The sequence below is a fragment of the Mycolicibacterium sediminis genome, from assembly GCF_010731735.1.
In the GTDB taxonomy this organism is placed as follows: Bacteria; Actinomycetota; Actinomycetes; order Mycobacteriales; family Mycobacteriaceae; genus Mycobacterium; species Mycobacterium sediminis.
This window is the reverse complement of record NZ_AP022588.1, coordinates 626,679-684,349: the sequence shown is the minus strand read 5'-3', so window position 1 is coordinate 684,349 and position 57,671 is coordinate 626,679. Positions and strand designations below refer to the sequence as shown.

Here is a 57,671-nt window from a genome sequence, read left to right as displayed (position 1 = left end):
TTCCGCTCGTCGAGCGCCTGTGCGTAGAAGTGCTTGGCGAGCTGCGGCAGATCGTCGCCGTCGAAGTAGACGGCGATGGCGGTGTATTGCTGCGACGCGGTGAACTCGTTGCGGATCTGGTCCTGCAGGAGATGGTGGAACTTGGTGTCGAGCGTCAGTGCGTCAGTCATGGTGGTCAAGATAGTGCAGGTCAGGGGGCATTGTCATCAAAGGTATGCCTAATCTAGGCGAGGTTTGCCTAAGTCCTGGCCGCAAGTCATATCGGCGCCGAGTGTTTGCTGACGGCGCTACTCGACGGCGTCGAGCACGTCGGGCGGGACGGCATCGTCGGAGGCGAGGGCCTGGAACAGCCTGCGCGCCGCGTCGTCGTTCCAGACCACCACCGATCCGCTGTCGCCGCTGGTGAAGTCGGCGATCGGCATGGTGGTGGTCGTGATGGTTCCGTGCAACGCCCAACCGAGCCGGACCAGGTCCCACACGTGCGCGCCCTCGTCGACGGTCACCACGCCCGACGCGGCTCGCGCCATCGGGTACCACCGCAGCGGATTGGCCAGGACGCTCGCGCTGGTCGCGCGCTGCATCAGCGTCGACATGAACAGTCGCTGGTTGACCATGCGGTCGAGATCGGCGCGCGGCGTGGCGCGGGTCCGGACGTAGCCGAGCGCCGTCCGACCGTCGAGTTCCTGGCAGCCGGCCGGGAGGTCGATGCCGGCGAGCGGGTCGCTGATGGGCTCGGGAGGGCACATCGTCACGCCGCCCACGGCGTCGACGAGTTCGGCGAAGCCGTCGAAGCCGATCTCCGCGTAGTGGTCCAGTCGGATGCCGGTCGCCTGCTCGACGGTCTGCGCCAGCAGCGCGGCGCCCCCGAGCGAGAAGGCCGCGTTGATCTTGTCCTCGCCGTACCCCGGGATCGAGACGTAGCTGTCCCGGGGGATGGACACCATCGTGGTCGGCGCACCGGACCCCAGGCCGGGGACGTGCACCACCAGGATCGTGTCGGTGCGGCCGTTGCCGACGTCACCGCCCGTGGCCAGGTCGGCCTGCTGCTCGACGGTGAGGCCCTGGCGGCTGTCCGAGCCGACGAGCAGCCAGGTGGTGCCCTTGCCGGCGGACGGCCGGTCCTGGTAGGCCGCGAGTGCCGGGATGCGTCGCAGGCTGGTGTCGACCCAGTAGCCCGTACCGGCGACCGCGGCGAGGAGCACGACGACGACCAGCAGCACCATCCGCCCCCACCGCCGTCGGCGCCTCGGTGGGCGGGCTGCCGGTGGTGGGGTCGGTGTCACGGGCCGGGCACGCGGCGCCGGTGGCTGGGGCCGTGACGTCACGGGAGGTGGTCGCCGCAACGGAGGTGGTGGTGGTGGCGGCGGTGGGTGCCGACGTACCGGGGGCGGCTGACGCGGCGGTCCCTGGCGAGGGGGCGGTGGCCGCCACGGGGGTGGCGGTGGCGGCCGGTAGGCGGGATCGCGGCGGATGACCTGCGGCTCCTCGCGCGGCGGCCGTGGCCGGCGCGGATCGGGAGGTCTGGTCACACGACGAATGTACGTGCGCGACGCCGTCGGTCAGCGCAGCCAGTCGAGGTGGCCCGCCGCCAGGGCGTAGCCCACGAACGCGACCGAGTCGATCAGCCCGTGGGCGATGACCAGTGGCCAGAGCCGCCCGGTGCGCTGCCAGACGTAGCCGAACACCAGGCCCATCACGATGTTGCCGAGGCCGGCGCCGAAGCCTTGATACAGGTGGTAGAGCCCGCGCAGCACGCTGGACGCGACGAGGACCACGACCGGGGAGTAGCTCAGCTGCCGGAGCCGCGTCATCAAGAAGCCGACGACGATGATCTCCTCGGCCCAGCCGTTCGCGAACGCCATGGCGAGCAGAACGGGGACTCGCCACCAGGTGTCGTTGAGTTCGGCCGGTTCGACCTCGACGCCGATGCCGATGGTGCGGCCGACGACGTAGAGGCCCAGGCCGGGGAGCCCGATCAGCGCCGCGAGGCCCAGTCCCCCGAGCAGATCCGGTCGCCACCGGAACCTGCCGAGGCCGACGTCGGCGGGGCCGATGCCGCTGCGCCACAGCAGGTACAGGCCGAGGGCTCCCCAGGCGACGAGTTGGAAGACCGAGGCGAGGTTGAGGCCGAGGTCGACCAGGTCGATCGGCGACCGTCGCGGGTTGAGGGCCACGGTCCGTCCCGAGAGGCCGAGGATGACGGCCTCGGTGAGCCGGAGCAGGGCGGTGTACGCGGACAGCCCGAAGGTCACGGCCAGCACGACGACGATCTCGATGCGGATCGTGCGCCGTGGCGGGGCGGTGAAGTCGTCGATGCGGTCCGTCACCGCAGTCACGCTAGTGCGACGCGGGGTTCAGATGCGGCGCGAGCGCAGCCCGTTGAGGAACGGGCAGCCCATCAGGACGCGGATCGCCTGGCTCAGTCCCGTGACGTCGTCGACCGGCTTGGCGAACGGCAGTCGCACGTCGTGGTCGCCGTCGGCGTCCTCGACCCGCAGCTGAACGCCGTACCGGTCGAGGCCCAGGGGGCGCACCCGTCCGCGTCGCAGCTGAGTCGGCAGCCGGTCGGCCAACCGGTCGACGACGTCGCGGTGGGCCGACTCGAGGTGCTGCAGCCAGGAGGACTCCAGGGCGTAGAACGGATCGGGTTCGGCCTCGAGCAGCGTGCCGAGGCCAACGGACTCCGCACCCGTCGAGTCGGCGACGACCACCGAGTCGACCTCCATGCGCACCAGGGCGTACGGGGTGTCGCCGGTCGCGGCGTCAGCGGCGCCCGTATTCACCTGCAGCAGAGCGGGATCGGGGTTCTCGGCGGCGATCAGGTCGAGCATCGCGGACACGTCCCGGGTGGGAACGTGCCGCAGTCGCCCGCTCATCCAGACGAGGGAACGGACCGGTTCGCGCAGCGGCAGAGGAGCGTAGTCGGTCATCTCCAGCACGGCCTGCATCCCGGCGGTGCCCGAGGCGACGACCATCCCGGCGAGCAGGCCGTTGGCCGGCACCGTGATCGCGAACGACCCGTCGGCAAGCAGGTGGTGGACGGGTGTCGAAGTGGGCTCGGTGCCTTCGACGGCCAGCATGGCTCCGCCGCCACGGGCGCAGGCGCTGCGAATGCGCTCGGCGGTCGTCGGAGCCGTCACGGTCGCGTTCGAAGTGGTCATCCACTACCTTCCGGTTAATGAGGTAAGCCTAACTTAGGCTAGCCTCACCGAATGGCGCAAGGGTTTCCGTTCGGCGCCGGGACGCTTTTCCGGGAAGGCCGTCGCGCGAGCCGATAGGGTTGCGACGTGTCTCGCGTCGCGTACCTGGGTCCGCGCGGCACCTTCTCCCAAGCCGCTCTCCTCGAGATGTCGCACCGCGGCCTCCTGCCCGCGGGGTGCGACGAGGTCGACACCGCCAGCACGCCGGCCGCGCTGAAGGCCGTCCGCGACGGCGCCGCCGACTACGCGTGCGTGCCGATCGAGAACTCGATCGAGGGCTCCGTGTCGCCAACGCTCGACAGCCTCGCCTTCGAGAACCCGCTGCAGATCTACGGCGAACTGGTCCTCGACGTGGCGTTCAGCATCGTCACCCGGCCCGGGACCGCGGCCGACGACGTCATCACCATCGCGGCGTTCCCCGTGGCCGCGGCGCAGGTGCAGCGCTGGGTGTCGGTTCACCTGCCTGCGGCCACCTTCGTCCCCGCCATCTCGAACGCCGCCGCCGCGGTCGACGTCCGCGACGGCCGGGCGGACGCCGGTGTAAGCACCGCCCTGGCCGCTGAGCTGTACGGCCTCGACACCCTCGCGGGCGGCGTCGTGGACGAGGCGAACGCCCGCACGCGATTCGTGCTCGCGGGCCCGCCCGGTCCGCCGCCGCCGCGCACCGGTGCGGACAGGACCTCGGTCGTGCTGCGCCTCGACAACGTGCCGGGTGCGTTGGTGTCGGCGATGACGGAGTTCTCGATCCGGCGCATCGACCTCACCCGCATCGAGTCCCGGCCCACCCGCACCGAGCTGGGCACCTACGTGTTCTTCCTCGACTGCGTCGGTCATCTCGAGGACGATTCGGTCGCCGAGGCACTCAAGGCGCTGCACGCGCGTTGTACCGACGTGCGATATCTGGGTTCGTGGCCTACCGAGACACCCGTGGGTGCGCTGCCGCCCGTCACCGAGGAGGCGACGCAGTGGTTGCAGAGGCTCCGCCGAGGTGACCGATGAGCGCCTGCGCGAAGAGGAGAAGGCACCGATGAGCGGCCGGCTGGTCCTCGTCCGGCACGGCCAGTCGCTGGCCAACGTGGATCGACGCCTGGACACGCTCCCGCCGGGGGCGGCGCTCACCGACCTGGGGCTGACGCAGGCCGAGACGTTCGCGCAGACGTGGGAGCACCCCGTCGGCATGGTCGCGCACTCGGTCGCGTTGCGCGCGGTGCAGACCGCCGGCCGGATCGGCGACCGGCTCGGACTGCCCACCGTCGAACTCGAGGGCATCCACGAGGTGCAGGCCGGTGACCTCGAGAACCGCAACGACGAACCGGCGATCGACCAGTTCCACGACGTCTACGCCCAGTGGCATCACGGCGATCTGGCTCAGCGCGTGCCCGGCGGCGAGTCGGGTCAGGACGTGCTCGACCGATACCTGCCCGTCGTCAAGCAGCTGCGCCTGCGGCACCTCGACGACGACCAGTGGCGCGGCGACGTGGTGGTGGTCAGTCACGGCGCGGCGATCAGGCTGGTGGGTGCGGTCCTCGCCGGTGTCGACGGCGGGTTCGCGATCGAACACCACCTCGCGAACACCGAGTGCGTGGTGCTCAGCCCGATCACCGACGGCCGCTGGAGCTGTGTGCAGTGGGGGACCCTGCTGCCGCCGTTCTACCCCGAGGTCGATCCGGAGCCGCCGGAGGACGCCGACCCGATGGGCTGACCGGTCAGATCGCGCGGCGCTCGACGGCGATGACGTCGCAGGCGCACCCGACGGCCGAGCAGTCGATGGTGAAGGCGTGGACGAATTCCGGTGTCTCGCAATCCGGTTCGGTGCACTCCGGCCGTGTCGTCACGTGCAGGATCACCGTACCGTGGCAATGCGCCACGTCGTGCTCACACAGTCGGCATTCCGGGGTCATCCCTCGATGATGGCACCAGGGTCCGACGATTAGTAGTCGGCGCGCACGGCGGACCTCGTATCGGGGTCGCTCAGCCCCAGCCGAGTTCGTGCAGGCGTTCGTCGTCGATGCCGAAGTGGTGGGCGATCTCGTGGATGACGGTAATCGCCACCTCGTCGACGACGTCCTGTTCTGTGTCGCAGACGTCGAGCAGCGCTCCGCGGTAGATGGTGATGGCGTCGGGTAGCGATCCGCCGTAGGACGAGTCGCGCTCGGTGAGCGCGACGCCCTCGTATATGCCCAGGACGTCGGGTTCGTCGGGATGCCATTCCTCGACCAGGACGACGACGTTGTCGAGCGCCGCCATCAGCTTCGGAGGTACGAGGTCGAGCGCGTCGGACACCAGCTCGTCGAACCGTTGCGGGCTCATCCGCACGGCCATCGCGGTCAGGCCGGCGGTACGGGACCGGGCGGCACGCCCGGTGGGATCGTCGGCGGTACCGCGGCGTCGGCCGGCGGCGGCGGTGGCGGCACGTCACCGGGCGCGACCGGCGGTGGGACGGCGTCCTGCGGCGGCGCGTCGCCCGGCGGCGGTCCGGGGGGCGGCGGCGGACCGTTGAGGAACGTGTTGCCCTGCTGCGGTGCCGGTGCGTTGGTGGTGCTGGGCGTCGACGTCTGTGACTGGCCCGGCAGGTGCTGGTTGGAGTCCTGCTGCGACTGGCTCGAACCCTGGCTCGACGAACCCTGGCTGGACGAACCCTGGCTCGACGAACTCTGACTCTGATCGCTCAGGTCGATCTCCGAGGTCATCTGACTGGAGGTGTCGGGCATCGGGATCGGCGGCAGGTTCAGGCGCTCCTCGGGGATGTCCGGCGGCGGCACTGGCGGCCTGCCGTTGATGACCAGAGGGCCCTTCGCGCTGTTGAGGAGAGTGGACCAGCCGCCGTTGCCCAGGGTGGCGCCGATGCTGCACGACACCTGGTGGCTGCCGGCCGACCAACTCGGCAGCGAGATGGTGCCGTAGATCAGGGTCAGGGTGGTGCTGCGCAGCTGCACGGGCGCCAGGTAGGCGTCGGTCATCCGCGTGCACGCCTCCTTGATGAAGGCGTCCTGGTCGGGGTCGGCGGGTAGCGGGCCCTGGAACTTCTCGGCCAGGTTCACCGAACCGGTGACCTCCATCGCATGCGGTGCCGCGCAGTCGACGGGGATGTCGGTGGGCTGATTCGTCGTGGGGTCGATGCCGAGGCAGGTTCCCGCCGACCACACCTGGGACTGGTCGAGGTTGGCGACCTTGCCCTTGAACGACAGCTGTTGATTGTTGGGTCCGGGGAGTTGCAGCCCGCAGAGCATCCGCCGCTCGCCGGCCTGTCGCCAGGCCCGGTCGCCCGACCACAGCAGGCTGACGGTGAACTTGCCGTTGGGATCGAACTTCGGTCCGAGGTACTGGCGGGCGGCCGCGCTGCACTGCTCCTGGCTGATCTGCTGGATGCGTGCCTGCGACGGCGGCGCCGCGTCGGGCCCGTACTCGGTGCCCGGGAAGGTGCTCATGTCGATCGCCTCGGCGACCTCGAAGCGGTGGTCGTCGGTGCAGTCGACGACCGTGGCGGCGTCGGGGGTGCGTTCGGGCCAGTTCAGGCAGTCGCCGGTCTTGGCGTTGTCGAACGTGTCGGCGGTCCGGGAGCCGAGCGTGGTGCCGGTGGTCAGGCCGATCGGTCCGTCGCCGTTGCCGAAGGGCAGCGCCGTGACGAGACCGGCGATCAACAGTCCGCCGAGCGCGGTGAGGAGCAGGCTGCGGCGGGTGGAGTCGGACTGCAGGCTGTGCCACCACGCGCGCTGACCCGACGGCTGCTCGCCGTCGCCGGTTGGGTAGTCCTCGATGGGTGGCGCTTCGTACATCGGGTCCATTGTGACAGGCGCGTCGAGCGGTGTGACAAGAGTGGCAGTTGTAAAGTTATGCGGTTGTGTCGTGCTGCTGGTCCAGCGCGTTCCCGGGTGCCGCGAGTGTGGCGTTGGCGACGCGAACCGGGCGTTCGGCGTCGCGAGGTTCACACTCGCGGACGCGGCGCCGACTCCCAGGTCCCCGGATGTCGTTCGCGCGCGCACGGCGCACGAAAGTAGGGTGACGCCCGTGATCGACCTCAAGGTGCTGCGCGACGATCCGGACCGGGTGCGGGCCTCACAGCGGGCACGCGGGGAGGACCCCGGCCTCGTCGACGCACTGCTCGACGTCGACGCCGCCCGCCGCGCCGCGATCTCGACGGCGGACACCCTGCGTGCCGAGCAGAAGGCCGCCAGCAAGAAGGTGGGCTCCGCGTCCCCCGAGGACCGGCCGGCCCTGTTGGCCGCTGCGAAGGACCTCGCCGACCGGGTGAAGGCCGCCGAGGCCGAGCAGGCCGCCGCCGAGCAGGCCTTCACCGCCGCGCACATGGGCATCGGCAACGTGATCCTGGACGGCGTGCCGGCCGGCGGCGAGGACGACTTCGTCGTGCTGGAGACGGTCGGCGATCCGCCGTCGATCGACGACCCCAAGGACCACCTCGAGCTGGGTGAGGCCCTCGGACTGATCGACATGGAGCGCGGCGCCAAGGTGTCGGGCTCCCGGTTCTACTTCCTCACCGGCGTCGGGGCGCTCCTGCAGCTGGGCATCATGCAGCTCGCCGTGCGCCTCGCGACCGAGAACGGCCATTCGCTGATGATCCCCCCGGTGCTGGTGCGGCCGGAGGTGATGGCGGGCACCGGCTTCCTCGGCGCGCATGCCGACGAGGTCTACCGGCTCGACGGTGAGGACATGTACCTCGTCGGAACATCGGAGGTCCCGCTGGCGGGCTATCACTCCCGCGAGATTCTGGACCTGTCGAATGGCCCGCTGCGCTACGCGGGATGGTCGTCGTGCTTCCGGCGCGAGGCGGGCAGCTACGGCAAGGACACCCGCGGCATCATCCGCGTGCACCAGTTCGACAAGGTCGAGGGCTTCGTCTACTGCCGGCCCGAGGACGCCGTGGCCGAACACCAGCGTCTGCTCGGCCTGGAGCGTCAGATGCTCGCCCAGATCGAGGTGCCGTACCGCGTGATCGACATCGCGGCTGGCGATCTCGGCTCGTCGGCGGCCCGCAAGTTCGACTGCGAGGCCTGGGTGCCGACGCAGGGCACCTATCGCGAACTCACGTCGACGTCGAACTGCACGACGTTCCAGGCGCGCCGCCTGTCGACGCGGTACCGCGACGAGAACGGCAAGCCGCAGATCGCGGCGACCCTGAACGGGACGCTCGCCACCACCCGGTGGCTGGTGGCGATCCTGGAGAATCACCAGCAGCCCGACGGCAGCGTGCGCGTGCCGGAGGCGTTGGTGCCCTACGTCGGAAGGTCGGTGCTGACGCCAGCATGACGGAACTCAACGTGATCGACCTGAACGACCACGACCTGCAAAGCTGGTTCGGCTTCGGGGTGGCGGGCAACTTCGCCGGCCACCTCGAGCAGGCCGGTGAGGCAGCGGACTTCGTCAACGTCTCGAGCGAGGGTGAAGCACCGAAGGGCATCTTCCCCTGGTACGCACCGGGTGCCGACGGGTTCCTCGGCGAGTTCCCGCTGTCGCACGATCGAATCCTGCTGCCGCAGAGCGACACGCCGCTCAACCTGCAGATCGAGCCGGAGGTCGGTCTGGCGTGCCGCGTGGTGTGGCACGGCGACACCGTCGCACGGCTGGAGCCGTTCGCGCTCGGCGCGTTCAACGACTGCTCGATTCGGCGGCCGAACGCCCTCAAGATCAGCCACAAGAAGAACTGGGGTCGGGCTTCGAAGGGCGTCGCCGCCCGCTTCTTCGAGGTCTCCGACCTCACCCCGGACGGCCCGACGTCGACCCTGCGATTGCTGGCCAACCTGCGCTCGTCCGACGGGCAGGAGCACGCGTACGGCGTCGACAGTCCGCTGCTGGGCTACTCCTACTACGGAGAGGTGCTGCTGGACTGGGTGGTCGAGCGGCTGGCCAACCAGAAGGGTTCTCCCGACACGCCTCTCGAGGACGTGGGAGCACTGATGGTGGCGAGCGGACACCCCGAGCACCTGCTGATCGGGATCGGCGCCACCCGGTACACCGAACTCGGCGAGACCACCTTCCTGCAGCCGGGTGACGAGGCGATCGTGCGGGTGTACGACACCGACGGCGAGGCGTACTCCGAACTGCGACAGACGGTGTCGGCGGAGTAGACGTCCGCGGGAACTGCCACGACGGCACCTGCCGACGCCGTAGCCTGCTGCCATGACCTCCGTCGTGCGCGCCGCCGCTACGCTGGCCGCTGTCCTGGTGCTGGCGGCGTGCGGGTCACCCGATGGCCCCGCGTCGGGTTCGGAGGCCGCGGCCGGTGGTGCCGACGCCTCGCAATGCGCCACGGTGGACGTCCCCATGCTCGACATCCCGACGAAGGCCGACGGCGACCCGGTGATGGCCATCCCCGCTCCCGCCGGCTGGGAGCGCAAGACGGAAATGGACAGCGAGATCATCCGCTTCGTGCTGGTGAACCCCTCGTTGGCCGCCGAGAACTTCGCGCCCAACGTGGTCGTTACACTCGAGTCGATCGCCGGCGACGCGTCCGCGGACGAGGTGTTCGAGCAGCAGCGCTCCACCCTCGTCAGCCAGGGCGGCGCCACCGACCTGAAGACGACCACCGGCACGCTCTGCGGTCAGCCCGCGGAGACCATCGACTACGTCGGGGCGCCGGTGGGTGCGACGCCGTCACGGCCGATCACGCTGCTGCTGTCGGCGCTGCAGGCCGGCGAGCGCACCTTCGCGGTGGCCGTGACGGTGCAGACCCTTCGGCCGGACGACCCGACGTACGTTCGCGACCGGGACACCATTCTCGAGGGCTTCCGGTTCCTGCCACCCGACTCCGCGTGAGCGACGTCCGATGCACCCGGGCACTCGCGGCGGCACACTCGCCGCCGCGCAGGGGGTTCGGCGTACGGTGAGAACGCCGTCGGCGGCGCTCGCCCGCGCGACGGTGTGCGTCGTGCGACCCGCCACGTCACCGCAGTCGGGCCGCGGAGTGGAGGAGGGTCTGCGATGAGAGTCGAACAGCTGTGGCGTTTTCCGGTGAAGTCGATGGGCGGTGACACCGTGGATCAGGTGCGCATCGACGCGCGCGGCATGCACGCCGACCGACTGTGGGCGGTGCGCGATCTGGAGAACGACATCACCGCCTCCGCGCGCCGCATTCCCGCGCTGCTCGGGTGTAGCGCCCGATACGCGGAGGAACCCGGCCCGGACGCCGGCCCCGGCAACGTGCCGGACGTCGTCATCACGTTTCCCGGCGGGGATGAAATGTTTAGTGCCGACCCCCGGATTCACCGTCGGCTTGCCGAGCTGGTGGACCGGGACGTACGACTCACCCCGCTCGCCCCGGTCGACGACACCGACCTGCACAGATTGTCGGTGCGCCAGAGCAAGGCCAACTTCGCTCAGGCGGAGGTGCGCAGCGACTTCGGGCTCGGCCCATCGGAGGCGTTGCCCGACACGTCCGTGTTCACCACCAGGCAGATCCTCACGCTCGCCCGGTTCTCCACGCCGCCGGGCACGTTCGTCGACCTCAGTGCGATCCACCTGATGAGCGTCACCAGCCTCGAGTCCCTGTCGCCCGATGGAGGGGGTTACGACGTTCGCCGCTTCCGGCCGAACGTTCTCGTGACCGTCGACGAACCGGCCGACGACTTTCCCGAGGGCGCGTGGGTGGGTGCGACCGTCGAGATCGGAGCCGCTCGAGTACGCGTGAGCGTCCCCACGATCCGCTGCGTCGTGCCGACGCGACCGCAACCGGGCGTGGACCTCGACCGCGCCATCACCCGCAGGCTCGCCGAACGGACGAATCGGTTCCTCGGTGTGTACGCCGACGTGACCGGTGCAGGCGTGGTTCGCGCGGGCGACCCCGTCAAAGTGCATCATGCAGCACCACCGGGTGCGGTCCGGAGTACGGCAGCGGCGGTGTCCAAGACGGTGCTTCGCCAGGTGCAGCGGGTCGTCGAACGAACGCTCCTACGGTAAGGCACTGTCCGGGAGCGAGATTCAGCCATGGCGAAGTCATTCACGCTGGTACAGCTGAGGTACTTCACGGTTGTTGCGCGGTTGGAGAACATGCGTGCGGCCTCCTACGAGCTGAACGTGACGCAGTCGACCCTGTCGGCGGCCATCGGCCAACTCGAACGGGAGTTGGGAGTCCAACTGTTCCATCGCCGGTCCAATCGGGGGCTACGCCTGACCGACGCCGGCCGGCGGCTGCTCGTCGGGTCGCGCACGGTGCTGGAGGACGCCGACCAGCTCCACCACTCCGTGCGTGCCGAGCGGGAGGAACTCGCGGGCGACCTCGTGGTGGGCATCTTCTCCCCGCTCGCCCCGTTCCTCGCACCGATGATCCTCACGGTCTTCAAGGAGCGGCACCCGGCGGTCAAGCTCAGCTTCTTCGAGGCCGATCAGGAGGCGCTGATCCGAGCCCTCGCCGAGGGCACCTGCGAGACCGCACTGATGTACGACCTCGGGCTCGGGACCGACTACGACTATCAGGTCCTCCAGACGGTGCCGCCGCACCTCGTGGTGGCGGAGGATCATCCCCGGGCGGCGATTCCGGACGAGCCGGTACACCTCCGGGACTTCGAGGCGGAGCCGTTCATCCTGCTGGATCTCAAGCACAGCCGCGAGTACTACCTCGACATCTTCAAGCGGCTCGGGCTGCGGCCTCGCATCCGGCACTTCGTATCGGGATACGAGACGGTGCGGTCCTACGTGAGCATGGGCCATGGATACTCGCTGCTGAACTGGCGCCTCACGCGGGACGAGACGTATGCGGGCGGCAGGGTGGTGGCCCTCGAACTGGCCGACGAACTGCCCCCCACGGAACTGGTGCTGGTGCGCCTTCGCGGTGGTCGACCGACTCGGAAGTCTCTCGCGTTCCAAGAGATCTGCGTCGATCTGCTGGGTCAAGCGCCGCCTGAACAGCATTGATCGTCTTAGGCGATCAGCGTGAGCGGTCTCTTTCGTTGGACTCGTTCGGGTGATGGCTGTCACCCTCGAAGAATGAATGCCAAGGATGGTCCTGCAGTCGCGGACCCGCCCGTCGCGGGAAACACCGCCACCACCAGCACCAGCATGCAGAAGCGGGTGCTGGCCGGCGGCAGCATCGGTCAGTTCATCGAGTTCTACGACTTCACGCTCTACGGACTGTCCGCGGTCACCCTGTCGCGTCTCTTCTTCCCAGGCGAGAACGCCCTTGCCGGTCTGCTCGCCACGTTCGCCACGTTCGGTGTGGCATTCCTGGTGCGACCGTTGGGCGGCATGTTCTTCGGCGCACTCGGCGACCGCATAGGCCGTCGCAAGGTCCTGTTCATCACGCTGATGTCGATCGGCGTGGCCACCGCGGCGATCGGACTGCTTCCGACCTACGCGGGTGTCGGCGTCCTGGCTCCGATCCTGCTGGTGCTGTGTCGCCTCGTCCAGGGCTTCTCGGCCGGAGGTGAGTCGGTCGGCGCCCCCGCCTTCGTCTTCGAGCACGCCCCACTCGAGCGGCGCGGCTTCTGGATCAACGTCACCCTCGCGGCCACGGCGCTGCCATCGGTCATCGGTGGATCGTTGATCCTGGTGCTCTCCTCGACGATGCCCGCGGAGGCCTTCGACTCCTACGGATGGCGCATCCCCTTCCTGCTCGCACTCCCGCTGGCCTTCTTCGGTCTGTGGATCCGGTCCAAGACCGAGGAATCCGAGGCCTTCAAGCAGGTACTCGCGAAGCACGAACACAAGGAGTACAGCCCGATCCGAGAGGCGTTCCGCGAGAACAGGATCAGGATGTTGCAGGTCATCTGCGTGATGGGGCTGACGGCCATGGGCTTCTACTTCCTCTCCGGATACTTCGTGTCCTACGTCCAGGTCACCGGCAACCTCAGCCGGGAGGCATCACTGGGCGCCAATGCCCTGGCGATGGCGCTGTACGCCGTTCTGCTACCGATCGGCGGCATCATCGGGGACCGGGTCGGCAGACGTCCGATGCTGATCACCGGAGCCGCGGCCCTCGCGGTGCTCTCCATTCCGTGCTTCATGCTGGTGACCAGCGGCTCGCTCGCCCTGGCCATCGCGGGACAACTGCTGTTCGTCGTACCGATGTGCATCTACGGCGGCGGTTGCTACACGTTCTTCGTCGAGATCTTCACCACCGAAACACGTTTCACCTCCGCAGCGATCAGTTACAACGTCGCCTACGCCGCCTTCGGCGGCTCGGCGCCCTTCATCGGAACCATGCTGGTGTCGAGCACCGGACGGGACTCCGCACCAGGGTTCTACATGGCGGCGGCAGCACTGGTCGTGCTGCTCTTCCTGGTACTGACCAAGATCCCCGAGACCCGCCACCGCGTCGGCTGACCGACGACGACGAAGGAGACAGATCCATGACCACCGCCGCCCCGAGCGCCGACGACTTCCTGACCGACTTCCACCACGTCGCCACGTTCGGCGCGACCGCCGCCAACGGTGTCGACAGGCAAGCCGCGACGGCGGAGGACAAGCTGAGCCGCGATTGGTTCGCCGGCTTCGTCGCCGACCGCGGCTGGGAACTACGAGTGGACGGCATCGGCAACATGTTCGCCCTCATCGAGTTCGTGCCGGGGGCGCCCTACGTGCTGATCGGCTCCCATCTGGATTCGCAGCCACTGGGCGGTCGTTTCGACGGTGCCTACGGCGTGATCGCCGCCCTCCACGCCGCCGAACGGGTGGCGGCGGATGTCGGGGACTCCGGTGGCCGCGCAACGTTCAACCTCGGTGTCGTCAACTGGTTCAACGAGGAAGGTGGGCGCTTCGCCCCGTCCATCATGGGTTCATCGGTCTTCGCCGGACTGATGGACGAGAACGAGATGCTGCGGGTTCGAGACCTCGACGGGGTCTCCGTGGCGGAGGCCCTCGACGCGATCGGCTACCGGGGGGACGATCCGCGCCCCGCCGTCGCCGGATATGCCGAGATCCACATCGAACAGGGCCGGATCCTCGAACGAGAGGGCATCGACATCGGTGCGGTCGACTCCTCCTGGTACACGCAGAAACTCGACGTCGAGGTCATCGGCGAGCAGTCGCACACCGGCGCCACTGCCATGGCCGACCGACACGACGCGCTGGTCGCCGCCAGCAAGGTCGTTCTGCTGGTGCACGACGTCACCACGAAGTTCGTCGCCCAGGACGGTTCCGGCGACGACGTGATCGTCTCGTCCGTGGGTCGATTCACCGTCGAACCCAATTCACCGATCGTGGTCGCCCGCCGCGTCCACCTGGTCGCCGACCTACGGTCCGCATCGCCGGAGATCGTCCAGGCGGCGCGGGACGGCCTGATCGCCGACATCGCGGCGATCGCGAAGGAACACGACATCGCCATCGAGGTCCGGGACTTCGACGTCCGCGACATCCAGCGCTTCCCGCACACCGGTGTCGAACTCGTCGAGAAGGTGGCCGCAGACCTCGGATTGAGCGTGCGCCCCATCCGCACCATGGCCGGCCACGACTCCGTTCCCATGAACCGGATCGTCCCCACGGTCATGATGTTCATCCCGTCGGTCGACGGGGTGAGCCATTGCGAGCGCGAGTTCAGCACCGACGACGACATGGTCTCGGGATTGGGCGCACTGACCCGCGTGGCGTGGGAGATGGTGCACGGTGCGCTCGCCGAGGACGCATCGTGAGTTCCGAATTGGCGTTCGCGAGTGCCACGTCGGCGCTGTCGGCGTTCCGCGCGCTGGAGATGTCCCCGCTCGACGTCCTCGAGGCGCAGATCTCGGAGATCGAGAGGCGGAACGGCGACACCACCACCGGTATCAACGCGTTGACCGAGACGCTGTTCGACTCCGCACGGTTGGAGGCACGCAGCGCCGCCGACCGCTACGCGCGATGTGCAGCCGACGGTGCGACGCCGCCCCCACTCCTGGGGTTGACTGTCGCCACGAAGGAGAAGCACGGCATCGCGGGCCACCGACTCGAGTACGGGTTGGCCGCCAGGCGTGGGCAATTGGCCGCCGAGGACCACCCGGTGGTCCAGCGCGTCCGCACGGCGGGCGGCGTCATCCACGCGCGCACCACGAGCCCGGAGTTCAGTTGCGCGACCGTGACGCACTCGCCGATGTGGGGGATCACTCGCAACCCGTGGAACCTGGAGATGTCGCCCGGCGGCTCGTCGGGTGGAGCGGGAGCCGCCCTGGCAGCGGGCTTCACGACGCTGGCCACCGCATCGGACATCGCCGGATCCACCCGCATCCCAGCGGGATTCACCGGCACCGTCGGTTACAAGGCACCCTTCGGGCGGATCCCCGGGCTGCCACCGCTGTCCGCGGATTGGTACCGCGGCGACGGTCCCATGGGTCGCACCGTGGCCGACGTTGCACTGCTCGCGTCGGTGCTGTCGGGTCACCACCCGGTCGATCACGATTCCTGGGGTCCCAGCGGACAACCGTTCGATCTCGGCGGAGGCGTGGCCGGCCTGCGAATCGGCGTCTCCATTCGCCTCGGCGACTTCCCCGTCGCGCCCGACGTCGCCGACAACACCCGCGCCGTCGCGGACGTCCTGGCAGCCGCCGGCGCCGACGTCGTCGAGGTGGACCTGCCGTGGACGACGGAGCTGATGAGGGAGACGATCTTCACGCACTTCGGCCACATCCTGGGACCGGCGGTGGCGCGCGAGACATCGGGTAGCGAGGATCGGGTCGCGGCGTACCTGCGCCAGTTCATCGCGGACGCCGCCGCCGCGGCGCAGCGGAATTCGCTCATCGACTCGCTGGCGATGGATGCCCGCATGCGCGCCGACCTCGCCGCGGCCATGAGCGGGCTCGACGTCCTCGTCTGTCCCACCTCCGCGGTGCCCGCGTTGCGCGCCGACGCCGACTACGTCGACGGAATCGACACGCCCGAACGGCATCTGACGCACTACTGGGAGGCTCACATGACGGCGCCGTTCAACGTGGCCAACGCGTGTCCGGTGGTGTCGGTGCCCAGCGGGATGTCGACCGTCGGGGTACCCACGGGTGTACAGATCGCCGGACATCCCCACGACGAGTCGATGATGTTCCGTGTCGCGCAGGCAGTGGAGTCGCTGATCGGCTTCGACCCGTCGTACCCGGTCCTGGCCTCAGCTCAGTAGCTGATCCAGCACCGCGGTGAACTCCTTCGCGCGCAACGGCGTGAACGCCGGGCTGGGTCGCGTACCGGGCACGTCCAGCGTCACCAGCGTCGACTTCATCGGCCGCCACACGTCGAGCGGCAGCCAGCGCCGAAGGTCCGAGCTGCCCCAGATGCGAAAGCGGTTCAGCATCAAGCCCAGTGGCTCCGCCCGGTAGCCACGGACCGTGCGCAGCGGGATGACCTTGGAGGTGCCGGACGGAAAGTGGTAGCGGCGCAGGGTGATCGCCTGCCGATCGAGCTGGATCAACCCGTCGTCGTAGGTCGGCGCCGGCCCGCTCACGCCTTCGAACTCCTCAGCTCGTGCCCCTTGCTGGTGAGGCAGCGTCCATTGGTCAGGTTCCACTGCCAGCCGTGCAGGTTGCACGTCAGGGTGCTGCCCTCGACCACGCCGAACTTCGACAGGTCCGCCTTCAGGTGCGGGCAGCGGCGCTGAATCTCCCAGCCGTCCAGCGTGATCGACGCGGAGTCGTCACGCGACTCGGCGAACCAGCCGTCCGCGTAGGCGATCCGCTCGTCGGTCAGGCACTTGAAGAACGTGTACAGGTACTCGTTGTAGCCGCCCACCCGCCAGGCCGTGAACCGCGTCGACAGGAAGATCGTGTTGACCCAGTCCGGCTCGTCGTCGCGGAGGACCGTGCGCACCAGCTCCGGCGGGATGCCGAACCCGTAACGGAACTTCTCGTCCGGGATCGGTTCCCGCACGACGCGTTTCGGGAAGTCGAGCACCACGGTCTCGGCCCCGAGGCGGAGTTCCACCGGGTACCCGATGCCGTCGCAGATCTGGTCGGTCTGCAGCATGATCGGCTCGAACTTGGCGCGCAGCGGCTCGATCAGCGGCTCACCCTCGGCGGGTGCCCAGGACGCCTTGATCGCGGCCAGGGTCGGTGCCATCCGCTGGGCGTAGGCCTCGATGTAGTCGGCCTTGCCGGTCGTGAAGATCGCCTCGGCCTCGTCGTCGGGCACGGGGTGGGTCAGCGAGTTCAGCGTGCTGCCGGTGAAGTCGCCGGTGGTGCCGGGGATCATCAGCAGCCCGCGGTCGTGGCCGTGCGTGCGCAGCTGATCGAGGAACACGACCTGGTCGGGGAAGATGTTCGCCGGGTCGCCGTGGTCGTCGTTGAGGTCGCGCAGCTCGTCATCGAGGAAGCACGGTGGGCCCGCCGACGGCACCACCCACGTCGCGCCCACCTGGGCGATGTACTGGCGCGACCGGTCCATCTGGCGTTGCCGCTTCTGCGTGCCGAACGCCTGCTTGGCACGGTCGGGCATGTCGTAGACCATCGGGTACCAGATGGCACCGGAGTACTGCAGCATGTGCACGTCGACGTGGCCGAACTCGGCGGCCACCATGTCCAGGTCGACGGGCCGGGCGTCGTTCATGTTGAACGCGACGGTCTCGCCGTCGGAGACCACCAGGCCGGAGTCCCCGATGGGTCCGTCCGCGGGCGCCCGCAGCGCGATGATCATGACGTCGAGGTCGCCCTTGGGCCCACTGACGCGGTGCTTCACCGAGTCGGTGGTCTCGACGAAGTCGTGGAACCCGAGCGCCTCCAACTCGCGACGCAGGTCGGGCACCGGGTAGTCGGGCAGCAGCACGACGGCGTCCTTGCGGACGTGCGCGGCGAGGTGCGCCGGGTCGAAGTGGTCCTTGTGCAGGTGGCTGACGTAGAGGTAGTCCACGTCGCCGAGGGCGTCCCAGTCGAGCTGGCTGTTGTCCGGGAACGGGAACCACGACGCGAAGTAGGCCGGGTTCACCCACGGATCGCAGAGGATGCTCCCGGCCGCGGTGTCGATCCGGAAACCGGCGTGCCCGACGCTTGTGACCTGCACTGATCGCCTTCCATGCGGGGTGTGACTGCACCACGAGTCTAGCCCGCCGGTGCGCCCAGGCCCTCATCGAAGGCGTCCCACGCCCAGCGGTAGTAGGCGATGCGGTCGGCGTCGGGCGCCACCCCGTACGCGTCGAGTAACACGCCCGCGACGTCGTCGCCGGGGAAGTTCCAGCCCAGCGAGAGCGTCGCGATGGCCAGGTCCGCCCACCTGTCGGCGACGCCCAGGTCGCCGAGGTCGACGTGGCCGGCGAACCCGCCGTCGTCGGCGAGCAGCGTGTTCGGCGCGCAGGCGTCGCCGTGGCAGACGACCGTTCGGTCCGCGGCGGGGGCATCCGCGGGGACCCAGGTCGGCCGCCCGAACGGGCAGTCGGCGACCGGCAGCGCGTCGTGCAGGCGCCGCAGCCCGACACCGATGGCACGGGCGGCGACACGGGGCTCGTCGGTCCAGCGGCGATCGACCGCCGAGCGGCCTGCCAGTCCCGCGGTGTGCAACCAGCCGGGACCGGACGCCAGGACGCGCGGTACCGGGGCGAAGGAGCCGGCCCAGCGCAGTCGCGGCACCTCGGCTGCCAGGACCGACGACAGGGCATCCGTCTTGACGTACTCGGCGCCGGAGTCGATCGCGAAGGTGGTGCCACCCAGTTCGTTGACCCAGACGGCGCGCACCGTCCTGCCGTCCGCGATCCGGGCGACGACGTCGGGTACCGGCACCGGTCCGGTGGGGAAGCTCACGCTCCGCAGCATTCCAGGTGAGGGCCACGCACTAGGCTGGCCGTCGTGGAACCCGTATACGGCACCGTGATCCAGGTTGCTCGCCTGGTGTGGAAGCTACAGGGCCTGAAGTTCACGGTCACCGGCGTCGAGAACCTGCCGGTGAACGGTGGTGCGGTGATCGCGATCAACCACACCAGCTACTTCGACTTCACGTTCGCCGGGCTCCCGGCCTTCAAGCAGGGCCGCGGCCGCAAGGTGCGGTTCATGGCGAAGCGGGAAGTGTTCGACAGCAAGGTCTCGGGTCCCATCATGCGGGCCCTGCGGCACATCCCGGTCGACCGGGAGAGTGGCGCCGCGTCCTTCGCGGAGGCGTGCCGGCGGCTCGAGGAGGGTGAGTTCGTCGGCGTCTACCCCGAGGCGACGATCAGCCGCAGCTTCGAGATCAAGGAATTCAAGTCGGGGGCGGCGCGGATGGCGATCGCCGCCGACGTGCCGATCATCCCGCACGTCGTGTGGGGCGCACAGCGCGTGTGGACCAAGGGCCACCCCCGCAACATGCGGCGGCCCAAGGTGCCCATCACGATCGCCGTCGGCGAGCCGATCCAGCCGACGCTGCCACCCTCGGAGTTGACGGCGCTGCTGCACTCCCGCATGCAGCATCTGCTCGAGCAGGTGCAGACGTCCTACGGCGCGCATCCCGCCGGCGAGTTCTGGGTGCCGCACCGGCTTGGAGGTGGCGCGCCGACGCTCGCCGAGGCCAACAAGCTGGACGCCGACGAGGCCGCGGAGAAGGCGGCGCGTCGTGCGCAGCGGCCGGAGGCGGGGCAGGTCTGATGCTGCCCGCCCTGATCGCCACCGACGTCGACGGCACGCTGCTCGACGACCAGGAGCACGTCACCCCGCGCACGCGTGCGGCCGTGCACGCCGCCGTGGACGCGGGTACGCAGTTCGTCCTCGCCACGGGCCGCCCGCCGCGCTGGATCTCGCCGGTGGTCGACTCGCTCGGCATCGCGCCGATGGCCGTGTGCGCCAACGGCGCCGTGCTGTACGACGCGGCGGCCGACCGGATCATCTGGGCGCGGACGCTGTCGTCGGACCAACTGACCGAACTCGCCGAGGTCGCCACCCGGCTCATCCCCGGCGCCGGCCTCGCGGTGGAACGGGTGGGCCGCAGCGCGCACGACGCCGCCACCCCGCAGTTCGTCAGCTCACCGGGCTACGAGCACGCCTGGCTCAACCCCGACAACACCGAGGTGTCGCTGGCCGACGTGCTCGGCGCCCCCGCGGTGAAGCTGCTGATCCGCAAGTCGGGTGCGCGCAGCGCCGACATGCTGGCCGCGCTGGCACCCCACGTCGGGCTGATCGGCGACCTCACGTACTCGACGAACAACGGTCTCATCGAGGTGGTGCCGCTGGGCATCAGCAAGGCGACCGGGGTCGACGAGGTGGCCACCCCGCTGGGCATCACCGCCGAGGACGTCATCACCTTCGGCGACATGCCCAACGACGTCCCGATGCTGCGGTGGGCGGGGTTGGGCGTCGCGATGGGCAACGCCCATCCGGAGGCCATGGCCGCGGCCGACGAGGTGACCGCACCGAACACCGACGACGGGCTCGCGCGCGTGCTCGAGCGCTGGTGGCTCTAGGCGCTCACTGCAGTCCGATCGGGGTGAACCGCTCCAACTGCACGGGCGGTCCCGGGTTGGCGGCCTTCGGGAGTTCGAGGGGCACGCCGTCGATCACCCTCGTGACCGTGCCCTTCTCGCGGTCGAAGTTGAGCGTGCCGTGCTGGAAGTTCTGCACGATCCACAGCGGTTCCTGGATCTCTCCGCTGGTGGGCAGGCCGAGTGCGCCCCGCTCGAAGCCGAGTGACGCCCACGCGTCGTAGATCGCGCCGGTCACCGGTTCGGCGCCGCTGGTGGGCGACCAGTACACGGCGCCGCGCTGGAAGTTGACGTAGCGGGCGTCGTCGCCGCCCGACGCCTCCGGGGACACCGGCACGCCGAGCGGGCTGGTGTCGCCGCCGATCTGGGCCCACTTGGCGAAGATCGCACCGCCGCGCAGGGAGTCGGCTAGCGTCTCTGGTCCCGGGGGCATTGCGAAGTGGGCGGCGGTGTCCCGCAACAGGTTCATCTCGGCGTACGCGGCGTTGCCGGGGCATTCTGTGTTGCCGACGTCGCGGTGGGTGAAGATCGTGGGAAGCGTCGGCGCGACCCCCCTGGGGAAGTGGGTGAACCGGCCTCCCTCGGAGGTGAGGACGACGGTGCCCAGCGGGTCGACGTGGTCGAGGCCGAGTCGCCAGCCGAGCAGCCGACCCGTGGTGCGCAGCTGGATCGGCGTCGGGGGCACCGTCTCGAAGTTGCCCATCATGGCCACACCCCAGGTGTTCTGGTTGAAGCCACCGGTGTGGGCGCCCTCGACGGGACGGGTCATGCCTCCGGCGCGTCCCTCGAACACCTGGCCGAACTTGTCGACGAGGGCGTTGTACGCCATGTCGCACCAGCCCAGCGTCCGCGTGTGGTACTCGTAGATCGACTTGACGATGCCTGCGCTGTCCTGCGGCTCGTAGTCGTTGCTGCCTGCGGTGTGGTGCACGACGCCCGCGCGAACTCCGTTGTCGTACACGGTGTTTCCGCACTTCATTCCTTCGTCCGCGCCCCACTTCGCGCGGTCGATTATGGCGGGCGCCTGACCGGGTGCGGTGGCGGCGGCGGGTGGCTCCCACTGGATGTCGACGGGCGCCTGCGGCGGGCTGATCAGGACGGCGTTGAAGCTCGGCACGGTGGGCTGTTCGACGTTGACCGGGCGGTACCCCAGGCCGGGTCCGGCGGGGCCTCCCGGTGCGGGGCCGGAGGGCTGAGCGCCTGCGGGGCGGGTGACCGCGATCTGCACGTGGGTGGTGCTGCCGACGAACACCGGGTCGGTGCCCTGGGTTCCGGAGTCGCCCTCGCCGACCCCGTCGAGCGTCTCGGCCTCGTACCAGGGACCCCATGAGCCGTCAGCTCGTTGCGCGCGCACCCGCGCGGACGTGCCGGTCAGATCGCTCGCGGTGAGCGCGACCATGGAGAAGGGGGTGTCCTGGCGGACGTCGCGGACGGTCTCGCCGCCGCCTATGCCGTCCAGCGGCTTCTCGACGAGCAGTAGCGGATCGACGTTCGGGGACGGGATCGGACCGGACGAGTCGTCGACGGCCCAGGGCAGCATGATGACCGTGGCCACGACTGCTGAGAACAGCAGCGAGGGAACGGACCTGCGACTCGGCACGGCCCGATGTTACGTATGGGGCAGCTGTTACCAGTGTTTCGACACACTAAACCTGGCGGGGAAAAATCGGCGCCGCGCGCAACGACACCGCAGAGCAGCTGAGTGCTTCTGCGGTGCCGTTTCGCGGTGGGTCTACGGAGTGGGCACCGCCGCCGCGGCGGCGGCAGGGGCTGCGGCAGCTGCGGCGGGAGCCGCGTTCTGCATCGCCGATGTGATCGCGGGCATCACCAGGCCCTTGAGCAGGTCGATGGCCTGTCCTGCGCCGAGCGACTGCGCGGCGCTCGAGAGATCGCTGACCAGGCCACCGCCGCCCGTCGGCGCTGCCGCCGGCAGGCCCAGGGACGGATCGCCGAGGATCGGGTAGCTCCCGGACAGCGGATCCAGGCCGATCGGATCGGCGATGGGGATCTCGCTGACGCCCGGCAGGCCGGTGGCGCTGGCGACCGGGGTCAGGCCCGGGCTGGTCAGCGCCGGGTTCAGCCCAGCCGTCGCGGTGCCCGGTGTGGTCAGGCCCGGGGTCGTGAGCCCCGGTGTGGTCAGGCCCGGCGTGGTGAGACCGGGCGTCGTGAGCCCCGGAGTGGAGAGTTCGGGCGTCGTGAGACCGGGCGTGGTGAGCCCCGGCGTCGTCAATCCCGGCGTCGTCAGCCCGGGCGTGGTGAGGCCCGGCGTCGTCAACCCCGGCGCGGTCAACCCCGGCGCGGTCAGGCCGGGGGCGGTCAGGCCGGGGGCGGTCAGGCCCGGCGCGGTCAGGCCGGGGGAGGTGAGACCCGGCGACGCGAGGCCGGGCGACAGCAGCGACGATGCGCCGGCCGGTGCGCCGGCACCGCCGAGGAGGCCGGTCAGCGGCGGCAGGTTGATGCCGAACTGCGACAGGCCCTGCGACAGGGCGCCGATCAATTCGTTGGGCAGGTCGGTGACGAGCGCGGCCTGGACGAACTCACGGTGCTGGGGTGCGGCGGTGTCCTCGGCGGACAAATCGGACATGGCGACCAGGGCAACTGGACTTGCGACGGCCAAGGCGGCGACTGCGCTCATGGCTGTCGAGAGCTTGCGTCGACGTCGGTTGGGCACGGAAGTCTCCTAGAGATAGTGCGCCGCTTGTGGGACGACTGTGTGAAGTGAATCTTGCGTAATCGGTCTTTCGTTCATCGGCGGAGGTCGAATCCGCTTGACGCGAACCACCAATCCCGACGCGGTCGATGTTACGTATGTGACTAGTGAGACTGGAGGTACGTTGCGCAATCGTGAGCCAATTGCGACCTGATACGCATCGGGACGGCGCGCGGTGGAATTCGGGGACGCCGGGTCTCGTCGGATACCCTTGCCACCGATGACCACCCCGATCACCCCGGTCCCCTCGGTGGAGCCGCGCTTGCGTGGACAGCCCTCCGGTACCGCCGAATCCTCGGCCGCCGGGCCTTCGTCCGCCGGCGAATACGACCTCATCGTCGTCGGCTCCGGCTTCTTCGGCCTGACGATCGCCGAGCGCGTGGCCACCCAACTGGACAAGCGCGTCCTCGTCCTCGACCGGCGCCACCACATCGGCGGCAACGCCTACTCCGAGCCCGAACCGACCACGGGTATAGAGGTGCACCGCTACGGCGCCCACCTCTTCCACACCTCGAACCAGCGGGTGTGGGACTACGTGCGGCAGTTCACCGACTTCACCGGCTACCAGCACCGCGTGTTCGCCATGTACGACGGGCAGGCCTACCAGTTCCCGATGGGTCTGGGCCTGGTGTCCCAGTTCTTCGGCAGGTACTTCACCCCCGACGAGGCCAGGGCGCTCATCTCCGAGCAGGCCGCCGAGATCGCGACCGCCGACGCCCAGAACCTCGAGGAGAAGGCGATCTCGCTGATCGGCCGGCCCCTGTACGAGGCGTTCGTCAAGGGCTACACCGCCAAGCAGTGGCAGACCGACCCCAAGGAACTGCCCGCCGCCAACATTGCCCGCCTGCCGGTGCGCTACACGTTCGACAACCGCTACTTCAACGACACCTACGAGGGCCTGCCCGTCCACGGCTACACGGCCTGGCTGGAGAACATGGCCTCCGACGAGCGGATCGAGGTCCGGCTCGACACGGACTGGTTCGCGGTCCGCGACGACCTGCGGGCGCAGAGCCCCGACGCCCCGGTCGTCTACACCGGACCGCTGGACCGGTACTTCGACTACGTCGACGGCAAGCTCGGCTGGCGCACGCTGGACTTCGAACTCGAGGTGCTCGAGACCGGGGACTTCCAGGGCACGCCGGTGATGAACTACAACGACCCCGAGGTGCCCTACACCCGCATCCACGAGTTCCGGCACTTCCATCCGGAGCGGGCCTATCCGACGGACAAGACGGTCATCATGCGGGAGTTCTCCCGCTTCGCCGACGACACCGACGAGCCCTACTACCCGATCAACACCGAGTCCGACCGTGAGGTGCTCGCGTCCTACCGGGGCCGCGCGAAGACCGAGACCGCCGCTGCGAAGGTGCTGTTCGGCGGCAGGCTCGGGACGTATCAGTACCTCGACATGCACATGGCGATCGCCAGCGCGCTCAACATGTACGACAACACGTTGGCGCCGCACCTGCGAGATGGCGCGCCACTCACCGACACGGGAACAGAAAGCAGCAGAGCATGAGTGACACCCCGTCCGGCGCGCTCGGCGCCGGACCGTCCAAGGCCGTCAGCCTGCTGTCGCGCGTGATCCTGCCGCGTCCCGGTGAGCCGCTCGACGTGCGCAAGCTCTACATCGAGGAGTCGACCACCAACGCTCGGCGGGCGCACGCGCCCACCCGCACCACCCTCGAGATCGGTGCGGAGTCCGAGGTCTCGTTCGCGACGTACTTCAACGCGTTCCCGGCGAGCTACTGGCGCCGCTGGTCCACCCTCGAGTCGGTGGTCCTGCGCGTCGAACTCACCGGCAGCGCACGCATCGACGTCTACCGCTCGAAGGCGACCGGCGCCCGCATCACCGTGGGTGGCAGCGAGGCCAGCAGCGCGGGCACCGACGGCACCGCCTCCGTCGAGTTCGAGGTCGGCCTCGACCCGTTCGAGGACGGCGGCTGGGTGTGGTTCGACATCACCACCGACACGAGCGTGACGGTCCACAGCGCGGGGTGGTACGCGCCGGTCGCGGCGCCGAGCCGGGCCAGCGTCACCGTGGGCATCCCGACGTTCAACAGGCCCGCCGACTGCGTCAACGCACTGGCCGCGCTCACGTCGGACCCCCTCGTCGACGAGGTCATCACCGCGGTGGTCGTCTCCGATCAGGGCACCAAGAAGGCCAAGGACCATCCCGGCTTCGACGAGGCGGCCGCCGCGCTCGGCGACCGGCTGTCGGTGCACGACCAACCGAACCTCGGCGGATCCGGTGGCTACAGCCGGGTCATGTACGAGGCGCTGAAGAACACCGACTGCGAACAGATCCTGTTCATGGACGACGACATCCGCATCGAGCCCGACTCCATCCTGCGTGCTCTGGCGTTCAACCGGTTCGCGAAGATCCCGACGCTCGTCGGCGGGCAGATGCTGAACCTCCAGGAGCCGTCGCACCTGCACGTCATGGGCGAGATGGTCGACCAGTCGAACTTCATGTGGACCAACGCGATCAACACGGAGTACGACCACAACTTCGCCAAGTATCCGCTCAACGACGAAGAGGAATACCGCAGCAAGCTGCTGCACCGCCGCGTCGACGCCGACTTCAACGGCTGGTGGATGTGTATGATCCCCCGCAGCGTCGCCGAGGAACTCGGACAGCCGCTGCCGCTGTTCATCAAGTGGGACGACTGCGAATACGGCTTGCGCGCAAGCGAACACGGCTACCCGACCGTCACGTTGCCCGGCGCGGCGATCTGGCACATGGCGTGGAGCGATAAGGACGACGCCATCGACTGGCAGGCCTACTTCCACCTGCGCAACCGTCTGGTCGTCGCCGCCATGCACTGGGACGGCAGCATCTCCGGCCTCATCGCGAGCCACATGAAGGCGACGATCAAACACCTTCTCTGCCTTGAGTATTCGACGGTGGCCATCCAGAACAAGGCCATGGACGACTTCCTGGCCGGCCCCGAACACATCTTCTCGATCCTGGAGTCCGCGCTCCCCGACATCCGCGCGATGCGTCAGGAGTACCCCGACGCGGTGGTGCTGCCGAGCGCGACGACGCTGCCCACGCCGTCGGACAAGCGGTGGCGCAAGAAGATCAAGATCCCCGTCGGCCCGGTGGCCATCTCGCTGCGCCTGGCGCGCGGCGTCGCACACCAGCTCACGGCGCACGATCCGCAGCACCACGAGCGGCCGCAGATCAACGTCGCCACGCAGGACGCGCGATGGTTCTCGCTGTCGAAGGTCGACGGCGTCACCGTCACCACGGCCGACGGCCGCGGCGTCGTGTACCGCCAGCGGGACCGCGAGAAGATGTTCGAGCTGCTGCGCGAGTCGGCGAAGCGGCAGGCCGCGCTGGCCCGCAGGTTCAACCGGATGCGCCGGGTGTACCGCGAGGCGCTGCCGGTGCTGTCGAGCACGCAGAAGTGGGAAGAGGTTCTGCTGCCTGCCGCGGAGAGAACCACCGCCCGATGAGCGTCGACGCCTACCGGGCGCCGCACGGTGAGGACGCCGTCCTCGTCGCGGTCCAGCACGCCATCGCGGGGCGTCCCGGCGTCCTGCCCGGCGCGCGTGGGCTGTCGCACTTCGGTGAGCACAGCGCCGGATGGGTCGGGGTGGCGGTCGTCGGAGCGCTGGCCCAGCCGAGCCGGCGGCGGGAGTGGTTGACCGCGGGCGCGGGCGCCTTCGTCGCGCACGCCGCGGCCGTGGTGATCAAGCGGATCGTCCGGCGCACCCGGCCCAACCATCCCGACGTGTCGGTCAACGTCGGCACGCCCAGCAGCCTGAGCTTCCCGTCCGCACACGCCACGTCGACGGCGGCGGCGGCCATCCTGCTCGGCCGGGTCACCGGACTGCCGCTGCCGTGGCTGCTGGTGCCTCCGATGGCGCTGTCGCGGTTGGTCCTCGGCGTGCACTACCCGACCGACGTCCTCACCGGTGTGGTCGTCGGCGCGGCGGTGGCGAACGCCGTCGGCGCCCTCGCCGACCGCGTCGAGGTTCCCCCTGCGGTGAAGTTCGTGGCGTCGAAGGAGACGGCTAGGTGAGCGAGGAAGCGCAGGAGGTCTCGGGCCCGCCCAAGACCCTCGCCGGCGGCATCGTCAAGGCGATCCGTCCCCGACAGTGGGTGAAGAACCTCCTGGTGCTCGCGGCGCCGTTGGCCGCGATCGGCGTGGACTCCCAACTCGACTATCCGAAGGTCCTCCTCAACGTCGGCATTGCGTTCGTCGCGTTCAGTCTCGCGGCGTCGTCGATCTACCTGATCAACGACGCGCGCGACGTGGAGGCCGACCGCGAGCACCCCACGAAGCGGTTCCGTCCGATCGCGGCCGGCGTGGTGCCGGTCAACCTCGCCTACGGCCTGGCCGTCGTGCTGGCCGCCGCGTCGCTGGGCGTCTCGTTCCTCTCGACGCCGAACCTGGCGATCGTCATGGCGATCTACATCGTGATCCAGCTGGCGTACTGCTTCGGTCTCAAACACCAAGCGGTGCTGGACATCTGCATCGTGTCGTCGGGCTTCCTGATCCGTGCCATCGCGGGCGGCGTGGCCGCCGACATCCCGCTGTCGCAGTGGTTCCTGCTGATGATGGCGTTCGGCTCGCTGTTCATGGCCGCGGGCAAGCGCTACGCGGAGCTGCAGCTCGCCGAGCGGACCGGCGCGAAGATTCGGAAGTCGTTGGAGCGCTACACCAGTACCTACCTGCGGTTCGTGTGGACGCTCTCGGCCACCGCCGTCGTGGTCTGCTACGGGCTGTGGGCGTTCTACCGGGACGGGCCGGCGGGCGGGTCGTGGTTCGCCGTGTCGATGATCCCGTTCACCATCGCGATCCTGCGCTACGCCGTCGACGTCGACGGCGGGCTGGCCGGCGAGCCCGAGGAGATCGCGTTCGGCGACCGGGTGCTCCAGTTCCTGGCCTTGGCGTGGATCGGAACCATCGGTGCCGCAGTCGTCTTCAGCTGACGGGCGAGCGACGCAGGCGGCGGGCCGCCTGCTGCGTGGCCCCTCGTTCCCGTTCACCGCGAGCGTGCGGTTCAGCCTGTGGATCGGCGTCGTCGCGGTCGCCGCGCTCTTCGGCTGGGGCGCCTGGCAGCGCAGGTGGATCGCCGACGACGGTCTGATCGTGCTGCGCACGGTGCGGAACCTGCTGGCGGGCAACGGCCCGGTGTTCAACGCCGGCGAGCGGGTCGAGGCCAACACGTCGACCGCGTGGAGCTACCTGGTGACGTTCTTCGCCTGGGTGGGCGGTTCGGTGCAACTCGAGTACGTGGCGCTGGCGCTGGCGCTGACCCTGAGCATCGCCGGCGTGGTGTTCGCGATGCTGGGCACCGGTCGGCTCTACGCCCCGGGGCTGCGGGGCAGGCGCGCGCTGCTGCTGCCCGCCGGAGTGCTGGTGTACGCGGCCATCCCGCCCGCCCGCGACTTCGCCACCTCCGGGCTCGAGAACGGGCTCGTCCTGGCCTATCTCGGCCTGCTCTGGTGGATGATGGTCTGCTGGTCGCAGGCGTTGCGCGCGCAGCCGGGCCCCGGCGACCAGGCGCACACCGCGGGCCGGCCGTTCGAGGCGGCGCTCGCCTTCGTCGCCGGCCTGAGCGTGCTGGTGCGTCCCGAGCTGGCGCTCGTCGGCGGCGCCGCCCTGGTGATGCTGCTGCTCGCGTCGCCCAACTGGCCACGGCGCATCCTGATCCTCGTCGCCGGTGGCCTGCTGCCCATCGCCTACCAGATCTTCCGGATGGGGTACTACGGCCTGCTGGTCCCCGGTACGGCGATCGCGAAGGACGCGACCGGCGCCAAGTGGGACCAGGGGTTCACCTACCTGGGCAACTTCAACCAGCCCTACCTGCTGTGGATCCCGCTCATGCTGCTCGGCGCCGTGGGTCTGGTGATGTTCGCGACGCGGACCATGCCGTGGTGGAGCACCCACCAGCCGCCGCGCGGCGTCAGCCGGTTGGCCCGCACCGTGCAGAGCCCGCCCGCAGTGGTGGCGTTCATGGTCCTCAGCGGCGTCCTGCAGGCGGTGTACTGGGTCCGGCAGGGTGGCGACTTCATGCACGGCCGCGTCCTGCTGACCCCGCTGTTCTGCGTGCTGGTGCCGATCGCGGTGATCCCCGTGGTCCTGCCCGACGGCACCCGGTTCACCCGCGTGGGCGGGTTCCTGCTCGCCGGGTCGACGACCGCGATGTGGTTGGCGATCGTGGGTTGGGCGGCGTGGGCGGCGAACTCTCCTGGGATGGGCGCGGACGCCACCCGGGTGACCTACACCGGCATCGTCGACGAGCGCCGCTTCTACGCCCAGGCCACGGGCCACGCGCACCCGCTGACCGCCGCCGACTACCTCGACTACCCCCGCATGCGGGCGGTGCTGACCGCGATCGACGACACGCCGGATGGCGCGCTGCTGCTGCCGTCCGGCAACTACGACCAGTGGGACGTGGTCCCCGCCAAGCCCCCGCCACCGCCCCGGCCGCCCGGCTATCGCGGTCCGCACACCGTGTTCTTCACCAACCTGGGCATGCTGGGCATGAACGTCGGCCTCGACGTGCGCGTGATCGACCAGATCGGTTTGGCGAACCCCCTGGCGGCCCACACCGAGCGCCTCGGGGACGGCCGCATCGGGCACGACAAGAACCTGTTCCCGGACTGGGCGGTGGCCGAGGGTCCGTTCCTGACGGAGCGTCCGTACGTCCCGTCCTACATCGACGAGGACTGGATCGCCCAGGCCGAGGCCGCCCTGAAGTGCCCGGACACCGAGGCGCTGCTGACGTCGGTGCGGGGGCCGATGGGACCCCGTCGCTTCCTGTCCAACCTGGTGCACTCGTTCGAGTTCAACTCCTACCGGATCAACCGGGTGCCGCTGTACGAGTTGGCGCGCTGCGGGCTGCCGGTGCCGCCGCCGAAGACGCCGCCCTACACGGGGATGCCGCCGACCGGCCCGTGATCGACCGCCCGCTCGGGCAGCGGCCTCCCACCGGCCCTTTCGAGCCCGGCTCGTGTCGTGATGTGATTCACTACAACGCGGTACGGGCGGGGGATTCGGCAAAGCAACGAGTTCGTTGAAAAGCGACGGCCGAGACGACGAGTGAAGACGAGGTTGCGATGACGATGCGTTCGGTCCTGTCCCGCACGGTGTGTGCGCTGGCCCTCCTGACGGGTCTGGTGCTCGCAACCCCGCAGAGCGCCGGCGCCGCGGGCCCCGAGATGCTGATGGTGCCGTCGGCCGCGATGGGCCGCGACATCCCGGTGGCGTTCCAGGGTGGTGGGCCGCACGCGGTCGTGCTGCTCGACGCGTTCAACGCCGCTCCCGACGTGAGCAACTGGGTCACCGCGGGCAACGCGATGAACACGCTGGCGGGCACCGGCATCTCCGTGGTCGCCCCCGCGGGTGGCGCCTGGAGCATGTACACCAACTGGGAGCAGGACGGCAGCAGGCAGTGGGAGACCTTCCTGTCGAGCGAGCTACCCGACTGGCTGGCCGCGAACAAGGGTCTGGCCCCCGGCGGTCACGGGATCGTGGGCGCCGCCCAAGGCGGATTCGGTGCCGTGGCGATGGCGACGTTCCACCCGGACCGGTACCGCTTCGCGGGCTCGCTGTCGGGCTTCCTGAGCCCGGAGCGCACCGGCTACGACGGTGCGATCACCGCGGGGCTGGCGCAGTACGGCGGCGTCGACATCCGCAACATGTGGGGGCTGCCGCAGCTCGGACGCTGGAAGTGGCATTCGCCCAACGTGCACGCGCAGCTGTTGGCCAACAGCAACACTCGGCTCTGGATCTTCAGCCCCGCGACGACGACCTGTAGCGACCCGGCCGCGATGATCGGCTTCTGCGACCAGGCCCAGGGCACCAACCGGTTCTTCTACCAGAGCTACCGCACCGCGGGCGGGCACAACGCGCACTTCGACTTCCCGCCCGGCGGTCAGCACGACTGGGGTACCTGGGCGCCGCAGTTGGCGGCGATGGCCGGAGAACTGGTCGCCACGATCAAGTAGCCCGGCCGGCGCCCTGGCAAAGCGTTCTCCGGGGCCCGTGTGGACAGCCGGTACGTTGGACGTCGTGCGTGACGAGGGTGCCCCGACGGCGGGCGCGAGCAGACGGTGGTGCGAACTGCACCGTTGCTCGCGGCTGCGCTCGACCGGTGCGGCGCTGCCGATGTCGCTCGTGGTCGCGTTCGCCGCGCTCTCGGTGAGCGCCTGCGGGATGAGCGGCGAGGACGTGATCGCCACGATGGGTCTTCCCACGTCGGCCACCGCGGGCCCCGGTTCGGACGCCCAGGCGATCTCCCAGATGCCGCCGGGGCAAACCGGCGGCGTCGCCGGAGCCATCCAGGTGACGCCCAAGCAGCGCGCCTACCTCGATGCCCTGACCCGGGGCGGCGTCGACCCCTCGAGCGAACTGACCGCGCTCAGCATCGGGTCCTACGTCTGTCAGGCGCACGCGGCGCACCAGTCCGATCAGGCCGTGTGGGACTTCGTCGTGCCGATGGTCCGCGACGACGTGCGTGATTCGACCCCGGGCTCCGAACCGCTGCCTGCCGGTCAGGTCGACTCGGTGACCGCCGACTACATTCGCATCGCCACCGATCGACTCTGCTAGCAGGAGACCACGTAAAGACATGGCCACCACCCGCGGGCGCAAACGCCACCGCATCCTCGCCCTCGCGGCAGCCGGCGCCGTCGCCGTACTGGTCGCCGTCGTCGTCGCGGCCGTCGTCGTCTGGCTGCGGCAGCCCGAGACCCCACCGAGCGCGGTCCCGCCGAGCGCGGCACCTCCGACGGGGACGGCACCCAGCACGGGCAAGCCGCGGCCCGAGTTCCAGGATGCGAGCTGCCCCGACGTCCAGATGATCTCGATCCCCGGGACCTGGGAGTCGTCCCCTCAGATGGATCCGCTCAACCCGACGCAGTTCCCGATCGCGCTGCTGCTCAACGTGAGCAACCCGCTGCGCGGCGAGTTCGACGGGCAGCGGCTGGGGGTGTACACCGTCCCCTACACCGCTCAGTTCCACAATCCGTTCTCTGCGGACAAGCAGATGTCGTACAACGACAGCCGGGCCGAGGGCACCAGGGTGACGCTCGACGAGATCAAGCGCGTGAACGAGGCCTGCCCGCTGACCAGCTTCGTGTTCGTCGGCTTCTCGCAGGGCGCGATCATCGCCGGCGACATCGCCAGCGACATCGGCAACGGCCGTGGGCCCATCGACCAGGATCTGGTCCTCGGGGTGACGCTGATCGCCGACGGTCGCCGTCAGGAGGGCGTCGGTGTCGACGTCGGACCCAACCCGCCGGGGCAGGGTGCCGAGATCACGCTGCACGAGGTGCCGATGCTCAAGCAGCTCGGCCTCGACATGACCGGCCCGCGACCGGGCGGGTTCGGCGAGCTGAACGACCGCGTCAATCAGATCTGCGGGACCGGCGACCTGATCTGCTCCGCTCCGGAGGGTGCGTTCTCGATCGCGAACCTGCCCCAGACGCTCGCGACGCTGTCCGGTGGCGCCGCCGCGCCGGTACACGCGCTGTACAACACGCCGCAGTTCTGGAACGTCGACGGTCAGCCGGCGACGGTGTGGACGCAGAACTGGGCGCGGGATCTGGTGCAGAACGCTCCGGCGCCGAAACACGGTTGAGTCACGATTGGCCATCGCGTGTGGCCCGGGATTTGGCCCCGGTGACGTGGTCACCTAACATTAAGAGAAGCGTAAGAGCGGTTCCGAAGAGAAGCCGGTCGTCCCGTCACCAGGGTGTCGGTTCGGCGATCCCGGATAACCCAGGAACCGCCCGGTAGAATTCCAAGGGTTTGGCATCTGCGCGCGAGCATTGCTCGAGGCTTTCCGCTCGGGGTTTCCGGTGCCGCCCCGAATGAACCACCGCGAGTCATCGGCGATGCCCGTGGATGCGGTCTGACAGGAGAAGCGACATGGGATTTCACAACCCGTTCCTCAAGGACGGACTGATCAAGTTCCCGGACAACGGGAGCCTGGTCAAGCACGTCGAGAAGTGGGCCAAGGTCCGGGGCGACAAGCTCGCCTACCGGTTCCTCGACTTCTCGACCGAGCGCGACGGCGTCGCCCGGGACCTGCACTGGGCCGAGTTCAGCGTTCGCAACAAGGCCGTCGGCGCCCGACTGCAGCAGGTCACCCAACCCGGTGACCGCGTCGCGATCCTGTGCCCGCAGAACCTCGACTACATCGTGGCGTTCTTCGGCGCGCTGTACTCGGGCCGCGTCGCGGTGCCGCTGTTCGACCCGTCGGAGCCCGGCCACGTCGGACGCCTGCACGCCGTGCTCGACGACTGCAAGCCGTCGGCGATCCTCACCACCACCGCGGCCGCCGAGGGCGTCCGGAAGTTCTTTCGCAGCCGGCCCGCCAACGAGCGACCGCGCGTCATCGCGGTCGATGCCATCCCCGACGAGGTCGGCGTCACATGGGAGCAGATCCCGGTCGACATCGAGACCGTCGCCTATCTGCAGTACACGTCGGGGTCGACGCGCATCCCGACCGGTGTGCAGATCACCCACCTGAACCTGGCCACCAACGTCGTGCAGATCATCGAGGCGCTCGACGGCGAGGAGGGCGACCGCGGTCTGTCCTGGCTGCCCTTCTTCCACGACATGGGTCTGATCACCGTGCTTCTGGCCCCGATGATCGGCCACTTCTTCACGTTCATGACCCCCGCGGCGTTCGTCCGCAGGCCCGGCCGCTGGATCCGCGAGATGGGTCGCAAGCCCGACGACATCGGCAGCGTCATCTCGGTGGCCCCGAACTTCGCCTTCGATCACGCCGCGGCCCGCGGCGTGCCCAAGGACGGCGAGCCGCCGCTGGACCTGTCCAACGTCAAGGCGCTGCTCAACGGCAGCGAGCCCATCTCCGCGGCCACCGTGCGCCGGTTCAACGACGCGTTCGGGCCGTTCGGATTCAAGCCCCAGGCCGTCAAGCCGTCATACGGGCTGGCCGAGGCCACGCTGTTCGTGTCGACGACGCCGATCGGTGGCACCCCGACGATCGTCCACGTCGACCGTGAGGCCCTGAACACGGGCACCTTCACCGAGGTCGACGAGAGCGCCGCCAGCGCCGTCGCCCAGGCGGGTGCGGGCATCGTGGGCATTGCCGAGTGGGCGGTCATCGTCGACGCCGAGACGGCGACCGAACTCCCCGACGACCAGATCGGGGAGATCTGGATCAGCGGCCAGAACATGGGCACCGGGTACTACGGCAAGCCGCAGGAGACCGTCGAGACGTTCCAGAACACCCTCAAGTCCCGCACCAACCCGTCGCACGCCGAGGGCGCGGCCGACGACGCGACGTGGGTGCGCACCGGTGACTACGGCGCCTTCCACAACGGCGAGCTGTTCATCACCGGTCGCGTGAAGGACCTCGTCATCATCGACGGACGCAACCACTACCCGCAGGACCTGGAGTACTCCGCGCAGGAGTCCACCAAGGCGCTGCGCGTCGGCTACGTCGCGGCGTTCTCGGTGCCGGCGAACCAGTTACCCGACGAGGTGTTCGCCAACGCGCACGCCGGTCTCAAGCGAGATCCCGACGACACCAGCGAACAACTCGTCATCGTCGGCGAGCGTGCGCCCGGAGCGCACAAGCTCGACCCGGGACCCATCACCGACGACATCCGCGCGGCGATCGCCGTGCGGCACGGCGTCACGGTGCGGGACGTGCTCCTCACCGCCGCGGGCGCCATCCCCAGGACCTCCAGCGGCAAGATCGGCAGGCGCGCGTGCCGCACTGCCTATCTCGACGGAAGTCTGCGCGCCGGGAAGATCGCCAACGACTTCCCCGACGCGACTGACTAACAGCCAAACGCGAGCCGCTCGGCGGCGAGAGTGAAGTGATCATGAGCGACGAACTGATTCCCGCCAACGACGACGCGACGACGCCGTTCGCCCCGGCCGTCGACCAGCCGGCCCGGACCGACATGACGGTGACGGAGCTGCGAGAGTGGCTGCGCAACTGGATCGCCAACGCGACCGGCCAGAACGCCGACTCCATCGACGAGTCCGTCGCCATGGTCGAACTCGGATTGTCCTCGCGCGATGCCGTGGCGATGGCCAGCGACATCGAGGACCTCACGGGCGTCACGCTCACCGCCACGATCGCCTTCCGGCACCCGACCATCGAGTCGCTGGCGACGGTCATCGTCGAGGGCGAGCCGGAGATCGACCTCGACGCGGCAGCCGACGAGGACTGGTCCCGTCCGGGCGGCCCGATCGAGGACGGCCGGCTGAACATCGCCATCGTCGGCGTCGGCACGCGCTTCCCGGGCGACATGAACACTCCCGACGAGATGTGGGAGGCGCTGCTCGAGGGCCGCGACGCCATCACCGACGTTCCCGAGGGCCGGTGGTCGGAGTTCCTCTCCGAGCCCCGCATCGCCGAGCGGGTGGCCCGGGCGCGTACGCGCGGCGGCTACCTGTCGGACATCAAGGGCTTCGACGCCGAGTTCTTCGCGCTGTCGAAGATGGAGGCCGACAACATCGATCCGCAGCAGCGGATGGCACTCGAACTCACGTGGGAGGCGTTGGAGAACGCCAGGGTTCCGGCGTCGATGCTGCGCGGCGAGAACGTCGGCGTCTACGTCGGCAGCTCGACCAACGACTACATGATCATGGCGCTGTCCGATCCGTCGGTCGCACACCCGTACGCGATCACCGGCAACTCCAGCGCGATCATCTCGAACCGGGTGTCGTACTTCTTCGACTTCCGCGGGCCGTCGATGACCATCGACACCGCCTGCTCGTCGTCGCTGGTGGCCGTCAACGAGGGCGTGAAGGCGCTGCGCGCCGGTGACGCCGACGTCGTGGTCGCCGGTGGCGTCAACGCGCTCGTCACCCCGATGGTGACGGTCGGCTTCGACGAGGTCGGCGGCGTGCTCGCGCCCGACGGCCGGATCAAGTCGTTCTCCGCGGACGCCGACGGCTACGCGCGCTCCGAGGGTGGCGGCATGCTGGTGCTCAAGCGCCTCGAGGACGCGCGGCGCGACGGCGACGACGTGCTGGCGATCATCGCCGGCGGCGCGGTCAACCACGACGGCCGCTCCAACGGTCTGCTCGCCCCCAACCCCGACGCTCAGGAAATGGTGCTGCGCAACGCCTATCGCGACGCAGGCATCGATCCGAAGACCGTCGACTACGTCGAGGCGCACGGCACCGGCACCATCCTCGGTGACCCCATCGAGGCCGACGCGCTGGGTCGCGTCATCGGCCGTGGCCGCGCGGCGGACAAGCCGGCGCTGCTGGGTGCGGTCAAGTCCAACCTGGGTCACCTGGAGTCCGCAGCCGGTGCGGCAAGCCTGGCCAAGGTGGCGCTGTCGCTGAAGCGCGACAAGCTGCCGCCGTCGATCAACTACGCCGGACCCAACCCCTACATCGACTTCGAACGCGAACACCTCAAGGTCAACGACGTCGTCAGTGACTGGCCGCGCTACAGCGGGCACGCCGTCGCCGGCGTCTCGGGCTTCGGGTTCGGCGGCGCCAACGCGCATCTGGTGCTGCGTGAGGTGCTGCCGGAGGACCTCGTCGAGCCGGAGCCGCAGCCCGACGTCGTGGTCGTCACGCCGGCCAACGACGACGCCGGCGCGGTGTACGTCGGTGGCGTCCGGATGGACGAGTACGGCGAGTTTGTCGATGAGCCGCTTGCGCGAAGAGAATTCAGCCTCGACGACGACGACGAGGACGCGGAGTTGAGCGTCACCGCCGGCGCCGAGTCCGACGAGCCGGAACTGCCCGGGCTCACCGACGAGGCGCTGCGTCTGCTGGAGGTGGCGCGCGAAGAACTCGAGGCCACCGAGCCGACCAACGCGCTGGTGCCGCTGGCCGTCTCGGGCTTCCTCACCTCGCGCAAGCGGTCCACGGCCGCCGAACTGGCGGACTGGATCGAGAGCCCCGACGGTCAGGCCACGAGCCTGGAGGCCATCGGCCGGTCGCTGTCGCGGCGCAATCACGGCCGCTCCCGGGCGATCGTGCTGGCCCACGATCACGCGGAGGCCGTCAAGGGTCTGCGCGCCCTGGCCGAGGGCAAGCAGAGCCCCCTGGTGCTCGCCGCCGACGGCCCCGTCACCAACGGACCCGTCTGGGTGCTCGCCGGATTCGGCGCGCAGCACCGCAAGATGGGCAAGAACCTCTACCTGCGCGACGAGGTGTTCGCCGACTGGATCAACAAGGTCGACGCCTACGTCCAGGACGAGCGCGGCTACTCGGTCGTCGAACTCATCCTCGACGACTCGCAGGACTACGGCATCGAGACCACGCAGACGGTGATCTTCGCCATCCAGGTCGCCCTCGGCGAGACGCTGCGTGCGCACGGCGCGAAACCCGGTGCGCTGGTGGGCCAGTCGCTCGGCGAGGCGGCCGCCGCCTACTTCTCCGGCGGGCTCTCGCTGGAGGACGCCACGCGCACCATCTGCTCGCGCGCCCACCTGATGGGCGAGGGCGAGGCGATGCTGTTCGGCGAGTACATCCGGCTGATGGCGCTCGTCGAGTACTCGGCCGAGGAGATCAAGACGGTCTTCTCGGACTACCCCGACCTCGAGGTGTGCGTCTACGCGGCGCCGACCCAGACCGTCATCGGCGGTCCGCCCGAGCAGGTCGACGCGATCATCGCGCGTGCCGAGTCGGAGGGGAAGTTCGCCCGCAAGTTCCAGACCAAGGGTGCCAGCCACACCCAGCAGATGGACCCGCTGCTCGGCGAACTCGCCGCCGAAATCCAAGGCATCGAGGCACTTCCGCTGCAGACCGCCTACTACTCGACGGTGCACGAGGGCAGCCTCGTCCGCGCGGGGACCGACGCAATCCACGACGTCGACTACTGGAAGAAGGGCCTGCGGCACAGCGTGTACTTCACGCACGGCATCCGCAACGCCGTCGACAACGGGCACACGACGTTCCTGGAGTTGGCGCCGAATCCGGTGGCGCTCATGCAGGTCGGGCTGACGACCGCCAGCGCCGGTCTGCACGACGCGCAGCTCATCGCGACGCTCGCGCGCAAGCAGGACGAGGTCGACTCGATGACCACGGCCATGGCGACGCTGTTCGTCTACGGCCACGACCTCGACTTCCGGACGCTGTTCTCGAAGGCGGAGAACCCGGAGACGGACTACGCGGCGATCCCGCCGACCCGGTTCAAGCGCAAGCCGCACTGGCTCGACGCCCACTTCACCGGTGACAGCTCGGCCGTGATGCCGGGCAACCACGTCGCGACGCCGGACGGCAGGCACGTGTGGGAGTACGTGCCGCGCGCCGCCACCGATCCGGTCGCGTTGGTCAAGGCCGCTGCGGCGCAGGTGCTTCCGGATGCCACGCTCACCGCCTCCGAGCAGCGTGCGGTGCCCGCCGACGACGCCCGGCTGGTGACCACCCTGACCCGCCACCCCGGTGGCGCGACGGTGCAGGTGCACGCACGGATCGACGAGTCGTTCACCCTCGTCTACGACGCGATCGTCACCCGTGGCGGTGTCGCGAGCGCGCTACCCGCCGCCGCCCCCGCGGGCACGGCGGTGGCCACCGACGCCGCCGTCGCTCCGCAGGCTCCCGTCGAGGAGCCCGCCGACGACGCGGCGATCCTGTCCGACAACCTCACCGCCGGTGCGGGACTCGCGGCAGGATTCAAGAAGTGGTCGCCGGACAGCGGGGAGACCATCGCCGAACGGCTGGGCACCATCGTCGGCAGCGCCATGGGCTACGAGCCCGAGGACCTGCCGTGGGAGGTGCCGCTGATCGAACTCGGTCTGGACTCGCTAATGGCAGTCCGCATCAAGAACCGCGTCGAGTACGACTTCGACCTGCCGCCGATCCAGTTGACCGCCGTCCGCGACGCGAACCTGTACGCGGTCGAGCGGCTGATCCAGTACGCGATCGACCACCGCGACGAGGTGGTGGAACTGGCCGAGCAGCAGAAGGGCCAGACCGCCGAGGAGATCGCCTCGGCGCAGGCCGAGCTGATGGGCGGCGCCAGCACGGTCGCCGAACTCGAGGCCAAGCTCGCCGAGGCAGGTCACCCGATCGCCGCGGACGCCAAGGAGACGACACCGGATCCCGTCGCCACCGATGCCGCACTGGTGCCCGCGCCTCCGACCAACCCGACGGGCCCCGCGGTCCCGCCGCCGCCGACCAACCCGACCGGTCCGGCCGTCCCGCCGCCGCCGACCAACCCGACGGGTCCGGCCGCTCCGAGCGCCGCGACCGCGACCGCTCAGGTGCTCAACCAGAAGGCCGTCGCCGAGGCGCTCAACTCCGACGTGCCCCCGCGTGACGCCGCCGAGCGCGTGACGTTCGCGACGTGGGCCATCGTCACCGGCAAGTCGCCGGGCGGCATCTTCAACCCGCTGCCGACGCTCGACGACGCGTCGGCCGAGAAGATGGCGCAACGCCTCACCGAGCGCGCCGAGGGCACCATCACGGCAGACGACGTGCGCAGGGCGCAGACAGTCGAGGAGCTGGCGTCCACGGTGCGCGAGTTCCTGGAGGCAGGTGAACTCGACGGCTTCGTCCGGACCATCCGCAAGGCCGAGTCCGACGACCAGGTGCCCGTCTACGTGTTCCACGCTGCGGGCGGGTCGACGGTCGTCTACGAGCCGCTGCTGAAGCGGCTCCCGCCGGGCACGCCGATGATCGGGCTGGAGCGCGTCGAGGGCACCATCGAGGAGCGGGCGGCGCAGTACGTGCCGAAGCTGCTCGAACTTAATGGCTGGATCGACGGAGAGAAGGGCAAGCCGTTCTTGCTGACCGGCTGGTCGCTGGGTGGCGCACTGGCGTACGCCTGCGCGATCGGGCTCGAGCAGGCGGGTGCCGAGGTGTCGTTCGTCGGGCTCATCGACTGCGTGCTGCCGGGTGAGCCGATCCTGCACACGCAGGAGGAGACCCGCAAGCGCTGGGACCGCTACGCGAAGTTCGCGGAGAAGACGTTCAACGTGCAGATCCCGGAGATCCCGTACGAGGATCTGGAGAAGCTCGACGACGCCGGACAGGTGCAGTACGTGCTGAACGCGGTCGGCGAGGCCGGCGTGCAAATCCCGGGCGGCATCATCGAGCACCAGCGGACGTCGTACCTGGACCAGCGGGTGCTGGCGACGGTCGACATCAAGCCGTACGACGGGCACGTCGTGCTGTACATGGCCGACCGCTACCACGACGACGCCATCACGTTCGAGCCCGCATATGCGACCCGCAAGCCCGACGGCGGGTGGGGCGAGTTCACGAAGGACCTCGAAGTGGTGCCCATCGGGGGCGAGCACATCCAGGCCATCGACGAGCCGTACATTGCGAAAGTAGGTGCCCACATGAGCGAAGCGATCAGTCGGGCACAGAGCGAGTCGTCCCACCGCACCCCGGCCGAGAGCGAGCAGAAGTGACCGAAGCCGCCACCCCCGCGAAGCCGCACACCACGGCCGAGAAGCTCGCCGATCTGCGCGCGCGACTCGAGCTGGCCAAGGACCCCGGCGACGAGAAGGCCAGGGCCCGGCGCGACAAGAAGGGGATCCCGTCGGCACGGGCACGGATCCACTCGCTGCTCGATCCCGGCACCTTCCTGGAGATCGGCGCGCTGGCCAAGACCCCGGGTGACCCGGGTGCGTTCTACGGGGACGGCGTCGTCACCGGCCACGGTCTGATCAACGGCCGCCCGGTGGGCGTGTTCAGCCACGACCAGACCGTCTTCCAGGGGTCGGTCGGCGAGATGTTCGGCCGCAAGGTGGCCAAGCTGATGGAGTGGGTGGCGATGGTCGGCTGCCCGATCATCGGCATCAACGACTCCGCGGGTGCCCGCATCCAGGACACCGCGACGTCGCTGGCGTGGTACGCCGAGCTGGGCCGCCGTCACGAGCTACTGCGCGGGCTGGTGCCCGAAATCTCGCTGATCTTCGGCAAGTGCGCCGGCGGCGCGGTCTACTCGCCCATCCAGACCGACCTGGTCGTCGCGGTTCGCGATCAGGGCTACATGTTCGTCACCGGCCCTGACGTCATCAAGGACGTCACCGGCGAAGACGTCTCGCTCGACGAACTCGGCGGCGCCGACGCCCAGGCGAGGTACGGCAACATCCACCAGGTGGTGGAGTCGGAGTCCGCGGCGTTCCAGTACGTCCGCGACTACCTGAGCTTCCTGCCCGCCAACACCTTCGACGAGGCGCCGATCGTCAACCCCGGCCTCGAGCCGGAGCTGACGCCGTTCGACTACGAACTCGACGCGATCGTGCCCGACGCCGACAACACGGCCTACGACATGCACGAGATCCTGCTGCGGATCTTCGACGACGGCGACGTCTTCGAGGTCGCCGAGCAGGCCGGTCCCGCGATCATCACGGCCTTCGCTCGCATCGGCGGCCGTCCGGTCGGCGTGATCGCCAACCAGCCGATGTACATGTCGGGCGCGATCGACAACGAGGCGTCCGACAAGGCCGCCCGTTTCGTGCGCTTCTGCGACTCGTTCAACACGCCGCTGGTGTTCGTGGTGGACACCCCGGGCTTCATGCCGGGCGTGGAGCAGGAGAAGGGCGGCATCATCAAGCGGGGTGGCCGCTTCCTGAACGCCGTCGTCGAGGCCGACATCCCGAAGGTCACCATCACCATTCGCAAGTCTTACGGCGGCGCGTACGCGGTGATGGGTTCCAAGCAGCTGACGGCCGACCTCAACTTCGCGTGGCCGACGGCACGCATCGCGGTGATCGGCGCCGACGGTGCCGCCCAGTTGCTGGTGAAGCGGTTCCCCGATCCGACCGCACCCGAGGTGCAGAAGATCCGCGCGGACTTCGTCGAGGGCTACAACGCCCACCTCGCGGTGCCGTGGATCGCCGCCGAGCGCGGCTACATCGACGGGGTCATCGAGCCGCACCAGACGCGGCTGCTCCTGCGCAGCGCGATGCGGCTGCTGGCCGACAAGCAGATCTCGCGCGTGCAGCGCAAGCACGGCCTGACGCCGATCTAGTCCCGCACTAGGATTCGCCCCATGCCGCTCGCCGAGGGTCACGTGATCGCCGGCTACACCATCGTGCGGTCGATCGGCGTCGGCGGTATGGGCGAGGTGTACCTGGCCCGTCATCCCCGGCTGCCACGCCACGACGCTCTGAAGGTGTTGGCCGCGACCGTGTGTGCCGACGACGAGTACCGCGAGCGCTTCACTCGCGAGGCCGAGATCGCGGCCACGCTCTGGCATCCGCACATCGTCGAGATCCACGACCGCGGCGACGTCGACGGCCGGTTGTGGATCGCGATGGCCTACGTCGAGGGCACCGACGCCGGCGAACTGCTGAAGCGGTATCCCTCGGGCATGCCCACCGACCTGGTCGTGCGGCTCGTCACGGCGGTGGCCCAGGCACTGGACTACGCCCACCAGAAGGGTCTCACCCACCGCGACGTGAAGCCGGCCAACGTCCTGCTCGCCAACCCGGGGGTGGACGGCGAGCGAATCATGCTGGCCGACTTCGGGATCGCCCGCCGCGCCGACGACACCAGCAACCTGACCGGCACCAACATGACGGTCGGCACCGTCGCCTACGCCGCCCCCGAGCAGCTCACCGGCGAGAAGGTCGACGGTCGTGCCGACCAGTACGCGCTGGCGGCGACCGCGTACCAGTTGCTCACGGGCAGCCCGCCGTTCCAGCACTCGAACCCGGCCGTGGTCATCAGTCAGCACCTCACCACCGCGCCACCCCCCATCGGCTCCAAGCGGCCCGAGTTGACCTCTCTGGGAACGGTGTTCGACAAGGCCCTCGCCAAGGCGCCCCGGCAGCGGTTCGAAACGTGTGTCCAGTTCGCCGAGGCCCTGGCGCAGCGCGTCGGGACGCAGGGCCGCAGCGGTCCGCGGCACGCCCGGGTGCATGCCGCGCCGCCACCTCGCAGCCGCCGGACGGCCGTGGTCGCCGGTGCGGCGGTCCTGGTCGCGCTGGTCGTTGCCGGGGTGGCGTTCCTGGCGTTCGACGACCGGCGGGAGCGCCGGCAGGTCACCCAGGCGGAGGGCCGGGTGACGCTGCCGGTGGTCGTGGTGGGCGCCGACTGCGAAACGCTGGGCGCCGCGGGCCGCACCGAGCGCGGCGCACCGGCGTACTGCGCGCACATGCCGTCGACCGAGTCGGCGCTGTGGTCGCTCTACCCCGGTGAGATCACCGCGCCCACCATCGAATCCGCCGCGAGCGACGGCCCGCCCGTGTCGGTCTGCATGGAGCAGACCGGTGCCGGCCGGGACGACTGCCGCGACGACATCACCCGGGAGAACACCGATCCCGCAGCGAACGACGTGCCGGGCACCTGACCCTCGCTGCCGCGGGGCGTCGTGGTCAGACGCCCGCAGCGACGCCCACGCAGATCTCGCGGGCGGTACGACGGGAATGCCGCACCTACGGCTTGATCCGGATCTTCCCGGGGCTGTACAGCCCGCTGTGCGTGGCGGTTCCGAGGTCGATCTGAGCGGGAGTCGCGTCGACGACGGTGTCGAAGCGGCGCAGCGAGCCCCAGTCCTGACCCCAGTCCTGCGACAGGTAGGTCGACATCACCGAGGCGCGCAGCAGGACGTCCGTGATGCCGAGGAGGCCACCTTCGAGTCCGTTCTGCCACGTGTCGGTGCTCTGCAGCTTGGCGTTGAAGTCCGGCGAGATGCGGAACTTCGGGACCTCGGTGACGCCGTTGGCGTGCAGCATGGGCTGCTGGCACGGGAATGCCAGTCCGACCGCCCAGTCCATCAGCACCGGCTGGGTGGACCCGACGTACTCCTGGACCGACCGCACCTCGGGCACGCGGGGCGGGGTGACGGCGACCCAGTCGCCCTGGCTCAGGGAGAGGTCCTCGGCGACCACGCGCACCGCGACGGCGTCGGCGGGGATCTGGTCGCGCGGGTAGCGCAGGTTCCGCCACGCGGGCGTCGGCCCGACGTCGTAGGGCGCCACGCGTCCCGCGGGCACCGGGGCGCCGTCCGGACCGGCCGTGGCGTACTCGAGTTCGACCAGCTGACCGGAGTCGACGCCGTCGGTGACGCTGCGACCGGCGATCGTGCCGGCGGCGGTGACGACGACGAGCGGGTGCGCGTCGTCCGCCGCCGGCAGTCCGTACCACGCCGACGTCAACTTGCTCACCTGTTGTGCCGCAGTCGAATACGTTCCCGCGATCGGCACCCGGGCCGGGTCGAGGCCGTAGGGCAGCGGCACCGTCGAACCGTTGACCCCGGGCCGCGCGAGACGGATCGGGCGGGTCCAGTCGTAGTCGGTGCCGGGCTGCGGATTGTTCTGCCGGATCGCCTCGGCGATGATCCGGTCCGGGACGCCGTTGGGCGAGAAGCCCGACGCGCCGATGCCCCCGAGGGGGCCGAGGGGTCCCCAGGGGGTTTGACCTGGGCCACCGGGCAGCGCCGACAGGAACCCGTCGTTCGAGTCGGGTTCGACCAGGACGTCGTCGGCCATCCCGCATCCACCGACGAAGGCGCGCACGTTGGCCCAGCCGTTGGAGTACGTCGGGTACTGCCGCACGACACCGACGATCATCGACGCCATCGACACCAGGACCATGAAACCGGCGGCCAGCGGGATCGGGGCCGCGGTGAGCCGGTCGACGAGGCGCGACTCCTGGCGGTTCGACAGATGCAGCCAGAACGCCCAGGCCGCCGCCACGGCGAACAGTACGAAGAACACCGTGCTGACGGTGACCCCGCCGAGCTTGGGGACCGAATTGTTGAACGGCACACCGAAGTTGGAGACGTACCACCAGCCGTTGGTCGAGGCGAAGCACAGGGCCAGCACGAAGAGGACCAGCGAGAGGAACGTCATCCGGTTGCGCGCCGACCGCAGCACGACCGGTGACACCAGCACCGTAGCCAGCGCCGCCATTGCCGCGCCGACGGCGGCGAACAGGCCGAAGTGGTGAATCCACTTGGTGGGCGTGAACATCAGGAAGAAGATGGTCCCGAAGATGACGCCCATCAGCCGCCACGCGGGACCGCGGGCCACGCCCGGCACTCGCTTGCGTCGCAGCATCAGGAACAGCGACGGGAACAGGCACATCGCGGTGAACAGGAAGGCGACGCGGCGTTCGATCGCGCCGTCGGTCGTGGGCAGGATCAGGTAGTAGTACCGCAGGTTCTCGGTGTACCACTCCTGGCTCGGGCCGATGGCGGTGCGAATCCTGGTGGCCTCCAGCACCGTTGCGAGCGTCTGGTCGGCGAACACCACGGTGAGCACGATCGTCCCGGCGGCCAGCAGCGGCAGCACCAGCGCCCAGGTCCCGACGAGCCGGCGCCTGCGCATCACGATGCGCAGGATCGGACGACCGCCCGCGACCAGCGCTGCCACGGCGATGAGACCGGTCGGCTGGATCCCCAGGGTGAATGCGGCGGTGGTGATCGCGAGCGCCGCCGGGGTGAGCCGGCCGGAGGTGATCGCGCGCTCGATCAGGACGTAGGTGATCAGTGCGCCCGTGGCGATCTGGCCCTCGGGGCGCAGGCCGTTGTTGAACGGCATCCACGCGGCGATGAGCACCAGACCCGCCGACCACATCGCGGCGCGGCTGGTGAGAACGGCCGGCCCGAGGCGGGGCAGCACCTCCCGGGACAGCAGCAGCCAGCAGACCAGCGAGCAGATGAGGTCGGGCAGGCGGATGAAGAGGCTCGCGTCGCTCACCCGGGTCATCAACGCCAGCAGGTTGTAGTACCAGCCGAACGGGTCCTCGGGGCTGCCGAACCAGCGGAAGTAGTTCGACATGTAACCGGCGTGGTCGGCGACCCGCGCCATGCCGAGGATGTAGCCGTCGTCCGACGAGTTCGCGCCGATCACGTACCAGAGCGCGAAGCCGCCGACGACGACGGCGTCCACGGGGCTCGCCGTCCGCCAGCGCGACGGGATCAGCCGGTGCATCCGCCGCCCGTCGGCGCGGTCCAGACGCCAGAGTGCCAGCAGCGCAATGACGGTCGACACGATCGCCAGCAGCATCGCCGTCAGCTTTAGCGCGGTCGGATGCGAGGTGAACCGGGTGTCGATGGTGGCCGAGAACGTCAGGCCGGGCGGCGCCGGTCCGGTCAGGTCGGTGAACACGCCGACGATCGCGGGCCGCAGGTTCGGGTCGGCATAGCCGCTGCGGGTGGGTGATCCGTCCGGCTTCGTCAGACCGACGAAGTCGGCGAACGTGCCGTCCTGCGTCGAGGTGATGTCGATGCTCGAGCAGCCGGGGGCGCCGCCGGGCGGTCCCGCCACGCGGTCGCGGGCGACGCTCGCCACCACGACGTTGCGCACGATGACGTCGACGCGGCCGCTGCCGGCTCCCGGCTCGGCGGGGGTGACGTTGACCAGCATCGCGTTCAGCGCGGCGTCGCGACCCCGAGCAGGTGCGGTGCCGAGGATCAGGCCGCCCTTGGCGGGCAGCGTCCGGACGATCTCGCACGGCACGGTCGCGGTCAGGTCCACCGGCGACAGCGTGATCAGCGGTGCCGTCACGTTGCCGAACTGCCCCTGCTGCGGCCAGTTCAGCGTCGCGGTGGTCTGGGTGACCGGCAGCAGTGGCGTGGCGACGGCCATCACGAAGCCGATGAGGCCGGCGATCGTCGCCACCCACCTGGCGATCGTGGTGTCCTCACGCACCGGTGACGTCGGGTCCTTCACCGTCGTGCTCACGGGAGGGCCCTGATCGGTCCCGGACGGCTCCAACCGAACACTCGCGTCGAACCCTCCTCGATGACGGCGGTCGGCGCGTCGTCGCGCGGGACCACCGGGATGTAGCGCTCGATCGAGCCCCAGTCGCGGTACCAGTCGTCGCGCAGATAGGTCGGGATCGCCGTCGTCCGCAGCAGTGCCTGGATGAACAGGAACGGTCCGCCGTCGGCAGCCGACTGCCACTGGTTCGACGAGACGACCATCTGCTTGAAGTTCGGGATGATCCGGTACTCGGGCAGTTCGGCGACGCCGAGGTGCTCGGCGAACGGGCGCTGGCAGGGGAAGTTCGCGGCGGTGGCGACGTCCATCAGGATGGGCGACTGCCGGCCCAGCAGGTCCTGGGCGGTCTCCAGGACCGGGACGCGCGGCGGCGTGAAGCCGAACCACTGGTCACTCGAGAGGTTCGGGTCGTCGGCGACGATGCGGGCGACGTTGGCCTCTGGGGGAGCGGTGGTCAGCGGGAACCTCAGGTTGCGCCACGCCCGCTGGTTGAAGACGTCGATCGGCTGCACCTCGTTGAGTGCCCGGTAGGAGCCGTCGGGGCGGAGTTCGCCCCACTGCAGCTTGAGGGACTGCCCGTAGTTGAACGAGCCGTCTTCCTCGTAGTACCAGATGGCGCCCACGGCGGCGACGCTGACGATGGGACGGTCGGGCGTGCGGGGTGGCAACTGGTACCAGGCGGAGGTTGCCTTGGCGGCGACCGAACCACCGTCGGCGCCGGGCTCGACGTAGCTGCCCATCACCGGGGTGCGCTCGGGATCGAGGCCGAATGGCAGGAAGATCCGGGACCCGTTGACGCCCTCGGGCCCGAATCCGCCGCCGGTGCCCGCGGCGTACCCGACGCCGATGTTGGGCTTGTCGACCGGTCCGTCGGAGTCCGGGGTGCCGGGGTTGCCGGCGATGGGCTCCGGCGGCTCGAGGGTGTCGCTGACGCCGTTGGGCGTGAAGCCGACGGGATCCTCCCCGCCCAGTGGTCCGTAGCGCCCGAAGCGCTGCCCCGGAACGGGTTGCAGCAGGCCGGCATTGGGGTCCGGCTCGGCGAGCACGTCGTCGGCCATGGCGCAGCTGTCCCTCGACAGGCCCGACAGGATGGCGTCGGCGTTGGCCTTGGCGGTGGTGTACGCGGGGTAGCGGCCGGCCGCGGCCTTGGCCATCGATCCGACCTCGAGCACCACCATGATGACGGCGACCACCAGCAGCGGGGTGGAGGCCAGGGCCCGGTTGCGCCCGGTGTCGGCGACCTCGGTGTGCCCGGCGTAGTCCATCCGGAAGTGCAGCCAGCCCGCGAGGAGGCCGCACGCGATCGCCAGCACCAGGAACAGCGTGGTGACGGGCTGCCCCGCGATGACCGGCTGCTTGTCGAACCACGGCACGCCGTAGTTGCCGACGTAGAACCAGCCGTTGAGTCCCGAGGTCGACCAGGCCAGGACGAACAGCAGCGCCGTCACGTAGAGGGCGAGGTTGCGTCGGCTGTGCAGCCCGACGCGTGCGAATGCGAACGCGGTGACGCCGCCCAGGGCGCCGGCCAGACCGGCGAACGCACCGAACTGCACCGCCCACTTGGTGGGCGTCAGCGTCAGGAGCAGCAGGCCGATGGCCGTGGTGCCGGCCAGCCGCCAGACGGGGCCGCTGATCGTGCCGGGCACGTTGCTGCGGCGCAGCAGCACCATGAGCAGCCCGAACAGGCACAGCAGCAGGATGAGGATCGCGAACCGGCGGGTCAGCGATCCGTCCACGCTGTCCTCGACGGTGAGGAAGTAGTAGCGCAGGAATTCCTGGTACCAGGGGATGGACGGCCCGACGGCGTACTTGATGCGGACCGACTCGGCGACGGTGGCCAGGGTCTGGTCGCGGAAGACGACGACGAAGATCAGGCCCGCGGCGGCGGCCAGCGGGATCAGCTGGGCCAGTAGTCCGTCGACAGGACGGCGGGCCGCGACGGTCCCGGCGACGCGGCGCCCGCCGACGAGCAGCGGCGCGGCGGCGATCAGGCCCTGTGGGGCGATCGTCACGCAGAACACGGCAACGACGATCGCCAGCGCGGTCGGCCACGACCGGCGGGTGCTGATCGCGACCTCCATCAGCACCCACACCGCGACGACGCCGAACGCGATGAGGGGCTCCGGCCGCAGGCCGTTGTTGAAGGGCAGCCATGCGGCGATGAACACCGCGCCCGCGGTCAGCATGGCCACCCGGTTGCCGCTGAGCCTGCGGCCGAGCCGGGGCAGGACGCACCGGGAGAGCAGCAGCCACGTCGCGATGCCGGCCAATGTGGCGGGTAGCCGCAGCCAGACACCCGCGGTGCTGATCGACGCGAGGTGAGCCAGCACCGACTGATACCAGTCGAAGGGCGCCTCGGCGGCGCCGAAGTAGCGATAGTAGTTCGTGACGTAGCCGGCCTCGCCCGCGACGCGCGCGATGGTGGTGTTGTACCCGTCGTCCGAGGTCGTCGCCCCGATGACGTGCCACAGCGCCAAGGTGCCGACGACGACGGCGTCGATGAGCCAGGTCGCCGCCCCGGCGTGCCAGAACCGTCGCCACGGCCGGGGCACGCGCCGCCCGGCGGTGCGGTCCAGCAGCGCCAGCGCGATCAGCGACGTCACCGTGGCCAGGACGCCCAGCACCATCAGGATGGTCTTCAGCGCGGTCGGCACCGAGATGAACCTGGTGTCGACGTCGATGCGGGCGCTCAGCCCGGGTTGTGCCGCCACCTCCAGGTCGGTGAAGACGCCCGCCACCTGTGGCTTCTTCTCGATGGGCACGGTGCCCGACGCTCCGGGGATGCCGACGAACTCCGCGCCGACGCCGCCGACGTCGGCTCGGACGTGCAGGGTGCTGCACGCACCCGACTCGACGGCCGGGCGGGGCGCCACCGCGGCGACGGTGTCGCGGAACGCCACGGTCACCAGGTCGGACGTGGCACGGACGAAGAGGCCGTTGCGCCCGGAGTCGATGCCCGCAGGCGGGATGGTGGAGAACACCAGGCCACCCGCGGCGGGCAGCGTCGCGACGGCCCGGCAGGGGATCGAGACGTCCAGGGCCAGGGGTGCGCCCGACACCAGCGGGGCGGTGACGTCCGTGACGAGCCCGTCCGGCCCGGGGCCTTGCGGCCAGAGGATGGTCGCGGTGGTCTGGCGGACGGGGAGCAGCGGGGTGAGTGCGCAGAGCAGAAGCCCGACGATGCCCGCGATGATCGCGACGAGTCTTACGGTCCGGGCGGGCACGACGCTCAAGGGTAAGGGACGGACTCGTGTCCCCTGCGTCGCCATGCGGCGAGCCGTCAAGACAACCGCAGCGGTGCGGGACTCCACAGCCCGCTGCGCGTCTCCGTGCCCAGATCGATGCGGGCGGACTCGGCTCCCGGGTACCACGGCACGAGCCGCTGCAGGGAGCCCCAGTCGCGGAACCAGTCGTCCTTCAGGTAGGTCGGCACCGGGCTCGCGCGCACCAGCAGCTCGGTGATGCCGAGCGGTCCGCCGCCCAGGTAGTCCATCACCGGAGAGTTGGCCTCGGCGCCGAAGCGATCGGGCAGGATGCGCCACCTGGGCACCTCGGTGACGCCGTTCTGGTGGCCGAAGGGGCGCTGGCACGGGAAGGCCAGTCCGACCAGCCAATCGAGGAGCACCGGGTCGCTGGAGCCGACCACCTCCTGCAGCGTCTGCAGTTCCGGGATCCGCGGGGTGGTGACGGCGATCCAGTGCGTGGGGGACAGGTCGTCGTCGCTCGCCGTCAGGCGGACCTGGGTGGCGTCGGACGGGATGGCCGACATCGGGGCGCGCAGGTTGCGCCACGCGGGAGCCGATCCCACGTCGGCGAAGGTGAAGACGCCGCCGGGTTCGTTGCGCTGGGCCTGCTCGTCGGTGGCCCACTGCATGGTCACCTCGCCGGGGTCGAAGCGGCCGGCGGCGGCGATGACGATCAGCGGCCCACGCTGGTCCGCCGGTGGCAGCCGGTACCAGGCCGACCGGAGTCGGGCCGGCTGCTGGATGCCCGAGCGCCAACTGCCCATCACGGCGACGCGTGCCGGGTCAAGGCCGTAGGGCAGCTGCGCCCGGGAACCGTTCAGGCCGGCCGCGGCCGTCGTGCCGCCCTCGGTGCCGGGTTCGCTCCCGGTGGACTCGGAGCCGTCGGACTCGGCGAAGTTGTCCGAGCCCTGGGGTTCGGTGACGGGGTCCGCGGACAGGTCGGACGGAATCCCGTTGGCGCCGAACGCCTGTGCGGTTCCCGCGCCGAGGGCGATGCCCGCGGGCGCGCTCACCGGCTGCAGCAGGCCCGCGTTCGAGTCGCGTTCCACGAGCACGTCGTCGGCCAGGCCGCACGTCTTCCCGGTGAGGGCCTCGAGGTTGGAGCGCCCGACCGACCAGGCCGGGTACTGGTCGACCATGGCGAGGGTGAGCGAGACGACCTCGAACATCACGACGAGCCACACGACGACCGCGAATGGCGCCTGCGCCACGCTCGACCATCGCCGCGGCTTGCTCGGTTGGGTGTCCGACCGTCCGGAGAAGTGCAGCCAGGCGGCGACCAGCAGCGCGACCACCGACAGGCCGAGCAGCAGCGTCGTGAAGCCGAACCCAAAGGCGGGGAAGGCATTCGACCACGGCACGCCGAAGTTCGACACGTACCACCACCCGTTCACGGTGGCGAAGGACAGCGCCGTGGCGAACAGGACGATCGCGGTGAAGACAGTGCGGTTGCGGCGGGACTTCATCGCCGCGGAGGCCACCGCGACGGCGGCCAGGGCGCCCAGCGATCCGGCGAGTCCGGCGAACACCCCGAAGTGGTGCGTCCACTTGGTGGGGGTGAACATCATGGCGAGGAAGGCGATGATCGTGATGCCGATGATGCGCCGGCTCGGGCCGAGCGCGGTGCCCGGAATCCGTCCCTTGCGCAACGTCATCGCGACCGACACCGCCAGCGCGAGCAGCAGTGTCAGCACCGCGAAGCGGCGCGCCACCGATCCGTCCGGGCTGGTGGTGAACAGCCGCTCGTAGCGGATGTGCTCGTCGAACCAGGCCAGGCTCGGCCCGACGGAGGACTTGAAGCTGCTGGCCTGCAGTTCGGCGGCCAGGGTCTGGTCGCGGAAGATCAGGAAGATGGTGACGGTGCCCGCCGCCGCGATCGGCGCCAGCAGCGCGAGACGGCCGAACCGCGACGTGTGGGCGGCGACGATGGTCTTGAGCGGGCCGATCGCGACGAGCAGGGCGCCCACCGCGGCGATGCCGGTCGGACCGGAGAACAGGGTCAGCGCGCCGATGATGAGCGCGATCGCGACGGGAAGCAGCCTGCTGGTCGCGACGCCGCGCTCCACCGAGCACCAGGTGAGCAGAATGCCGAGCGCGATGATCGGCTCCGGGCGCAGGCCGTTGTTGAGCGGCAGCCAGAACGCCAGGAACATGCCCGCCGCGGTCCACGCCGCCACCCGGCTGTGCTTGACCGCGTGGCCCAGGCGTGGGATCACCTCCCGGCTGATCACCCACCAGCAGGCCAGGCCGATGAGCAGCGTCGGCAGTCGCATCCACACGCTGGTGGTGCTGACGTGCGCCCACACGGCCAGCAGGTCGTAGTACCAGCCGAACGGCGCCTCCGGGGTACCGAACCAGCGGTAGTAGTTGGCCATGTAGCCCGCGTTCTCGGACACGCGCGCCATGGTGAGGATGTAGCCGTCGTCGGCGGTGTTCGCGCCGACGAAGTGCCACCACACCATGACGACGGTGACCAGACCGTCCAGCGGCGACAGCGACCACCACCGCGGCGGCAGGATGCGTCGGTGCCGGACGCCGTCGGCGACGTCGAGGCGGTGCAGCGCGCCGAGGGAGATCACCGTCAGCACCACGCCGAGGACCATTGCGAGCGTCTTGAGCACCGTGGGCGAGGTGCTGTAGCGGGAGTCCACGGTGGCGGTGAAGCGCAGTCCCTCGGGTGCCGGGCCCGCCAGGTCGGTGAACACGCCGACGATCTGCGGCCGGAAGTCGTACCCGCCGCGTTCGCCGCGCAGCGGTTCTGCGGCGGCGGTCGCGTCCCCGTCGTCGGGTGTCTGCGTCAGGCCCACGAACTCGCCGGTGATCTTGTCCGCGTGCGCGGTGAACGTGATGCGTTCGCAGGCGGGGCCGAGCACCTGGCGCAGTGGCGCGCTGACCACGGGCGTGTTGCGGACGATCAGCAGCACGTCGTCGCCGACGCGCTCGATCAGCAGTCCGCGGTCGATGGCCTTGGGTGCCTGTTTGGGGACGGTCGACAGCAGGACGGTGCGCGATCCGGTGAGGCCCGCGGCAGTGCTGCACGGGATCGAGACGTCCATGCCGGTGGGGACGTAGCCGATCAGGGGGGCGTCGACGCTGGTCAGGACGCCGTTCTGCGGCCAATTCAGTTCGGCGGTGGTCTGCGTGACGGGGAGCAGCGGGGTGGCCACGGCCAGCAGCACGCCGAGGAGGCCGGAGACGATGGCGATGAGTCGCGCGGTGCGGTGGCTCGACAGCCCCGCGGATCCCTCTCGGCTCACGGCGCTTGATGTTAGTGCGGTCCCCGGTGGGGTCGCCTCGCTGGTCACTTGCGGATGGCCAACACGAACGGCCCGACGTCGGTGGTGTCCCAGCGGGGGTCGTCGAAGAGCGCGGCTTCGAGGGTCACCTGGTAGCGGCGCACGTTGGGCTGGTTGGGGTAGACGTCGCTCGCGAGCCGCAACGTGTACGTGTCGTTGGCGCCGTGCCGCATCAGGAACACCGTCGGCGGCTGCCACGGCATCCCGTCCAGGGAGGCGATCAGCTCGTCGGGACGGGTCAGCGTGGCCCAGTCCTCGATGACGGCCGACCTCTCGTCGAACTGCGCGAGCGGATTGGCGTAGTGCGAGGTGAGGCCCTGGAAGCCGTAGTAGGGGTAGAAGGCCAGGAACCCGAAGTCGGCGGTCATGACGACCGTCTCGTTGCGCGGCCGGCCGGTCGCCGCGGTGATCCGGGCGTCGACGTCGGCGTAGTAATGCTCGGCGCCGGGCGGCCTGCGGTCGGCGCGCTGACCGGACCCGTCGGTGTCGGTGTACGCGACGGCGATGTCGGTGCGCAGCACGTCGGGGATGTCCTGGCTGAAGGTCATCGCGCCGATGGCGCCGAGCACCGTCGCGCCGGCGACCACCCGTCGGCCGGTGGCGGGTTGGTAGCGCGCCACCATCGCATGGGTGGCGTGCAGGAAGCCGAACACCCCGGCCGCCGTCAACAGCACCGACAGGGTCGGCTGCAGGCGGAAGGACAGCAGGGTGGTGCCGGCGAGCGTGGCGACCATCGACAGCAGTGACCACCCGTAGACGGCCAGCACCGCGATGGCGAGGGCGCCCGCCCGTGTCGAACTGCGGGCGTAGACGACCAGCCACAGCGTGCCGAGCAGGCACAGCGCGCCCAGCAGCGTGAAGGACAGCATCGGGAAGGTGAGCTGGGCTCCGTCGGCGGGCAGGTAGTGCTGAGCGGTGCCGCTGTCGGCGGGTGCCCCGCGGGCGGCGGCGAGCAGATACGGGCCCCAGCCGATCAGGGCGATGGCACCGGAGAGGACGGCGATCACCGCGAGCCGGACCAGCGGGTCCCAGTGCCTACGCGCCACCGCGAGCAGAACCGCCATGAGCACCAGCGTGAACGCGGCGTACGCCAGCAGCAGCGTGTAGAACAGCGCGGCCAGCCCGAGGAACAGTCCGACCCCGACGACCGCGGCCCACCCGCCGGATCGGGTCCGTCCGCGCAGCCCCGACCACGCCAGTACGAAGATCGGCGGGAGCAGGACGGTGATGATCGCCGCGTACGGTTCGGTCGACGCGTAGGCCAGCGTCGTCGCGGCAGTCGCTGTGGCGACGATCAACGCGTGCTCGAAGCGGACCATCGCCGACCACAGCGCCAGCGCGACGGCGACGGCCACGGCGATCGAGATGACCGACCACGGCTTGAACGCCTCCCACGCGGGCATGCCCGAGAGGTCGGCCATGCGGCCACCGAGCCAGAACCAGCCCGGCGGGTAGTACGGCGGCAGCCCGATGTAGGTCATGTCGCGCGGCACCGCGGAATCGGCGAGCCGGGTCAGGTACTCCGTGCGGAACTGCTGGTCGACCGAGACGCCGAAGAGGTAGAGCTTCGTCGCGCCCAGCGGCATCGCAAGCGTCACCACGGTGAACGTCGACAGGAAGAACGCGCCCGCGACGCGTGCGAGCCACCGCCGCCCGCGGCGCCACAGCCAGCCCGCGGCGAAGATGCCGGCGAGCGCACCGAATTGGCCGACGGTGGTCAGCGCGTGCAGCTGGTTGCTCGAGTTGAAGGCCGGCCACTCGACGCGGGAGATGGCGACGAGGCCGACGACCGCCACCACCACCGCGATCGCTCCGGCACCGGCCATCGCCGCCGCGGACCGGCCCGCCGTCTTTACCATCCCCATCCGCGGTTGGCTCACCTCGGTTCTCGCTCGCGTGGAGTGGTCGAGGGACGTCAGATCGGCAGCTTCCGGAAGATGGGCCGCGGGACGTGGCGCAGCACCATCATCACGTACCGGAATGCGCCGGGAGCCCACACCAGTTCCTTGCCCTTGGCCGCCGACGTGACGGCGAGGTCGGCGACGTACTCCTTGTCGACCGTGAACGGCGCCTCCTTCGCGCCGGTGGCCTCCCAGTGCGCGATCGTCGTCGACGTCCGGACCTGGCCAGGCCGGATCACGAGGACACGAACACCGAACTCGCGCAACGCCTCTCCAAGACCGAGGTAGAAGCCGTCGAGACCCGCCTTGGTCGAACCGTAGACGAAGTTGGAGCGGCGGACCCGTTCGCCCGCTGCCGAACTCATCGCGATGATCTGGCCGGAACCCTGGGCGCGCATCTTCTCGCCGAGCAGAACGCCGACGGATACCGCTGCGGTGTAGTTGATCCCGGCGATCTGCACGGCCTTGCGCTGGTCCTGCCACAGTTCCTCGGCGTCGCCGAGCAGGCCGAACGCCACGACGGCGACGTCTATGTCGCCTTGGCGCCATGCCTCGTCGACGACTCCGGGGTGGCTCGCGGTGTCGACACCGTCGAAGTCGATCCACTCGACCGACTTGGCGCCCGCGGCCGTCATCGCCGCGATGGCCTCGTCACGGCGGGGATGGTTCGGCAGGTCGGCCAGCACCACGCGCGCAGACGAATTGCGCAGGTAGCGGTCCGCGATGGCGAGGGCGATCTCGGACGTTCCGCCCAGCAGCAGGATGGCCTGGGGGTTGCCCGTGGCGTCGAAAACCATTTAGAGGAGCTCCAGTCGTCGGGCCATGTCGGAGACGAAGACGCCGTCCGGATCGACCTTGCGGCGCACCGCGATCCACTCGTCGATGCGCGGGTACATGGCATGGAAGGTCTCGGCGGTGGTGCGTGAGTCCTTGGCGGTGTAGACCCGGCCGCCGAACTCCAGCACGCGGCGGTCGAGCCCGTTGAGGAATTCGTTGAGACCGGCCTTGATCGGGAAGTCGACGCACACGTTCCACCCGGGGATGGGGAAGCTCAGCGGTGCCTGGTTGCCGGGGCCGAACAGCTTGAAGACGTTGAGGAACGACGAGTGCCCCGACTGCTGGATGTCGACGAGGATCCTCTTGAACTCCTCGACCGCCTCGGTCGGCACGACCACCTGGTACTGGGCGAAACCCGCTGAGCCGTAAGCCCTGTTCCACTCGCCGAACATGTCGAGCGGGTGATAGAACTGCGTCAGGTTCTGCACCTTGCCGCGGTAGGTGCCGGACTTGCGGTACCAGAGTTCGCCGATCGGTCCGAACGTGTACTTGTTGGCCAGGCCGTTGGGGAAGACGTCGGGAAACGTCAGCAGTTGCGGGGCGTCGAACTTCAGCGGGTCCTTCTGCAGCTTCGCGGGCAACTGGTCGAGGGTGGCGAGGGACCCGCGGGAGATGGCGGCGCGACCCAGCTTCGGCGGCGCGCTGATCGCGTCGAACCACGCGCTGGAGTAGGTGTAGTTGGCCTCGCTGCCGTCGCTGTGGAAGGCGATGGTCTCGTCGAGCGTGGTGGTGACGTCGCCGTCGGCGATGAAGTACGCGGTCTCCGTCGGCGTCATCGCGATCGTGACCCGCAGGATGATTCCGGTGAGGCCGTTGCCGCCGACCGTCGCCCAGAACAGCTCGGACTCGTCGCCCTGGGGGGTCAGGTGGCGGACGTCGCCCGACGCGGTCAGCAGCTCCATCGACCGGACGTGGTCGCCGAAGCTGCCGGCGCTGTGATGGTTCTTGCCGTGGATGTCGCAGGCGATGGCGCCGCCGATCGTGACCTGGCGGGTGCCCGGCAGGACCGGCACCCACAGTCCGAACGGCAGTGCGGCCCGCATCAGCTGGTCGAGGCTGACCCCCGCGTCGACGTCGACCAGATGGCTGTCGGCGTCGATCGAGTGGATCCTGTGCAACGACGTCATGTCGACGACGAGACCGCCGCCGTTCTGGGCGTTGTCGCCGTAGGACCGGCCCAGGCCGCGGGCGATGATGCCCCTGCCGTCGGCGCGCGCGACCGCCTCGGCGATGACCTCGGGATCGGCGGGGGACAGCACGTGGGCGACGGTGGGCGCAGTGCGCCCCCAGCCCATCAGCCGTTTGTCGGTGGTGTCGAACATCGTGACGAGGGTACCGCCTGGGCCCGGCCACTCACCTCAGGCGGAAGATCACCGCCCGCTGCACCACGAAGTTGATCACCGTCGCGGTGCCCTGCGCGATCACGAACGCCACCGGCACGCGCCACGGCTTGTCGTCCCACATCGAGTAGAAGAGGTAGTTGATGCCGATCTGCACGCCGTAGGTGACGGCGTACAGCGCGACGACGGCGATGAAGCGGGTCCTGCTCGGCGGCGCCTGGAACGTCCAGCGCCGGTTGATCAGGTACGCGGTGGTGGTGCCCGC

44 protein-coding genes (2 of these 44 cut by a window edge) are annotated in these 57,671 nt (G+C 69.7%); 25 read left to right on the top strand and 19 right to left on the bottom strand.

Annotation, left to right across the window (positions count from 1 at the left end):
• Both G6N64_RS03345 and G6N64_RS03340 read right to left on the bottom strand, forming a co-directional pair.
• Positions 1 to 170: the start of a ferritin gene (locus G6N64_RS03345; protein WP_163795592.1), read on the bottom strand. The gene continues 376 nt to the left of window position 1, outside the view; 170 of the gene's 546 nt are visible here — the first part of the coding sequence; it begins with the start codon at positions 168 to 170; the stop codon falls past the left edge of the window.
• 117 nt (positions 171 to 287) lie between these two features.
• Entirely contained in the window at positions 288 to 1,343 is a 1,056-nt protein-coding gene (locus tag G6N64_RS03340; RefSeq protein ID WP_246231183.1) for an LCP family protein, read from the bottom strand.
• Between G6N64_RS03340 and G6N64_RS29865 the strand changes: the two genes are divergently transcribed.
• Complete coding sequence (locus G6N64_RS29865; protein WP_174266749.1) at positions 1,316 to 1,474, top strand: hypothetical protein; 159 nt, start codon at positions 1,316 to 1,318, stop codon at positions 1,472 to 1,474. The genes G6N64_RS03340 and G6N64_RS29865 overlap by 28 nt on opposite strands.
• 85 nt (positions 1,475 to 1,559) lie before the next feature.
• Here G6N64_RS29865 and G6N64_RS03330 read toward each other — a convergent pair whose 3' ends face one another.
• Complete coding sequence (locus tag G6N64_RS03330; RefSeq protein WP_246230911.1) at positions 1,560 to 2,327, bottom strand: CPBP family intramembrane glutamic endopeptidase; 768 nt, start codon at positions 2,325 to 2,327, stop codon at positions 1,560 to 1,562.
• 27 nt (positions 2,328 to 2,354) lie between these two features.
• Positions 2,355 to 3,161 (bottom strand): DUF2470 domain-containing protein, encoded by an 807-nt coding sequence (locus tag G6N64_RS03325; RefSeq protein ID WP_163795590.1) that lies wholly within the window; start codon positions 3,159 to 3,161, stop codon positions 2,355 to 2,357.
• 126 nt (positions 3,162 to 3,287) lie between these two features.
• Here G6N64_RS03325 and pheA point away from each other — a divergent pair, with 126 nt between their 5' ends.
• Both pheA and G6N64_RS03315 read left to right on the top strand, forming a co-directional pair.
• Entirely contained in the window at positions 3,288 to 4,199 is a 912-nt protein-coding gene (gene pheA / locus G6N64_RS03320; RefSeq protein WP_163795589.1) for a prephenate dehydratase, read from the top strand.
• 28 nt (positions 4,200 to 4,227) lie between these two features.
• On the top strand, positions 4,228 to 4,902 hold the full coding sequence (locus G6N64_RS03315; RefSeq protein ID WP_163801409.1) for a histidine phosphatase family protein: 675 nt from the start codon (positions 4,228 to 4,230) through the stop codon (positions 4,900 to 4,902).
• Between the two features lie 4 nt (positions 4,903 to 4,906).
• Here the strand turns inward: G6N64_RS03315 and G6N64_RS03310 are convergent, their stop codons facing one another.
• From G6N64_RS03310 to G6N64_RS03300, 3 genes are all read right to left on the bottom strand, one after another.
• Positions 4,907 to 5,035, bottom strand: coding sequence for a hypothetical protein (locus tag G6N64_RS03310; RefSeq protein WP_409370794.1), 129 nt, complete (start codon positions 5,033 to 5,035; stop codon positions 4,907 to 4,909).
• Positions 5,036 to 5,171: 136 nt separating this feature from the next.
• Positions 5,172 to 5,522: a metallopeptidase family protein gene (locus tag G6N64_RS03305; protein ID WP_163795587.1), complete on the bottom strand. Its 351-nt coding sequence runs from the start codon at positions 5,520 to 5,522 to the stop codon at positions 5,172 to 5,174.
• Between the two features lie 5 nt (positions 5,523 to 5,527).
• The gene (locus G6N64_RS03300; protein WP_163795586.1) at positions 5,528 to 6,985 is read right to left on the bottom strand and encodes a septum formation family protein; all 1,458 of its coding nucleotides are present in this window, start codon (positions 6,983 to 6,985) and stop codon (positions 5,528 to 5,530) included.
• A gap of 223 nt (positions 6,986 to 7,208) precedes the next feature.
• Here G6N64_RS03300 and serS point away from each other — a divergent pair, with 223 nt between their 5' ends.
• The 8 genes from serS (at position 7,209) to G6N64_RS03260 (ending at position 16,224) form a co-directional block, all read left to right on the top strand.
• Positions 7,209 to 8,465: a serine--tRNA ligase gene (gene serS, locus G6N64_RS03295; RefSeq protein ID WP_163795585.1), complete on the top strand. Its 1,257-nt coding sequence runs from the start codon at positions 7,209 to 7,211 to the stop codon at positions 8,463 to 8,465.
• A complete protein-coding gene (locus G6N64_RS03290) occupies positions 8,462 to 9,283 on the top strand; it encodes a DUF5718 family protein (protein WP_174266748.1) in 822 nt (273 codons plus the stop codon). Before serS ends, G6N64_RS03290 begins: the two co-directional genes overlap by 4 nt.
• A 52-nt stretch (positions 9,284 to 9,335) precedes the next feature.
• Complete coding sequence (locus G6N64_RS03285; protein ID WP_163795584.1) at positions 9,336 to 9,971, top strand: hypothetical protein; 636 nt, start codon at positions 9,336 to 9,338, stop codon at positions 9,969 to 9,971.
• A 165-nt stretch (positions 9,972 to 10,136) separates the two neighbouring features.
• On the top strand, positions 10,137 to 11,111 hold the full coding sequence (locus G6N64_RS03280; RefSeq protein WP_163795583.1) for an MOSC domain-containing protein: 975 nt from the start codon (positions 10,137 to 10,139) through the stop codon (positions 11,109 to 11,111).
• Positions 11,112 to 11,138: 27 nt separating this feature from the next.
• Entirely contained in the window at positions 11,139 to 12,065 is a 927-nt protein-coding gene (locus tag G6N64_RS03275) for a LysR family transcriptional regulator (RefSeq protein ID WP_163795582.1), read from the top strand.
• Positions 12,066 to 12,137: 72 nt separating this feature from the next.
• Positions 12,138 to 13,472 (top strand): MFS transporter, encoded by a 1,335-nt coding sequence (locus tag G6N64_RS03270; RefSeq protein ID WP_163795581.1) that lies wholly within the window; start codon positions 12,138 to 12,140, stop codon positions 13,470 to 13,472.
• Between the two features lie 26 nt (positions 13,473 to 13,498).
• Positions 13,499 to 14,776, top strand: a complete 1,278-nt coding sequence (locus G6N64_RS03265; protein WP_163795580.1) for a M20 family metallo-hydrolase — start codon at positions 13,499 to 13,501, stop codon at positions 14,774 to 14,776.
• Positions 14,773 to 16,224: an amidase gene (locus G6N64_RS03260; protein ID WP_308206641.1), complete on the top strand. Its 1,452-nt coding sequence runs from the start codon at positions 14,773 to 14,775 to the stop codon at positions 16,222 to 16,224. Before G6N64_RS03265 ends, G6N64_RS03260 begins: the two co-directional genes overlap by 4 nt.
• On the opposite strand, the gene G6N64_RS03255 is transcribed toward G6N64_RS03260, so the two are convergent.
• The 3 genes from G6N64_RS03255 to G6N64_RS03245 are packed head-to-tail and all read right to left on the bottom strand — an operon-like array spanning position 16,213 to position 18,826.
• Positions 16,213 to 16,545 (bottom strand): hypothetical protein, encoded by a 333-nt coding sequence (locus tag G6N64_RS03255; protein WP_163795579.1) that lies wholly within the window; start codon positions 16,543 to 16,545, stop codon positions 16,213 to 16,215. The genes G6N64_RS03260 and G6N64_RS03255 overlap by 12 nt on opposite strands.
• Positions 16,542 to 18,092, bottom strand: a complete 1,551-nt coding sequence (locus G6N64_RS03250) for a Rieske 2Fe-2S domain-containing protein (protein ID WP_163795578.1) — start codon at positions 18,090 to 18,092, stop codon at positions 16,542 to 16,544. The genes G6N64_RS03255 and G6N64_RS03250 overlap by 4 nt, the downstream gene beginning before the upstream one ends.
• A 38-nt stretch (positions 18,093 to 18,130) precedes the next feature.
• Positions 18,131 to 18,826 (bottom strand): phosphotransferase, encoded by a 696-nt coding sequence (locus G6N64_RS03245; protein ID WP_163795577.1) that lies wholly within the window; start codon positions 18,824 to 18,826, stop codon positions 18,131 to 18,133.
• Positions 18,827 to 18,871: 45 nt separating this feature from the next.
• Between G6N64_RS03245 and G6N64_RS03240 the strand changes: the two genes are divergently transcribed.
• Both G6N64_RS03240 and G6N64_RS03235 read left to right on the top strand, forming a co-directional pair.
• A complete protein-coding gene (locus G6N64_RS03240) occupies positions 18,872 to 19,642 on the top strand; it encodes a lysophospholipid acyltransferase family protein (protein WP_163795576.1) in 771 nt (256 codons plus the stop codon).
• Positions 19,642 to 20,454, top strand: coding sequence for an HAD family hydrolase (locus tag G6N64_RS03235; RefSeq protein WP_174266747.1), 813 nt, complete (start codon positions 19,642 to 19,644; stop codon positions 20,452 to 20,454). The genes G6N64_RS03240 and G6N64_RS03235 overlap by 1 nt, the downstream gene beginning before the upstream one ends.
• Positions 20,455 to 20,458: 4 nt before the next feature.
• Here G6N64_RS03235 and G6N64_RS03230 read toward each other — a convergent pair whose 3' ends face one another.
• Together G6N64_RS03230 and G6N64_RS03225 are read right to left on the bottom strand one after the other, a co-directional pair.
• Positions 20,459 to 22,012: an N-acetylmuramoyl-L-alanine amidase gene (locus tag G6N64_RS03230; RefSeq protein WP_276018485.1), complete on the bottom strand. Its 1,554-nt coding sequence runs from the start codon at positions 22,010 to 22,012 to the stop codon at positions 20,459 to 20,461.
• A gap of 192 nt (positions 22,013 to 22,204) precedes the next feature.
• Positions 22,205 to 23,143: a hypothetical protein gene (locus G6N64_RS03225; RefSeq protein ID WP_163795574.1), complete on the bottom strand. Its 939-nt coding sequence runs from the start codon at positions 23,141 to 23,143 to the stop codon at positions 22,205 to 22,207.
• 259 nt (positions 23,144 to 23,402) lie between these two features.
• Here G6N64_RS03225 and glf point away from each other — a divergent pair, with 259 nt between their 5' ends.
• The 12 genes from glf to G6N64_RS03165 all read left to right on the top strand — a co-directional run bounded on the left by glf (position 23,403) and on the right by G6N64_RS03165 (position 43,408).
• A complete protein-coding gene (gene glf / locus G6N64_RS03220) occupies positions 23,403 to 24,701 on the top strand; it encodes a UDP-galactopyranose mutase (RefSeq protein ID WP_163795573.1) in 1,299 nt (432 codons plus the stop codon).
• Complete coding sequence (locus tag G6N64_RS03215) at positions 24,698 to 26,644, top strand: glycosyltransferase (protein ID WP_163795572.1); 1,947 nt, start codon at positions 24,698 to 24,700, stop codon at positions 26,642 to 26,644. Before glf ends, G6N64_RS03215 begins: the two co-directional genes overlap by 4 nt.
• Entirely contained in the window at positions 26,641 to 27,213 is a 573-nt protein-coding gene (locus tag G6N64_RS03210) for a phosphatase PAP2 family protein (RefSeq protein ID WP_163795571.1), read from the top strand. Before G6N64_RS03215 ends, G6N64_RS03210 begins: the two co-directional genes overlap by 4 nt.
• Positions 27,210 to 28,127, top strand: a complete 918-nt coding sequence (locus tag G6N64_RS03205; RefSeq protein ID WP_163795570.1) for a decaprenyl-phosphate phosphoribosyltransferase — start codon at positions 27,210 to 27,212, stop codon at positions 28,125 to 28,127. The genes G6N64_RS03210 and G6N64_RS03205 overlap by 4 nt, the downstream gene beginning before the upstream one ends.
• Positions 28,105 to 30,102: a terminal beta-(1->2)-arabinofuranosyltransferase gene (gene aftB / locus G6N64_RS03200; protein WP_281361480.1), complete on the top strand. Its 1,998-nt coding sequence runs from the start codon at positions 28,105 to 28,107 to the stop codon at positions 30,100 to 30,102. The genes G6N64_RS03205 and aftB overlap by 23 nt, the downstream gene beginning before the upstream one ends.
• 164 nt (positions 30,103 to 30,266) lie before the next feature.
• Positions 30,267 to 31,151 carry an alpha/beta hydrolase-fold protein gene (locus G6N64_RS03195; RefSeq protein ID WP_163801404.1) on the top strand — a complete coding sequence of 295 codons (885 nt, stop codon included), beginning with the start codon at positions 30,267 to 30,269 and terminating at the stop codon, positions 31,149 to 31,151.
• Between the two features lie 64 nt (positions 31,152 to 31,215).
• Positions 31,216 to 31,755: a DUF732 domain-containing protein gene (locus G6N64_RS03190; RefSeq protein WP_246230909.1), complete on the top strand. Its 540-nt coding sequence runs from the start codon at positions 31,216 to 31,218 to the stop codon at positions 31,753 to 31,755.
• A 19-nt stretch (positions 31,756 to 31,774) separates the two neighbouring features.
• Complete coding sequence (culp6, locus tag G6N64_RS03185; protein ID WP_163795569.1) at positions 31,775 to 32,785, top strand: carboxylesterase Culp6; 1,011 nt, start codon at positions 31,775 to 31,777, stop codon at positions 32,783 to 32,785.
• 290 nt (positions 32,786 to 33,075) lie between these two features.
• Positions 33,076 to 34,965, top strand: coding sequence for a long-chain-fatty-acid--AMP ligase FadD32 (gene fadD32 / locus G6N64_RS03180; RefSeq protein ID WP_163795568.1), 1,890 nt, complete (start codon positions 33,076 to 33,078; stop codon positions 34,963 to 34,965).
• Between the two features lie 122 nt (positions 34,966 to 35,087).
• Positions 35,088 to 40,517 (top strand): polyketide synthase Pks13, encoded by a 5,430-nt coding sequence (pks13, locus tag G6N64_RS03175; RefSeq protein ID WP_246231181.1) that lies wholly within the window; start codon positions 35,088 to 35,090, stop codon positions 40,515 to 40,517.
• Positions 40,514 to 42,085: an acyl-CoA carboxylase subunit beta gene (locus G6N64_RS03170; protein ID WP_163795566.1), complete on the top strand. Its 1,572-nt coding sequence runs from the start codon at positions 40,514 to 40,516 to the stop codon at positions 42,083 to 42,085. Before pks13 ends, G6N64_RS03170 begins: the two co-directional genes overlap by 4 nt.
• A 21-nt stretch (positions 42,086 to 42,106) precedes the next feature.
• Positions 42,107 to 43,408, top strand: coding sequence for a serine/threonine-protein kinase (locus G6N64_RS03165; RefSeq protein WP_163795565.1), 1,302 nt, complete (start codon positions 42,107 to 42,109; stop codon positions 43,406 to 43,408).
• 85 nt (positions 43,409 to 43,493) lie between these two features.
• Here G6N64_RS03165 and G6N64_RS03160 read toward each other — a convergent pair whose 3' ends face one another.
• The 7 genes in view from G6N64_RS03160 to G6N64_RS03130 are tightly spaced (at most 56 nt apart) and all read right to left on the bottom strand, a layout consistent with a single transcriptional unit that may run on beyond the window.
• Positions 43,494 to 46,748: an arabinosyltransferase domain-containing protein gene (locus G6N64_RS03160; protein ID WP_246230908.1), complete on the bottom strand. Its 3,255-nt coding sequence runs from the start codon at positions 46,746 to 46,748 to the stop codon at positions 43,494 to 43,496.
• Positions 46,745 to 50,011, bottom strand: a complete 3,267-nt coding sequence (locus G6N64_RS03155) for an arabinosyltransferase domain-containing protein (protein WP_246230907.1) — start codon at positions 50,009 to 50,011, stop codon at positions 46,745 to 46,747. The genes G6N64_RS03160 and G6N64_RS03155 overlap by 4 nt, the downstream gene beginning before the upstream one ends.
• A gap of 56 nt (positions 50,012 to 50,067) precedes the next feature.
• Complete coding sequence (locus G6N64_RS03150; RefSeq protein ID WP_163795563.1) at positions 50,068 to 53,337, bottom strand: arabinosyltransferase domain-containing protein; 3,270 nt, start codon at positions 53,335 to 53,337, stop codon at positions 50,068 to 50,070.
• Positions 53,334 to 55,193: a galactan 5-O-arabinofuranosyltransferase gene (locus tag G6N64_RS03145; RefSeq protein ID WP_174266746.1), complete on the bottom strand. Its 1,860-nt coding sequence runs from the start codon at positions 55,191 to 55,193 to the stop codon at positions 53,334 to 53,336. The genes G6N64_RS03150 and G6N64_RS03145 overlap by 4 nt, the downstream gene beginning before the upstream one ends.
• A 50-nt stretch (positions 55,194 to 55,243) precedes the next feature.
• A complete protein-coding gene (dprE2, locus tag G6N64_RS03140; RefSeq protein ID WP_163795562.1) occupies positions 55,244 to 56,026 on the bottom strand; it encodes a decaprenylphospho-beta-D-erythro-pentofuranosid-2-ulose 2-reductase in 783 nt (260 codons plus the stop codon).
• A complete protein-coding gene (dprE1, locus tag G6N64_RS03135) occupies positions 56,027 to 57,388 on the bottom strand; it encodes a decaprenylphosphoryl-beta-D-ribose oxidase (RefSeq protein WP_163795561.1) in 1,362 nt (453 codons plus the stop codon).
• 31 nt (positions 57,389 to 57,419) lie between these two features.
• Positions 57,420 to 57,671, bottom strand: the 3' portion of a protein-coding gene (locus tag G6N64_RS03130) for a GtrA family protein (protein ID WP_163801400.1). Its footprint extends 144 nt past the window's final position; only the last 252 of its 396 coding nucleotides appear in the window; its start codon lies beyond the right edge, outside the window — the gene reads right to left on this strand; it ends in the stop codon at positions 57,420 to 57,422.

What these genes read in the sequence shown, in the direction of transcription:
- G6N64_RS03215 (WP_163795572.1), top strand. Translation starts at nt 24,698, where the DNA reads ATGAGTGACACCCCGTCCGGCGCGCTCGGCGCCGGACCGTCCAAGGCC.
- G6N64_RS03270 (WP_163795581.1), top strand. Translation starts at nt 12,138, where the DNA reads ATGAATGCCAAGGATGGTCCTGCAGTCGCGGACCCGCCCGTCGCGGGA.
- glf (WP_163795573.1), top strand. Translation starts at nt 23,403, where the DNA reads ATGACCACCCCGATCACCCCGGTCCCCTCGGTGGAGCCGCGCTTGCGT.
- G6N64_RS03165 (WP_163795565.1), top strand. Translation starts at nt 42,107, where the DNA reads ATGCCGCTCGCCGAGGGTCACGTGATCGCCGGCTACACCATCGTGCGG.
- G6N64_RS03275 (WP_163795582.1), top strand. Translation starts at nt 11,139, where the DNA reads ATGGCGAAGTCATTCACGCTGGTACAGCTGAGGTACTTCACGGTTGTT.
- G6N64_RS03265 (WP_163795580.1), top strand. Translation starts at nt 13,499, where the DNA reads ATGACCACCGCCGCCCCGAGCGCCGACGACTTCCTGACCGACTTCCAC.
- culp6 (WP_163795569.1), top strand. Translation starts at nt 31,775, where the DNA reads ATGGCCACCACCCGCGGGCGCAAACGCCACCGCATCCTCGCCCTCGCG.
- dprE1 (WP_163795561.1), bottom strand. Translation starts at nt 57,388, where the DNA reads ATGTTCGACACCACCGACAAACGGCTGATGGGCTGGGGGCGCACTGCG.
- dprE2 (WP_163795562.1), bottom strand. Translation starts at nt 56,026, where the DNA reads ATGGTTTTCGACGCCACGGGCAACCCCCAGGCCATCCTGCTGCTGGGC.
- G6N64_RS03195 (WP_163801404.1), top strand. Translation starts at nt 30,267, where the DNA reads ATGCGTTCGGTCCTGTCCCGCACGGTGTGTGCGCTGGCCCTCCTGACG.
- G6N64_RS03285 (WP_163795584.1), top strand. Translation starts at nt 9,336, where the DNA reads ATGACCTCCGTCGTGCGCGCCGCCGCTACGCTGGCCGCTGTCCTGGTG.
- G6N64_RS03145 (WP_174266746.1), bottom strand. Translation starts at nt 55,193, where the DNA reads ATGGGGATGGTAAAGACGGCGGGCCGGTCCGCGGCGGCGATGGCCGGT.
- G6N64_RS03305 (WP_163795587.1), bottom strand. Translation starts at nt 5,522, where the DNA reads ATGGCCGTGCGGATGAGCCCGCAACGGTTCGACGAGCTGGTGTCCGAC.
- G6N64_RS03210 (WP_163795571.1), top strand. Translation starts at nt 26,641, where the DNA reads ATGAGCGTCGACGCCTACCGGGCGCCGCACGGTGAGGACGCCGTCCTC.
- G6N64_RS03315 (WP_163801409.1), top strand. Translation starts at nt 4,228, where the DNA reads ATGAGCGGCCGGCTGGTCCTCGTCCGGCACGGCCAGTCGCTGGCCAAC.
- G6N64_RS03230 (WP_276018485.1), bottom strand. Translation starts at nt 22,012, where the DNA reads ATGCTGCCCTGGGCCGTCGACGACTCGTCCGGTCCGATCCCGTCCCCG.
- G6N64_RS03325 (WP_163795590.1), bottom strand. Translation starts at nt 3,161, where the DNA reads ATGACCACTTCGAACGCGACCGTGACGGCTCCGACGACCGCCGAGCGC.
- G6N64_RS03280 (WP_163795583.1), top strand. Translation starts at nt 10,137, where the DNA reads ATGAGAGTCGAACAGCTGTGGCGTTTTCCGGTGAAGTCGATGGGCGGT.
- G6N64_RS03300 (WP_163795586.1), bottom strand. Translation starts at nt 6,985, where the DNA reads ATGGACCCGATGTACGAAGCGCCACCCATCGAGGACTACCCAACCGGC.
- G6N64_RS03235 (WP_174266747.1), top strand. Translation starts at nt 19,642, where the DNA reads ATGCTGCCCGCCCTGATCGCCACCGACGTCGACGGCACGCTGCTCGAC.
- fadD32 (WP_163795568.1), top strand. Translation starts at nt 33,076, where the DNA reads ATGGGATTTCACAACCCGTTCCTCAAGGACGGACTGATCAAGTTCCCG.
- pks13 (WP_246231181.1), top strand. Translation starts at nt 35,088, where the DNA reads ATGACGGTGACGGAGCTGCGAGAGTGGCTGCGCAACTGGATCGCCAAC.
- G6N64_RS03290 (WP_174266748.1), top strand. Translation starts at nt 8,462, where the DNA reads ATGACGGAACTCAACGTGATCGACCTGAACGACCACGACCTGCAAAGC.